Source organism: Oceanimonas pelagia, from assembly GCF_030849025.1.
Classification (GTDB): domain Bacteria; phylum Pseudomonadota; class Gammaproteobacteria; order Enterobacterales; family Aeromonadaceae; genus Oceanimonas; species Oceanimonas pelagia.
In genome coordinates this window covers 686,434-742,526 of sequence record NZ_CP118224.1, presented here as the reverse complement: position 1 = coordinate 742,526, position 56,093 = coordinate 686,434, and the positions used below count along the sequence as shown (strand labels likewise).

The window sequence follows — 56,093 nt, the reverse complement described above, 5'->3', positions numbered from 1 at the left end:
GCGGTGCTGCTGCATCAGCACCGCTTTGACGAGGCCCGCCAGGCCTTTGAGCAGGCGCGGTTGCAGGCCCTGCAGCAGGACGATACCCCGCGCCAGGCCTGGGCCAACTTTTTGCTGGGCGAATATTATCTGCAACTGCAGCAGGACGAGCTGGCCCTGTCCCACTTTCTGGAAACCCTCGACTCCCTCGGCGATCGCCGCCAGTTTTACGTCAAGGCCCTGGCCGCCAAGAAGGCCGCCGCCATCTATGCCGCCCTGGGGCAGAACGACAAGGCGCTGCAGTATGCCAACCAGTCCACCACCGAGTTCGAGCAACTGGGCAACAATCCGCTGCTGATCAGTTCACTGATCAACCTCGGCCGGGTTACCCGCACCGGCAACGATGCCAACCTGGCGCTGGTTTATTTTTTCAACGCCCTGGATCTGGTGCGCATTCAGGGCGATGCCGACATCATGTATCAGCTTTACCTGGAAATCGGCCAGTCCTATGCCCAGCTCGGCAGTTTTGCGGAAGGCCTGCATTACCTCGGCATGGCCCGCTCCGGCTTTGAACGCAATCAGGACGGCTCCCGCCAGATAGATGCCCTGGTGCAACTGGGCAAGGTACATCTGGCCCAGGGCGAATACGGTCTGGCCCTGCTGCGGCTGGAACGGGCACGGGCCCTGGCGGAGCAGCTGGACGACGTGCTGCGGCTGATTGAAAGCCACCGGCTGCTGGCCGAGCTGTTTGAACAAAGCGGCAACATGGGGGATGCGCTGAAACACCAGAAGGCGCTGCACGCCTATTTCAAGCGCGCCACCACAGTCAACCGTCTGCTCACCCAGAGCCTGGTGCAGGACAACGAACTGCAGTTGCAGCAGGAACGGGAGCTGAGCGAGCTGGGCCGACGCAGTGAGCAACTGCTGGCAGAGCGGGAGCAGTTTGCCCTGCTCGCCGCCGCCCTGAGCCTGCTGTCGCCGTTGCTGCTGTACGGCCTGCTGCGCAATCATGTGCGCAGCCGCCGGCTGCTGCGCCACAACCAGGAGCTGCAGCAGGCGCTGCTGATCGAGCCCATTACCGGCCTGCCCAACTGGCGTCAGCTGATGCAGCGTCTGCCGCAGGAAATGGCCAAACAGCAGCAGCGCTCGGAGCAATGGTACCTGAGTGAAGAGCAACCCCGCCCCTTTGACGACAAAATCTATTACCTGCTGCTGCAGGTGCCCTTTATGACCAACCTGCGCGAGCGGGTCGGGCTGGGCCATGCCACCAACATTCAGCGCCAGCTCGGCGACTACCTGCGCGGACGTATTCATCCCAGGGCGCGGCTCTACGATCTGCGCGACGGCCAGTTCATTTACGCCATTCCGCAAAAGGAAGTGGCCGAACTGCAGCAGACCCTGGAGGCGCTGGAGCGCATGTTTGCCGAGTTTCCCTGCCAGTTTGAACTGGACAGGCGCCTGATCACCGGCATTATCGGCCATCCCTTCCTGCCCAAGTCGCCCCATGCGCTGGATGACATGAAACTCGGCGACATTCTTTACCTGGCCATGGCGGCGGCGCACCAGCTGGCGGAAAAAACCTGTGAGTCGGCCTGGGTGGAGTTACTGGCGGTGGACTGCCAGCAGGCGGCGTTTTTCACCGGAGATATTCGCACCTGCTGCGTTCAGGGTATTATGAAGGGGCTGGTCAAAGTGAACAGCTCCCACAAAAAACAACAAATTGACTGGCAAGCCCTGCTGCCGGCGTTACCATAATGTTAACAATAACACTGCCGCCCAGGGCAATGGTGAATAATGAACAAAAACAGTGATCCCATGATGTTGCAGGATCTGGTGGCCGTCATCACCGAATTGCAGACCCTGCTGAACGGCCTGCCCGATCAGGCTGCCAGGGACCCGGCCCTGCCGGAGCAGGCCGACGGCCGGGGCCTGCTGGTGCAATGGCAAAAGCTGTTCGGCAGTCAGCCCTCACCCGATGCGCCCGCCGGCGAGCCGGCCGAGCCGGGACTGGCCGATAGCCTGCACCGGCAACTGAGCCGGCTGCGTCGTTTTCACCATCAGGCCGCCCACCAGCAGCAGCAGGGTGGCGAGCAGCTGCTGCAGGCGGCCCGGGAGCTGCAGGCATCGCCCTATGCCCCGCCCCAGTTGCCCGCCCTGGTGCACGACCTGGAAACCCCGGGCAATTTTTTTTATTACCTGTGGCCGCTGCTGGAATGCTACCAGCAGGCCATCGGCCTGTGCTCCACCCAGCAGGAGCAGGATCAGCGCGAGCTGTGCCAGCGCCTGCTGCAACTGATCGACGAGCTCGACTACGGCGGCGAGGTGGGCCGGGAAATCGGCGAGATCCAGCAGCAACTGCTGCAGCACAATGACCCCGAAACCCTGCCGCCGCTGTGCCTGCGCCTGATTGAGCTGGTCATTCAGGGAAGCCGTACCGAACGTCAGCATTCCACCCGTTTTCTCGCCCGCCTCAACGAGGGGCTGGAAGGCATGCAGGATCAGTTTTCCTGCTCGGTCAACGAAGGCCGGGCCCTGGTCTGCGACCGCCAGGTTCACGATGCCGATCTGGCCGGCGAGCTGAACGCCATCGGCGCCCACCTGGCCGGCCATGAGCAAACCCGGCTGACCCGGGAGATTGAACTGCGCATGAACGGCATTCAAAGGATCCTGAGCCGCCACGAGCAGCTGCAACAACGGGAAGCGGCGCTGCTGACACGCCTGCAAACCCTGGAAACCCGAGTCTGCGAGCTGAAACAACAGGCCAGCGATTACCGCCGGCGGCTGACCAGCCAGAATGAAAAGCTGCTGATCGACAGCCTCACCCAGGTGTACAACCGCACCGCCCTGAACGAGCGCCTGAAGACCGAATTTCAGCGCTGGCAGAAGTCGCCACAGCCCTTGTGCATAACCCTGCTCGACATCGATCATTTCAAGCAGATCAACGACAAGTTCGGCCACCTGGCCGGCGACAAGGCCCTGCGGCTGATCGCCCGCACCCTGCGCCAGAGTGTGAAGGCAAGCGACTTTGTGGCCCGCTTCGGCGGCGAGGAGTTTGTGGTGCTGATGCTGAATGTGGATCCCCAGTTGCTGCACCGGCCACTGGAACAATTGTGCCGAAAAATTGCAGCCATTCCGTTTCGTTTCAAACAGGAGCGCGTTACCATCACCGTCTCCATGGGGGCCACCCTGCTCAGGCACGGGGACACCATTACCTCCGCCCTGGAGCGCGCCGATCAGGCCCTGTACCGGGCAAAAAATGCAGGACGCAATCAGCTCGTGATTCTCTGAGCCCTGCCTTATTACTATCTAGGGATAAAACATGATCACCCATATCAATCCGGTTGGCAGCATGAACCTGCTGTCCCAAATCGAGGTGGATCGCCTCAAGCAGTCGGCTTCCGGCAGCCTGTATCAGCTGTTCCGCAACTGCGCGCTGGCGGTGCTCAATTCCGGCAGCAAGACCGACAGCTCCAAGGAAATACTCGAGCGCTACCGCAATTTCGACATCAACGTCATTCGCCGGGAGCGGGGCATCAAGCTGGAGCTGTTCAACCCGCCCGAGCACGCCTTTGTGGACGGCGAAATCATTCGCAGCATTCAGGACCACCTGTTCTCGGTGCTGCGCGACATCATTTACGTCAACAGCCACCTGCAGGCCAATCCCCAGCTCAACCTGACGGCGTCGTCCCACATCACCGACCTGGTGTTTTCCATTCTGCGCCATGCCCGGGCCATCAATCCGGGCGCCGATCCCAACCTTATCGTGTGCTGGGGCGGCCACTCCATCAGCCCGGCGGAATACCAGTACACCCGGGAAGTGGGCAACGAGCTGGGCCTGCGCGAGCTCAATATCTGCACCGGTTGTGGTCCCGGCGCCATGGAAGGCCCGATGAAGGGTGCGGCCGTGGGCCACGCCAAGCAGCGGGTGACCGGCAGCCGCTATGTGGGCCTGACCGAGCCATCCATCATCGCCGCCGAGCCGCCCAACCCCATCGTCAACGAGCTGGTGATCCTGCCCGACATTGAAAAGCGTCTGGAGGCCTTTGTACGCCTGGGCCACGGCATTATCGTGTTTCCCGGCGGCGTGGGCACGGCGGAAGAGATCCTCTACATTCTGGGCATCATGATGCACCCGGAAAACCGCAATCAGCCGCTGCCCATCATCCTCACCGGTCCCAAGGAAAGCGCCAGCTATTTTCGCAGCGTCGACGAGTTTATCGGCAGCACCCTGGGACCGGACGCCCAGGCCCTTTACGAGATCATCATCGACGATCCGGCGGAAGTGGCCCGGCGCCTGAAAACCACCATGCCGCTGGTGCGCGACTACCGCAAATCCGTGGGCGACGCCTACTCCTTCAACTGGTCGCTCAAGATCGAGCCCGAGTTCCAGCTGCCCTTTGTGCCCGACCACGACAACATGGCCAACCTTAACCTGCACTGGGATCAGGCGCCCCAGCAACTGGCCGCCAACCTGCGCCGGGCCTTTTCCGGCATCGTGGCGGGCAACGTCAAGGAAAGCGGCCTGCGCGCCATCGAGAAAAAGGGCCCCTTCCTGATCAACGGTGATCCCAAACTGATGAAGATGATGGACAAGCTGCTGCGGCAGTTTGTGGAGCAGCAGCGCATGAAGCTGCCCGGCTCCACCTATGTGCCCTGCTACCGCATCGATCGCTGAGCCCCATGCAACTGCTGATCCTCGATGCCATGAACCTGGTGCGCCGGCTGCATGCGGTGCAACAGGGCCGGCATGAGCAGCCCGAGGCCCGGCTGGCGGCCACTCGGGCCGCCCTGGTGCAGGCCGCCGGCAAGTTGCTCAAACGCTTTGCCCCCAGCCACGTGGTGGCGGTGTTCGACGGCGCGCCGGCGGGCTTTCGCCATCGCCTCAGCCCGGAATACAAGGCCAACCGCCAGCCCATGCCGGCGGAGCTGGCCGGCTATCTGGGGGAGCTGCAGCGGGCGCTGTGGCAGCAGGGCATAGACGCCCTGCTGTCGGACAGCGAGGAAGCGGACGATCTGGTGGCGACCCTGGCGCGCCGGCTCGCCCGCCACGGCGGCCACAGCACCATCGTCTCCACCGACAAGGGCTTTTGCCAGCTGCTCGAGCCCCATGTCCGGCTGTGGGATCATTTTGGCCAGCGCTGGCTGGACGAGGCCCATGTGCGCCAGAAGTTCGGCCTTGAGCCCGGTCAGCTGGTGGATTACTGGGCGCTCACCGGCGTCTCCGGCAGCAATATTCGGGGCGTGCCCGGCATTGGTCCCAAACGGGCGCAAGCCCTGCTGCAACAATTCGGCAACCTTGAGGCTCTGCTGACCGCCCCTGCCGACAGCAAAGAACAAAAAACCGTGCAAATGCACCAAAATGACGCACTGCTGGCACGCCAACTGGTCAAACTGGTGGATGATATTGAACTGGGGCTGAATTTGCAGCAGCTTCGATATCACCATTAGACCAAAGAGTCATAGGCAAAATGGGTACAAAATGTTATAAAGTCGCGGCTAAACAGAATTACAGACCAACACTGATAACGGGACGCTGCCCATGAGCAAACGCAGTATTACCGTGATCCCGGGCGATGGCATCGGTCCCAGCATTATCGATGCCGCCCTGCGCATTATGGATCACGCAGGTTGTGACTTTCACTACGACTACGCCGACGCCGGCCTGACGGCCCTGGAAAACCACGGCGAACTTCTTCCCCAAACCACCCTCGACCTTATCGCCAAAAACAAGATTGCCCTCAAGGGCCCTCTTACCACCCCGGTGGGCGGCGGCTTTACCTCCATCAACGTTTCCCTGCGCAAGCTGTTCAACCTCTACGCCAACGTGCGCCCGGTGGTATCGTTTGAAGGCACCCAAAGCCGTTTCGAGAACATCGACATCATCACCATTCGGGAAAACACCGAAGGCATGTATTCCGGCGCCGGCCAGAAGCGCGCCGAGGACAACAGCAGCGCCGAGGCCATGAGCATCATCACCCGGGAAGGCGCCGAGCGCATCGTCACCTTTGCCTATGAGCTGGCCCGCAACGAGGGCCGCAAAAAGGTCACCGTGGTGCACAAGGCCAACATTCTCAAATCCACCTCCGGGCTGTTCCTGGAAGTGGCGCGGGAAGTGTCACAGCGCTATCCGGACATCGAAACCGCCGAGATGATCGTGGACGCCGCCTGCATGAACCTGGTGATGTATCCGGAGCGCTTCGACGTCATCGTGACCACCAACCTGTTCGGCGACATTCTCTCGGATCTGTGCGCCGGCCTGGTGGGCGGCCTGGGCATGGCGCCAGGCGCCAACATCGGCAAGGAGGTGGCCATTTTCGAAGCGGTGCACGGCTCGGCCCCCGACATTGCCGGCCAGAACATCGCCAACCCCTGCTCGGTGATCCTGGCCTCCATTCAGATGCTGGAGCATTTAGGGCTGGCCGACAAGGCCGCGCAAATCCGCACTGCCGTAGCCAAAACCATTGCCGAAGGCAAGACGGTCACCCGGGATCTGGGCGGCAACGCCAGCACCACCGAATTCACCGACGCCATTATTGCCAACCTGTAACCGGCATTCGGCTGAAGCAAAAACGGCGCCGTGAAAACAGCGCCGTTTTTTTATGTTTTCTCGCTCCCACGCTCCTGCGTGGGAGTGACGAGGACAGCGACCCGGTCAGGCCTTGGGCTCGAGTTTGGCCACCTTGCGCGGCTGGCACACGTGCACGGTGATCTCTTCCCGGTCGTGGTACAGGTGCTTGGCCTGGATCTGAAAGCCACCGAGCTGGTCGAGCTTTTCCTGCAACTGCTGCAGGTTGTGCACCGCCTCGGCATAGCGCTTTTTCATCGGCAGCTTGAGGTTGAAGATCGCCTCCTGGCAGTCTTCCGCCAGCAGCCAGTCGGCCATCAGCGCCACCACCCGCGCCGGTTTTTCCACCATGTCGCACACCAGCCAGTACACGTTCTTGCGGCTGGGCCGCCACTTGAAGCCGTCTTCCCGGTAGTGCTTGACCTGACCGGTGTCCATCAGGCTCTGGGCCATGGGGCCGTTGTCGATGGCCGCCACCATCATGCCCCGGGCCACCAGCTGATAGGTCCAGCCACCGGGGGCCGCGCCCAGATCCACGCCTCGCAGGCCGGAAGTCAGCCGGGTGTCCCACTCCTCCCGGGGAATAAACACGTGAAAGGCCTCTTCCAGCTTGAGGCTGGAGCGGCTCGGCGCGTCGGCGGGAAACCGCAACCGGGGAATGCCCATGTGAAACGGCGACTGGTTGTAGGAATAGGAGTAGCCCAGCATCACCCGGTTATTGGCGGTAAAAAACAGGTGCAGGGTGGGCCGGTTGCGGGCCTCGGCCCGGGTCAGCACGCCCTTGCCACGCAGGGCCTGACGCGCCGGCACGGTAAACTTGCGGCAAAAGCGCGACAGCTCCTTGCCCTCGTTGGTGTCGGGGGTTTCCACCCGAATGTCGCCGCACAGGGGCATGCCCTCGGCGGCCCCGACCAGGGGAGCGATGCGATCATCAAGGGGCAGGTCGTTCAGCTCGGCCCACACCACCAGCATCTGGCGGGCGAAAATCAGCTCGCGAAACGGCAGCTTGCGCGCCAGCAGATCGCCGTCTTCCGGCTGAAAGCACTCGTACACCACATAACCGCTGTCGTCCTTGGCGCGGGCAAAGCCCGGACAGCCCATCTGCCCGGCCCTGTCCTGAATTTCGGCGGCCGCTTCCTTTTCAAATCCGGGGCGGCAATATATCAACAACTGTTTCATTCAGACCTCAACCAGGCGCGACCGGACAGCATCAGACACAGCCAGCCCGCCATTAAACACACTCCCCCGAGGGGAGTCACAAAACCCATTCCCCCGGTGCCAAGCAGCACCAGGGCATAAAGACTGCCGCTGAACATCACAATGCCCAGCACAAACAGAACGGCAGCGGCGTGCACCAGCCGGGTGGCCCGCCGCGTCAGCATAATGGCCACCAGCAACAGCGCCAGGGCATGCAGAAACTGGTATTGCACCCCGGTGTTAAAGGCCGCCACCAGCGCCGGGGCCGCCGCCAGGCCATGGGCCCCGTAGGCGCCCAGGGCGGTGGCGCTCAGGCCGAACAGGGCCGCGCCGTAAAAGGCGAGATTAATGATCACCAATAAAGCTCCTCATGCGCTCACACACGTACGCCAGGTTGCGCTCAAGGGTAACCCCCGAGGCCTTGCGCGGCGTGAAACCGTGATCGCCGTCGGTCACCCAGCAGGTTTGCACGGACTCGGCCAGATCATAGTTTTCTACCGCCTCGCGGCTGCCAAAGCTGTCGCGCTCGCCCTGCAGCAGCAGGGTGGGCGTGCGTATCGAGGCCAGATGCTGGCCACGAAAACGCTCCGGCTTGCCCGGCGGATGAAAGGGAAAGCCCAGCAGGATAAGCCCGGCCGGAGCCAGTTCGTCGGCCACCAGCGATGCCATGCGCCCGCCCATGGACTTGCCCGCCAGAAACAACCTGGGGTGGGCGCACTCCCGGGCCAGTTGCCGCCAGCACTCCAGCAGCACCGGCTCGCGGTCCGGGGGCCGGCGGCGGCCGTCGGCCCGGGTCTTTTGCATATAGGGAAACTCAAAGCGCACCACCTGAATGTCGTCGCCGGCCAACCCCTCGGCCAGGGCCTGCATCACGGCATGCTCCATGCCGGCGCCGGCACCGTGGGCCAGCAACACCCGGCGGCTGGCGTAGTCGGGGCCATTCTTGATTATGTTCATCCGTTCACTGCCTTTTGCTTTTCTTCTTTGTTGACCAAGGCCAGCATCCAGTCGCGAAAGGCGGCGATCTTGCCGAGCCCGGCCTGGGACTCGTGGCACACCAGGTAATAGGCGTTTTTCGACATCAGCACCTGCTCAAACGGACACACCAGACGACCGGCATCGATCTCCGGCTGGGTCAGCACGCTGTGGCCCAGCGCCACCCCCTGACCGTGAATGGCGGCCTGGATGACCATGGACGAATGGCTGAAAATGGGCCCCTGATTGACGTTGGCCGCCTGTATGTCGAGCTGCTTGAACCAGGCCTTCCAGTCGCGGCGGGAGGTGTCGTGCAGCAGGGTGTGCCGGGTTAAATCTTCCGGCGTTTTCAGCGGCCGGGTGCCCATCAGCAACATGGGCGAGCACACCGGGATCAGGTATTCCGCGTGCAGCTTGTCGGCGCGCAGTCCGGGCCAGTTGCCGCGACCGTAATAGATGGCCACGTCCACGTCGTCGGTAAGCGAGCCTTCGTCCAGATCCACTGCCTTGATGCGCACGTCGATGTCCGGGTGCACCTCGCTGAAACGCACCAGCCGGGGCACCAGCCACTGAATGGCAAAGCTCGGCTGCAGGCTCACGGTCAGTGCGCCCTTGGCGCTGCGCGCCAGCAACCGCTCGGTGGCATCGGAGATGGCGGTAAAGATGTCCTTGATCTCCAGAAAATAGCTCTGCCCTTCTTCGGTCAGCAGCAGCGAGCGGTTGCGCCGGCGAAACAGCTTGATGCCCAGAAACTCCTCCAGCCCCTTGATCTGGTGACTGATGGCCGCCTGCGTCACAAACAGCTCCTCCGCCGCCCGGGTAAAACTCAGGTTGCGGGCGGCAGCCTCAAAGGCCTTGAGCGCGTTGAGCGGGGGTAATCGCCGGGACATGCACACCTCGGTCAGGGTTTCGATGGCTGTGGATTATAGGGGGGCGCGCCGGCGCATGCCAGCGCCGGCCGTTTCGCGTTGCAGCTACCGGCACGCCAGACACTGTCATGAACAGTTCAATTTCCATGACCGGCTGGGTAAACTGAGTCTCTTTCCTCGCTTTGCGGATATTGCTCAAGATGACTGACTGGCTGCCCGTTTCCCTGCTCGACTGGCTGATGTTCGCCCTGGTGAGCCTGCTGGTATTGCTGACCCTGATGAGCCTGCTGCGCCGCATCTGGCGCGGCAGGCCGGGCCAGGCCTATGTGCAGAAGGTGATGTTCAGCCCGGAGGCGGCCAGGGCGCTGGCGCTGCTGGAGCAGGCCGCCGGCGACAAACTGCGGGTATTTCCCGCGGTGCAGATGAGCGAGGTGCTGGAGCTGGCCCCCACCCTGAAAAAGACCCACCGGGATGCGGCCTGGCACGCCCTGTTCGGTGAGAAGCTGGACTTTGTGCTGTGCTCGCCCGGCGATCTGCGGGTGCGGCTGGTGGTGGCGCTGGTGGACGACAGCCTGAGCCAGGCCGACGGTCGCCATCGTCATCACCTGCTGGAGCAGATTGAACTGGCCGGCCTCCCGGTGATGCACCTCTCCCCCAAGGACTGGCCCACTCCCAGCGCGCTGCGTGACGAGCTGAAGTCCCTGCTCAGGCCCGTTGAAACCACCCCGCCGCTGGCCGGCGGTCGCCACGAGCCGGTGCTGAGCCTGCCCGACGACGAGCCCGACGACGCCGACGAACCTCGCTTTCGGTTATAACGACTTCCCCCCCCCCGAAGGAGGCTATAGCCACAATTCACTCAGGGGCGTGTCCGGCGAGTAGTGGTGGGCCACCTGCGCCTGCAACAGTTCGGCGGTGGCCAGGGCGTCGGTCAGGGCATGATGCGGCGCATAATAAGGCAGGTGATAGCGCTCCCGGCTGTTGGCCAGACGAATGGACACCGGCTTGCGCCCGCGCAGCCGGTCCCACAGGCCAAGCCGCCGGGGATGCAGCCGGGCTTCCAGCTCCATGGTGTCGATCACCGGAAAGCGAATGTCTTCGTTGAGCCGGGCCTTGAGCGCCGCGGCAAAGAACACCTGCTCGATGCGCCGGTAATGCACCACCACCACGCGCCCGGCCAGGGCCGCCAGCACCTCGTCCAGCACCTGCAGCAGATCCGGCGCTTCCTTTACCTCGGAATGGGTAATGTGGTGCAGCGCCACGGTTTCCCCCGCCAGTGGCCTGTGCGGGTTCACAATCCAGTGCGCCGCGTCACGGCAGCGAATGCGCTGCAGGCTGAAAGGCACCAGGCCGATGCTGACGATGGCGTCCTTGCCGGCATTGAGCCCGGTGGTTTCAAAGTCCATGGCCACCAAGGGCACCTCGGCCAGGGGGGTATCGGGCGCCGGCAGGCCGGCCCGGTAAAAACGCTGCAGCCGGTAGTCCCGGGCACTGCGTGCCCGCTGCTCAAACAGGGCCGGCCAGTCCGGAGGCGGGGCCCGGTCCATCAGGGCGGAAGGAGTCAGATATACCATGGCCGCCTCAGGGGGTCCGTCCGGGCTGATAGCGGAACTTCAGGAATTTCTGGGCCTGGCTCAGGATCTGAAACGCGTCCTTGAGGTTGCGCCGCTCAAAGTCGGACAGGTTTTCCGGCTCTATGTTGTTGTCGGGCTCCCTGCCCGCCTCCAGATCCATGGCCTGGTGGCGAATGCGCACCATGGCGATAAATTCCATGGCATCGCGCAGATCCGGCCCCCGGCCCCGCGGCAGGATGTCGGCCTCGATCACATCGTTCAGCCGCTCAAAGGAGTTGCGCGCCTTGGAGCCCACCGCCAGGGCATGCACCCGCACCAGATCCGCCAGCGGCGCCGTGCCCCGGCGCTTGAGATTGATGGAATTGTTGTGCTTGCCGTCCTGCTCCATCACGAACTCCTTGAAAAAGCCCAGCGGCGGCGTGCGCAGCAGGGCATTGCGGGCCATGCTGGCAAGAAAACGCGGGCTGCGCCGGGCACGGCGCAGAATAAGCCGGTTGAGCTGCTCGGCCCATTCCAGATGGCCGTACACTCCGTCGAGATCAAAAAAAATGGCGCTGTTGAGCAGGGAACGGGCGTTGGGGTTGTCGATCCAGTCCAGAAAACACAGCTCCCATTCCCGCCGGGTTTTGCGCCACTCGGGATTGCTGGCCATGATGTTGCCGGTGCAGTAACTGTAACCGCAGGCCGCCAGACCATCGCACACATATGTGGCCAGGGCGGCGAAATAATCATTGTGGGCCTCGGCATCGTAGCCGTTATCGAGAATGATGGCATTGTCCTGATCGGTCACCACCAGCTGTTCATCCCGGGCCATGGAGCCCAGTGCCAGAAAGCAGTAAGGCACCGGCGGCGGGCCCAGTTTTTCTTCCGCCAGCTCCAGCAGCCGTTGCTTGAAGCTGCGCCCGATCACCGCCATGGCCGAGCCAATCATGTGGGAGTTGGCATCTTCATTGACCATGCGCACAAAGCAGGCCCGGGCGTCGTCGGCAATGGTGGCCAGCTCGTCGGCGTCCTGGGCGCGAAAGATATGGCGCACCACAAACAGGCTGTTGCGGGACTCGTGGCGCATCACGTCCGACAGCGCCACCACCCCAATGGGCTTACCCCGGTGCAGCACCGGCAAATGATGCAGGTTGTAACGCAGCATGGTGAGCATGGCTTCAAACACGTACTGATCGCTCTCGGCCGCCACCAGATCGGTAGACATGACCTGCGCCACCGGCGTGGCCGAAGGCAGCTCGGCTGCCAGCACACGCGTGCGCAGATCCCGGTCGGTAATGATGCCGGCCACTTCCTGTTCGGCATCGCTGTCTTCGTTCAGCACCAGGATCGAGGAAACGCCTTCATCGGTCATTTTCTGCGCCGCCTCAAACACGCTGGCCGAGCAACCGATGGACACCGGATCCCGGGAGATCAGCTCGCGTATGCTGGAGGTCATCAGCTCGTTGGCCCCTTGATGGCGGGACACCGCATGGCGCAGCCGGGTGCTCTCGCCCACTTCCACAAAGTCGGAGAAGGCTTCAAAGCCTTCGTACAACTCGTTGAACAGGGCCTCGGGCAGGCAGTAGATCAGGGTATCTTCCAGCGCCGTGGCCGGCAGGCGGTTTTTGTTGTGCATCAGCAGTCCCATCTGGCCGAACAGGCTGCCCTCGCTCAGCCGGTTATGCAGCTCGCCGTTGCGCCGGTACAGCTCCACCGCCCCGCTGCGCACCAGATAGAGATCGTGCACCGGATCGCCATATTTGAGAATGATGGTGCCGGCCCGGTAGTAGGCCACCTCCACCTGGGTGGCAATGCGCTCCAGCACCTCCTCCGGCAAGGCCGTGAAAGGCGCCCACTGGCGAATAAAGTTCAGTACTTCCAGCTGCTCCGCTTCCATTGCTCTCTCCTGCAAAGCGAAAAAAGGCAGCACTGGGCTGCCTTGGTCACGGTTGATTTACCTCAGTCGCCCCTGGGCTCCGACATCAGCCCCTTGATCAGGGCCACGCAGGATATCAGCAGCACTATGGTGAAGGGAAAGCCGGTCGACACCGCCATGGCCTGCAGGCCGGCCAGGCCGCCCCCCAGCATCAGGGCAATGGCCACCAGCCCCTCAAAGGTACACCAGAACACCCGCTGGGGCTTGGGTGCATTGACCTTGCCGCCGGCGGCGATGGTGTCGATCACCAGCGAGCCGGAGTCGGACGAGGTAACGAAGAACACCACCACCAGCACGATGCCGATAAAGGAAGTGATGGCGGTCAGCGGCAGATCCTGCAGCATCACAAACAGTTGCAGGGGCAACTCCGCCTCGGCCACCGCCTGATAGCCCTCGCCGACCAGCTGGTGAATGGCGGTGCCACCAAAGGCACTGAACCACAGCATGCAGGCGGTGGTGGGCACCAGCAGCACGGCGATCAGAAACTCGCGCACGGTCCGGCCCCGGGAGACCCGGGCGATAAACATGCCCACAAAGGGTGACCAAGAGATCCACCAGGCCCAGTAAAAGGCGGTCCAGCCCTGGGAGTAGTTGGCGTCTTCCCGGCCAAAGGGCATGGACAGTGCCGGAAAATACTCAAGGTAGGACACCAGGTTGGAGAAAAAGCCGGTGAAGATCAGCAGGGTCGGCCCCACAATAATCACAAACACCAGCAGCAGCGCCGCCAGCGCCATGTTGATTTCCGACAGCCGCTTGACCCCCGCATCCAATCCCGCCAGCACCGACACCAGTGCCACCGCGGTGATCAGAATGACCAGTATCACCTGGGTAGTAATGCCACCGGGAATGTCGAACAGAAAGTTCAGGCCGGCGGCGGCCTGAGAGGCACCGTAACCGAGCGAGGTGGCCAGACCGAACAGGGTGGCCACCACCGCCAGAATGTCGATGATGTGGCCCGGCCAGCCCCACACCCGCTCGCCCAGCAGCGGATAAAGCACCGAGCGCATGGTCAGCGGCAGACCCTTGTTAAAGGAGAAAATCGCCAGCCCCAGCGCCAGCACCGCATAAATGGCCCAGGGGTGCAGTGCCCAGTGATACAGAGTGGCAGCCATGCCCAGCCGGGTGGCCTCGGCGGCATTGCCCGCCGCCGCCCCCAGCGGCGCCCAGTCGGTACGCACACCGTTCTCCACCGTGGTGCCGGCCATGGCGGTGCCGAAGTGAGTAAGCGGCTCGGACACGCCAAAAAACATCAGGCCAATGCCCATGCCGGCGGCAAACAGCATGGAGAACCAGCCCAGGTAGCTGAAGTCGGGGCTGGCCTGAGTGCCGCCAATGCGCACCCGGCCCAGGGGCGAGATGATCAGCCCCAGACACACCAGTACAATGAGGTTGGCGGCACTCAGGAAGAACCAGTCGAGGGTGGAGGTCAGCCAGCCACGCAGGCTGCTGAACATGGGGCCCACCTGGTTCTGAAAGGCCAGGGTCAGAAACACAAAGGCCACAATGGCCAGGCCGGAGATCATGAACACCCGGTTGTGAATATCCAGTCCGAAAGGCCCTATCTGCAGGGCGATATTGTCCTGCCCGATCTGATAATCGGTGTCGATGGGATTGGCCTTGCCCTCGGGCGCAATCGCATCATGATTGTCTTGTTCTGTCATTGGCTTCCTCGCCTTTATAGTCAGAGTCATGATCAAAAAACGATGTAAAACTACCACAAAAAGCCATATAAATCATAATCGTAGTAAAAAACGGCTATTTCGAGGCAAAAACCGGGGGCGACACCAGCCGCAAAGTTAACGTTCTGCGCCCCGTCCATTTCTCCCCACCAGACCCCACCAAGCATAGTTCACCCGGATTGACACCACCTCGGCTCAGGCGGCCTCAATTCGGACCGTGTCACGCTGGCCCGGCCCGGGAACACCATCAACAAGCATCAGGCCCTGAACACGCACAAGCCCGCACTGGGCGGGCTTGTGGTCAAACGGGCAACGGCGGGCCGCTTGGCCCGTCTGCCGGGATTATTCCGATGTCGCGATCAGGCTGGCGTTGCCGCCGGCGGCGGTGGTATCCACGCACAGGTGACGCTCGATCACGAAGCGTTCGGGCAGGGCCTGCTCGGTGATCAGCGGCAGCAAGGCGCCGTCACGCCGGGCCAGGGCCATCCGGTATGCACGCAGGGTGGCGGTGTCGGCCACGCTGGTGATCGCCTCGAAACCGGTGAGGGTTTCCAGCGCCTCGGGCCGCAGCAGACCGTCCAGGCCGATGACCGGAATGCCCGCCGCTGCCGCGCCTTCCAGCGCGGCCTGCGCCCCCGGCGCCACCACCACCACGGCGTTGCCCTGAGACAGGGCGGTACCGGCCTGGGTCATGGCCGAGGCCAGGTCAGGCCCCAGGCAGAGGATGGTGCCACGGGCAAAACAGCGCAGCCGGTTAAGCTCACCGGTCGGGCCCGGCATCTCTTCCGCGTGGGCGTCCAGCGCCGCGGGCACGCTGCCGAAGATAGCGGCCAGCCGCTCGGCCCGGCTCTGGGGCTGAGCCCAGTCCTTGCCGTCCAGCTGTGCAATGGCCGCCTGCACCTGGGCCGCGGTGACCGCCGCCGCTTGCGCCGGTGGCATCCCGGTGCCGTTGGCGCTGGCCATAAAGCGGCGCACATACTGGGGGCCGCCCGCCTTGGGGCCGGTGCCCGAGAGGCCTTCACCGCCAAAGGGCTGGGAGCCGACGATGGCGCCAATCTGGTTACGGTTGACGTAGATATTGCCCACCCTGATGCGGCTGGTGATGCGCTCCACCCGCTTGTCGACCCGGGTATGCAGGCCAAAGGTCAGGCCAAAGCCCTTGGCATTGATCTGATCCACCACGCGGTCGAGCTCATGGGCCTCAAAGGTGGCCACGTGCAGTACCGGGCCGAAGATTTCTTCTTCCAGCTCGTGAATGCCTTCCAGCCTGATCACGGTCGGCGCCACGAACAGGCCTTCGGCGGGCACCGGCAGCTGCTTGAGCACCCGCCCCATGCGCGCGAATTTCTCGCAGTGCGCCTCAATGCCACGTTTGGCATTGTCGTCGATCACCGGGCCCACATCGGTGGAGAGATCCCAGGGGTTGCCCAGACGCAGCTCGTCCATGGCGCCGAACAGCATGGCCAGCAGGTGATCGGCGATGTCCTTCTGCACATAGAGCATGCGCAGGGCGGAGCAGCGCTGACCGGCACTCTGGAAAGAAGACGCCAGCACGTCGCGCACCACCTGCTCCGGCAACGCGGTGGAGTCCACTATCATGGCGTTCAGGCCACCGGTTTCCGCCACCAGGGGCGCGTCCGGCCTCATCGACCCGGCCATCACCTTGTTGATGCGCTGGGCGGTGGCGGTAGAGCCGGTAAAGCAGACGCCGTCGATACGCGGATCCGAGGTCAGAGCCGCGCCCACCGTGCTGCCGCTGCCGGGCAGCAGCTGAATGGCTTCGCGAGGAATGCCGGCCTGATGCATCAGCTCAACCGCCCGGGTGGCGATCAGCGCAGTCTGGCCCGCGGGCTTGGCGATCACCGCGTTGCCGGCCGCCAGCCCAGCCAGCACCTGGCCGGCAAAAATGGCCAGGGGGAAGTTCCAGGGCGAGATACAGGCGATCACGCCGCGACCGCTGCCGAAGTCCTGGTTGCGTTCGGCTTCGTTCGCATAGTAGCGGGCGAAGTCCACGGCCTCGCGAATTTCCGCCACCGCATCCGCCATGGTCTTGCCCGCCTCCCGGGTGGCCAGGGCGAACAGCTCGGGGGCGTGCTCTTCAAACAGATCCGCAACCTTACGAATGCGCGCGCTGCGCTCGGCCACCGGCAGGGCAGACCAGATTTCAAAGCCGGTACGGGCCGCCGAAATGGCGGTTTCAATGTCGTCTGCATTGGCCTGTACCACCTGGCCCACCCTGTCTGCCGGCACCGCCGGGTTGCGTACCTCTTCGGCTTCGGTGCTGGTCACCGCCCCGGCAATCACCGGGCCACCCTGCCACTGATGCGCCTTGAAGGCGCCACGGGCCGCCTCGACTTCCGCCATTTCCACCGGGTTGGTGATATCCCAGCCCCTGGCGTTACGCCGGCCGGCACCGTAAAGATCGGCGGGGCGCGCAATGAGCCTGCTCGATACCTCGTTCCCCATGGCCGCCACCGTGTCGAAGGGATCCCGGGCAATGTCTTCGGGCTGAATGCGGGTGTCGACAATCTGGTTGACGAAGGAGCTGTTGGCGCCGTTTTCCAGCAGACGACGCACCAGGTAGGCCAGCAGATCCTGATGGGCGCCTACTGGCGCGTAAATGCGGCAGCGGGTGCCCTGGCCGGTGAGCACGGCGTCGTGCAGGGATTCGCCCATGCCGTGCAGACGCTGGAATTCAAAGCAGTCCTTGTCCTGGGCCAGCTCAAGAATGGCCGACACCGAGTGGGCATTGTGGGTGGCGAACTGCGGGTAGATGCGATCGGTCATGCCCAGCAGTTTTTTGGCACAGGCCATGTAGGACAGATCGCTGTTGACCTTGCGGGTGAACACCGGAAAGCCTGCCAGGCCCATCACCTGGGCGCGCTTGATCTCCGCATCCCAGTAAGCCCCCTTCACCAGCCGCACCATGATGCGGCGATCCAGTTTTTCGGACAGGGCGTAGAGCCAGTCGAGCACGGGGGCGGCGCGCTTGCTGAAGGCCTGCACCACAATGCCGAAACCATCCCAGCCCGCCAGTGACGGATCGGACAGCACGGCTTCGATCACATCCAGGGACAGATCCAGGCGATCCGCCTCTTCCGCATCGATGTTAAAGCCCATGTTGGCCGCCTTGGCCTGCTGCGCCAGCTCCAGGGTACGGGGCACCAGCTCCTGCATTACCCGTGCTTTCTGGCCGAACTCGTAACGGGCGTGCAGGGCCGACAGCTTGACCGAAATGCCGGGGTTCTTGCGAATGTCCTGGTGCGCACAATGCGGCGCCAGGGAAGCAATGGCGGATGAGTAGGCCTTGTGGTAACGCAGGGCGTCGGCATCGGTGCGGGCCGCTTCCCCCAGCATGTCGTAAGAATAGGTATAGCCACGGGCCTCGTACTTCTGAGCGCGCTTGAGCGCTTCTTCGATGTTGCGACCCAGCACAAACTGGCGGCCCATCTCTTTCATGGCCTGGCCCACGGCGGTGCGTACCACCGGCTCGCCCAGGCGCTTGACCATGCCCCGCAGGGTGGCGGACAGGCCCTGGCGGTCGACCGGCGACAGCAGCTTGCCGGTGATCAGCAGTGCCCAGGTGGAACTGTTGATCAGCGAGGAGCTGGAGCGGCCACGGTGCTCGCCCCAGTTGCCGGAGGAGATCTTGTCTTCGATCAGCTCGTCGATGGTGCTTCTGTCGGGTACCCGCAGCAGTGCCTCGGCCAGGCACATCAGGGCCACGCCTTCCTTGGTGGTGAGGCCATACTGGGCCAGAAACTTTTCCATCATGGTCGGGGTGGAGTTGGCGCGCACCTGGCGCACCAGCTCGGCGGCCCGGGCGGAGATGCGCTGGCGCACCTCCGCGGAAATGGCGGCCCCGCTGGCCAGCTCTCCAATCACGCCGGCCTCATCCGCCAGGTAATGACCACGAACCTGCTCCCGGCAAGCCGCCAGCGACAGTGCTTGTTCTTTCATCCGACCTTCTCCCTCGGTATGTGCAATGTTATGGTCGCCATTCTACTCAAAGACCAGGAGGCACATTTCCCATAACCAAGGCAAAGGGCCATCATTTTCACTTTTTAATCACACAAAAACCGGAAAAAAACCATATAAAAGACACATAAACAGGAAAACTTCCTAGACAGCCTCAGAAGCCTGCTCATCCCTTGCCGGTAACACCTCAGGAAAGCACGCCACCGCGGCTTCTGACCCCTGACCACGCCGGCCCAGGAAAATACGCTCCCGGGCAAGCCGGCAGCGCCGCGTGTCATTCGGGATCGTGGAAGCACACGCCCCTACCATCAGAAGATGCAGTGGTCGATTTTACCGATAAAAGAACGGGTGTAGACTTAAAAGGCACATTCAACCCATAAAACAGACCGAGAGACAGAAAATGGCGGAAAAGGCAGGAAATCTGGACAGGGCGGATTTACTGATCATCCAGGAGCTCAGGGAAAACTCCCGCATCACCCTCACCGAGCTGGCATCCCGGGTCGGCCTGTCGAAAACCCCTTGCCAGTTGCGCATGCGCCGGCTCGAAGAGCAGGGTTACATCACCGGCTACACGGCGCTGGTGGATCATAACAAGCTTGGCCTCAGTCATATCGCCTTCGTCCAGGTCACCCTCAACGACACCAGCAGCAAGGCACTTACCGCTTTCAACAAGGCCGCGCTCAAAATCGCGGAAGTCGAACAGTGCCACATGATCGCCGGTGGCTTTGACTACCTGCTGAAGGTCCGCACCAAAGACATGGCCTCCTACCGCATGGTGCTGGGTGAAAAGATCTCCGCCTTGCCCCATGTGCTGCAAACCAGCACCTTTGTGGTAATGGAGAACGTGCGGGATATCGGGCTGTAGGGAGGGCCGAATGGTCTTTTCTCCCAAGACATCACTTTCTCTGCCCCCTGCCATCAACAGGCCACCTTAACCGGTTGCAGCTTCTCACTACTCTTTATGACACCAAAGAGCCGGATAGCGAGCAGAAAGGTGACTCGACTGAAGCTCCATTTTAACCTCTGGTCAAAACAGGCTCTGGGTCACGCTTTGGTCACGTGGGGAGTTTGACAGAATGCAGGTGAGTGATTTGACTGAAGGCATAAAAGCAAAAAGCCCTTGGCTATCAACTAGCTAAGGGCTTCTTAAATGTGGCGGAGCGGACGGGACTCGAACCCGCGACCCCCGGCGTGACAGGCCGGTATTCTAACCAACTGAACTACCGCTCCGGCGCTTGGCTTTCGCTGCAAGCGGGGCGAATAATAGGGCCGGCACGGGTGGCCGTCAAGCCAAAAGTAAGCATTTTATTTCTTTCGGTTATTTTTTATGCTCAAAGTGCCAAAAAGATGATTTTTCAATCAGCCACGGCGACGTCGCCACCACCATAAACCGCCACCGGCGGGCAGCAGCATCAGTCCGGCCAGCCCCGCCCACAGCGGCCAGCCCTGCCATTCACTCGCCGCCTCGGCGGGTGCCCTGGTCACTTCCGGCAAGGGCGGCACCACCCGCACTACCTGCTCGTTCAGTTGCAGCTGTACCTCCCGGCCATCCACCGTGGTGGCATAGGCCCGTCCCTGCCAGCGATAGTTGCCCGGCTGGCGCGCCGGCGGCAACTCGATATGACGCCCGTGCCCGGAAATGGCCAGGGGCTGCTCCAGCGGATTGATCAGCTGCCCCGTCACAGCCAGGCTGTCGGCAACAATATCGCTGTCAACCTCCAGTTCAATGCGCCAGTGGCGCTGGCTGTCGGGCGCGGTAAAACGAGCGCGCACCGGTGTGGGATAAAGGGTCAGCGGATGTTCCGCATAGCGTGCCAGCACGCCGTTTGATACCTCGGCCTGAAACAGGTAACTGCCGGGCAGCGCATCGAACACCACTTCCGCGGTCATGTTGCCATCGCCGGGCAACGCATCCAGCCCGGTGCCGTCATCCACAAATTCCCCCAGCAGCAGCGGCGCCCGCTCAAAGGGATCGGCCGGCTGCGCCTCGCCCGTGGAAAACAGCTGTGCCGTCAGCCGCAGGCCATCGAGGTAATAATTGGCATCCAGAATGGTGTCGTCATGCAGCAACTGGCCGTGCAGCCGGACCACCTCGTTCTGATAAAGCCTGTCCGGCAGCCGGTCGAGCGCCAGCCGGAATACGCTGAGCAGGGTAATGCCGTGCTCGCCGGCAATTTTGCCGGTGGCCTGCCAGGGGCCCGGCTCCGGCTGCCACAGGGTAATCACATCCCGGGTGGGAGTGGAAGCCCAGCTCACGGTGTCGGGGTGGCGCTGGTAATAATACTTGCTGCCGTCGGGCCTTATCAGCACCACCGGCATGGACTGCGACTCCCGCTCGATAAACAGGGTCAGCTCCCGTACCGAAGGATCGATGCGAAAGGTATTGCCCAGCCAGCGGGCGTGCTGTTCTTCGGACGAGACGAAAAAGGCCGGCAACAGCGCCAGCACCGGCAGAAGCCGCCGCATCAGGGCCGCCACAGGCAACTGCCGCCTTTTTTCTCGATGAGATCGAGCCGGCTTTCATGGGCTTGCAGCTCGGCGCCCTGAGCCCGAATCACCCGCAGCGGTGGTCGATCGGCCGGCAGCCGGCGCAGTTCGCCGCCGTTGCCGTTTTGCTGGCCGGCGTCGGTCTGCAGGTTGAGTTTGGTCTGGCCGCCGGTCATCAGCAGATACACGTCGGCCAGAATTTCGGCATCCAGCAAGGCCCCGTGCAGGGTACGGTGGCTGTTGTCGATGCCGTAGCGGTCGCAGAGCACGTCCAGGTTGTTGCGCTTGCCCGGATAAAGCTGGCGGGCCAGGGCCAGGGTATCGGTTACCTTGCACAACTCGGCCATGCGTTCGGGCCGGCCCATCAGCTCCATTTCGTAATCGAGAAAGCCCACGTCGAAGGGCGCGTTGTGGGCGACCATTTCGGCGCCACGAATAAAGTCGAGAAATTCGTCGACCTTGCTGGAAAATTCCGGCTTGTCGGCAAGAAACTCATCGGTAATGCCGTGCACGCGAATGGCTTCCTCGTCCACCTGGCGGTCCGGCTTGAGATAAAGGTGCAGGTGCCGGCCGGTCAGGCGTCGGTTGACCACTTCCACGCAGCCTATCTCGATCACCCTGTGTCCGAGATAGTGCGGACCTGAGTCCATGTTCATGCCCGTGGTCTCGGTATCGAGCACCACCTGCCGCTGATAGCCAGATTCGGTGATCACTGTGTTCTTCCTCCGCAAAGTCGGCGGCCAGTATATCGCCTGTGCCTGCGCATGATAAGGCCCGCCGGACTGGCTCCGTCACCGCCGCCTGTGGCAGACTGCGCCCTTCACTGCATTTACCGAACGGGCAACACCATGAAACAGGTTCAGCTATTTACCGACGGCTCCTGCCTCGGCAACCCGGGCCCCGGCGGCTACGGCGCCGTGCTGATTTACAAGCAGCACCGCAAGGAGCTGAGCGGCGGCTACCGGCTGACCACCAACAACCGCATGGAACTGATGGCCGCCATCAAGGGGCTGGAAACCCTGAGCCACGATTGCGCGGTGGAGCTGACCACCGACAGCCAGTATGTGCGCCAGGGCATCACCCAGTGGATTCACGGCTGGAAACGCAACAACTGGCGCACCGCCGCCAAAACCCCGGTGAAAAACGCCGATTTGTGGCAGCAGCTGGACGAACTCTGCCAGCGCCACCGGGTGCAGTGGCACTGGGTGCGCGGCCATACCGGCCATCCGGAAAACGAACGCTGCGACGATCTGGCCCGGGAAGCGGCCCTGAACCCGGCCTGCCATCAGGAAGACGAAGGCTATTCCCGCTGACGGGCCATTTCCGGCCGGGTGACCGGAACCGCCACCCGCTGGCGCTCCCGCACCGGCGTCAGCGGAAAACGGCGCTTGCGCGCCAGCACGATATACACCGCCGCCGGCGACGGACAGAAATGCGGGCAACGGCGGCGCTGCCAGCGGTCCAGCCAGGGCATGATATTGGTAAAGCCGATATAGTCCCGCTCGATCACTTCAAACCCCAGCAATTTCAGCCAGTCTTCCACCCGGGCCGGGGCCAGCATATGGCGCCAGCCCGGCAACCGCCGGCGCCAGCCCGGCAGCCAGCGGGCCCAGCCGGCACTGCCGTAGGGATTGAAGCCGGTCAGCACCAGCCAGCCGTCATCCCGCAATACCACCTCGGTTTCCCGCAAGATGGCATGGGGATGCTCGCTGTAATCGAGCACATGGGCCAGCAGACAGGCGTCCAGGCTGCCCGGGGCAAAGGGCATGGCGGTGGCATCGCCAATCAGATCCACTCCTTCCTGCTCGGCCCGGGCCATGACCACTCCCTGGCGCAGCCGGCTGCCTTCCAGCGACAGCGCCGCGCTCAGGGCGTCCACCTTGAGCAGGGTAAAACCAAACAGCCCCGGGGCCCAGCGATCCAGGCGCTGTTGCAGCTGTTCGGCAATGTAAGCGCCCCGGGGCAGCGCGCGCCAGCTGTCCGGGGCCGGCGGCGGTGTCTTGCTGGCTGTGTTCATGATCCCTCTGTTAAGCTTTGGCATTCTGTTTATGCCAAGGGTGTACTCAACGATGAACGTCATTTCGCTACGTGCCTTTAACGATAACTATATCTGGCTGATTGGCAATGGCCGCCAGGCCGCCGTGATCGATCCGGGCGATGCCGCCCCGGTCAGCGCCGCGCTGGCCGAGCGCAACCTGGAGCTGGTTGCCATTCTGATCACCCACCACCATCAGGATCACACCGGCGGCGTGCGCGAGCTGCTGGCCGCCTGGCCCGAGGCCAGCCTGTATGCTCCCGCCGGTGAACGCCTGCCCGCGCCCGGCGCCACCGCCCTGGCGGACGGCGACAGCGTGGCGCTGCCGGGGCTGGCGCTTGAGCTGCAAGTATTGTCCGTCCCGGGCCACACCCTCGGGCACATCGCCTACTACGGTAACGGCATGCTGTTTTGCGGCGACACCCTGTTTTCCGGCGGCTGCGGCCGGCTGTTTGAAGGCACGCCCGAGCAGATGCATCACTCCCTCGGCCGGCTGGCCGCCCTGCCCGACGACACGCGGGTGTATTGCGCCCACGAATACACTCAGGCCAACCTGGCCTTCTGCCATGCGGTGGAGCCCGACAACCCGGCGCTGCTGAATTACATGAAGGAAGTGGCCAAATTGCGCCAGCAGGATGTGCCCACCCTGCCCTCGAGCATTGGCCGTGAAAAAGCCGTCAATGTGTTCCTGCGCACCGCCGAGCCGGCGGTTCGGGCCACCGCACAACTGCAGGCAATGGAGGAGTTAAACGAAGACTGTCAAGTGTTCGCCGCACTTCGGCGCTGGAAGGACCATTTTTAACGAACTTGATTAAGCTGCTCACAAAGCATACACTGGCCGCCGTTTTTCAGAGAAGCAGACACAATGATAAGACTTTGCCTTTTATCCGGTGCCTTGCTCCTGGCTGGCTGCCAGGCGGTATCGACCGATTCGGCGCGCCAGCCCCATGGCCACCAGAACAGCGCCGAAGAGCAAACAAGCCAGCCGCTGTACCCCAAATCAGGTAACTACCGCGCCCTCAGGGCCGCCAGCCGCGACAGCCGCCATTCCTCCGATGAAGGCCCGCAGCAGCAACGGGGGGAAGCCCGCCAGCAGGATCTGTGGCAGGCCATCGCCGACGACATGATGCTGGACATTCCCGCCGACCACCCCCGGGTGGTGGCCCAGCGCAAGTGGTACCTGAAGCAGCCGGACTACATGCGCGCCGTCTCCGAACGGGCCAGACCGTTTCTCTATCTCATCAAGGAAGAGATAGAAAAGCGGGACATGCCGATGGAGCTGGCGCTGTTGCCGGTGGTGGAAAGCACCTTTGATCCCCGGGCCTATTCCCACGGTCATGCCGCCGGCCTGTGGCAGATGCTGAAGGGCACCGGCAAAAACTTTGGCCTGCACTACGACAGCTGGTATGACGGTCGTTACGACATCATGGCCTCGACCCGTGCGGCCCTCGACTATCTGGAATATCTGCACAAGTTCTTTGACGGCAACTGGACCCACGCCCTGGCCGCCTACAACTCGGGCGAAGGCCGGGTGCAGCGGGCCATTCGCGCCAACCGTCGCCACGGCAAGCCGACCGACTACTGGTCATTGTCGCTGCCCAAGGAAACCCAGAACTATGTGCCCAAGCTCATGGCCCTGGCCGATATTCTCAAGCAGCCCGATCACTACGGCATGGACGTGCCCGCCCTGCCCAACCGCCCTCAGGTGGCGGCGGTCACGGTGGAAGGACAGGTGGATCTGAACATGGCGGCGGATCTGGCCGGGGTCAGCCGCAGCCAGCTGAAAGAGCTGAACCCGGCGTTCAGGCATACCGCCACCTCGCCGCTGATCGAGACCGAAATTCTGGTGCCGGTGCGCCATGCCGAAAACTTTGAGCTGGCCATGGCCGACCTGCCCGCCGAAGAGCGCCGGAACTATCAGCGCTACCGGGTCAAGGGGGGCGACAGCCTGGGCATAATCGCTCGCCGTTACGGCACCCAGGTGCTGGCGCTGAAGCAGGCCAACAACCTGAGTGGCAACACCATTCGCATTGGCCAGACCCTGCTGGTGCCCAGCTCCGCCGCTCCGGCCCCGTCCCGCGCCGGCAGCGAGCAGGGCACCTACCGCGTGCAGGCCGGCGACTCGCTGTCGGTGATCGCCAGCCGCTTCAGCGTCAGCATCGCCGATCTGCTGCGCTGGAACCGGCTCAGCAACCGGCACATGCTGCGTGCCGGCCAGCAACTGATTGTGGCCGCCAACTCCGGCTGAGTTGTTACCCGCTCAATGCAAAAGGGAGCCTTTTCGGCTCCTTTTTTGTTGTATCCCCATATTACCGCGACGGAACGCTGAATACCGCTTTCAGCGGAGCATGATCCGAAGCGTGAGACAGCATGCTCTCGGCCTGCTCCAGGGTCAGCCCCCGGTAATAGATGGCATCGAGCGGATATCCCCAGAAACGGGTGCGCACGTCCGGCGTGGGCAGCGCCTCGCTCAGCCCCTCCTGCTCCGCCCACCGCTGCAGCAGGCGCTGGCGACGGGCGTTCCAGCGATTAAAGTCGCCGGCCACGATCACCGGGCCGTGATGACCGCTCAGCGCCCGGCTGATCATATCGAGCTGAGCCTGATAGGTGCGCCCGCGCAGGGAAAAATTCACCGCATGCAGGTTCACCACCAGCAGTTGCTCCGCCGCTCCCCGCACCGGATAGCGACTGATCAGCAGCGACTTGGGGATGCGGGTGGCCGGCTCGGTAATGCGCTCGGCGCAGATCTGAGCGGCCTTGCCCCGGCTGGCGGTCAGTACCCCGGTGGGCAGCCGCTGCCACTCAAAGGCGGCGGCCTGAAACCAGGTCAGGTCGCGCTCATTCAGCCAGCCATACAGCCGCTCGCGGCCACTGGCCTCCTGCAGCAACAGCAGGTCGGTGCCATCGGCCCAGCGGGCCAGCTCCGGCTGCCACTCTCCCTGCTGCTTGTATATGTTCCAGGTCAGCACTGAAAAGCGCGCGGGCAAGGGCCGGAATGGCGTCAGGGAAGGATAAAGACAGTCGGCGGTGGGCGCGAAGGCATTGCTCAACAAGGCCCGCTCGGGCACTTCCAGACAACCGCCGAGGGCCAGCGCGGCCCCCAGCAGCAGCGTTTTAGTCGCGCCCTGCAACCGCACGGGGGCGTCCGTTCTCGTCAATGGCCACGTAAACAAACTCGGCCCCGGCCACCGGGTAGCGCGGGCCATTTTCCGGTGTCAGCACCGGCTTGACCCAGACCTCCACCTTGATGGTAATGGAGCTTCGGCCCACCCTGACCAGCTCGCCGTAACAGCAAATCACGTCGCCCACCTGCACCGGGCGGGCGAACACCATTTTGTCTACCGCCACGGTGCATACTCGGCCCAGGGCGATTTCATTGGCCAGCAGACTGCCTCCCAGATCCATCTGCGACATGATCCAGCCGCCAAAAATGTCACCGTTGGCATTGGTGTCGGCGGGCATGGCCATGGTGCGCAACAGCAGGTCTCCGCGGGGACTTTGTGGTTCGCTCATGATTGCACTTCTCTATGTTGTGTCGTACGGAAAGCCGGCATCATAGACCGCCTTGTTGCCGCCGGCAATTGCCGCTCCGCTCAGGCTTGGGGCCGGCGCGCCGCCAGCCACCGAAACCAGTCGGTCACCGTATATTCCAGCCCCAGCCAGCGACACAGGGCACTGCCGTCTATGATTTTGCCCTCGCCGCCGCCGCTGAACTCGGGCGGCGGCAGCCCCTGCAACCGGGCCGCCTCACCGTAGAAGTCGCAGCGGTGCGGATGATGGGGGGCGCTGACGTTGAGCACCGCCGGCCAGTCGTTGCGCTCCAGCAGGGCGGGCAGAAGGCGCAGCAAATCCTCCAGTGCCACCAGGTTGACCGGCTCATCACCGCCGTCAAAGCGCTTTCCCGACAAAAAACGACCGGGCTCCCGGCTGCCGCCCACCAGGCCGGACAGGCGCAGGATCAGCACACTGCGGGCGCCACAGGCCTGCACCGCCCGCTCGGCGGCCAGCATACGCTCGCCCCGAGGGCCGTCGGGGGCGGCATCGACCTCGGTTTTCACCCCCGTGCCGGCATACACGGAAGTGGCGCTGGTAAAAATCACCCGCTGCACTCCCCCGTTCACCGCCAGCCGGGCCAGCTGGCCCAGGGTATTCGGGTAGTCTGCCACCTTGCCCGGCGGCACACACAGCAGCAGGGTGCCGGCCGTCAGTTCATCGGGCCAGCGGGCCGGCAACGGCGTGTTGAAGTCCCACAGCCGGGTGGCAATGCCGGCCTGCTCCAGCCGCCCGGCCTTGCCGGCGTCGCGGCTGGTGCCGCACACGCGCCAGCCCGACTCCAGCAGGGTGCGGGCCAGCGGCTCGCCCAGCCAGCCCAGCCCGAGTATGGCCAGGCTTCGCTCAGTAGACATATCCCAGCTCCAGCGGCGTGACAAAGGTCTTTTTCTTGCCCAGCATATCCTGGTAAATCACCGAATATGCCAGCACGTTCTGCACATAACCCCGCGTTTCCTTGTAGGGAATGTTTTCCACCCACACATCCAGCGGGCGGCTGGCGCTGTCTTCAAGCCAGCGGTTGATGCGACCGGGACCGGCGTTATAGGCGGCAATGGCGGGAATACGGTTGCCCTGGTAGCGCTCCAGCAGCTCCTTGAAGTAACTGGCGCCAAGCTGCACATTAACTTCGGGCACATACACATCGTCCGCCCGGCGATAACCGCTGATGCCATGCTTGCGCGCGGTTTCCCGGGCAGTGGCCGGCATCAGCTGCATCAGGCCGCCGGCGCCCACCGGCGAACGGGCCTGCTCATAAAAGGCACTTTCCTGACGGGCGATGGCAAACAGCGTGGCCTCCTCGAGATTGAGGCGGGCGGCCTGGCCGCGAAACACCTCCCGGTACACCACCGGAAAACGCAGCTCCAGTTGATCCCAGGCCTGAGCGCGAATGCTGGCCAGAATCGACTTGTCGTGCCAGCCCCGCTCCAGCGCCAGCGCCCCCAGCGCCAGTTGCTCGGCCTCGCTGACCCGCCCCAGCAGGTGATACCACTCGCTGCGCGCCGCCGCCTTGTTGCCCAGCGCCAGCCATTCCGCCACTCGCGCCACCGCGGGCCAGCGCGTCACCGCCTGCTGCCAGTCGGGTGCCGCAGGCGGCGCCTGACGATTGAGGGAGAACGGCCGCTGGCTGCGCTGGGCCGCAAGAAAGCCGTAATAATCCCGTTCGCCGGCAGCCCTGGCCCAGGCCGCGTCTGCCGCCGCCTGCTTGCCGGTGCTTGCCAGCGCCCGTCCGCGCCAGTATTGCCAGCGGCTGCTGTTCTGCTCACTCGCCGGCAACCTGTCTATCCAGTCCACCAGATGACGCCAGTCCTGCTCCCAGATGGCCAGCCGGGCACGCAGCTCAAACAGGGCGTCAGTGCCGATTTCGGGCAGGCGCCGGTCGAGCCAGCCGCGGTATTCCCGAGTGCGGTTGAACATCAGCCGCCGGGCCAGGCTGCGCTCCACCTCGGCCACCTGCAGCGAAGTCAGCCCGGGGGCTCGCTGGTAACGGGGATACAGGGTCATGGCCAGGCCCGGGTCCCGATCCGCCAGACGCGCCAGCGCCACCGCCATGGCGGCCTGATGACGAGGGTTGGTGGCGCTGAAGCGCTCGCTTTCGGCCACCAGGGCGGGATTACGATCCAGCGCCACCAGCAACTCGCCGCTTTGCCGGGCCGCACCGCCCAGCAGGCCGGACAGGTATTTGAGCAGGCCACTCTGACCGGACTCATAGGCCAGCAGCATGCGCTGCCATACCTGTTCATCATTCAGCCCGCCCTGGGCCTTCCAGGCATTGAACAGGGGCTCGCAGGCATCGGGACGGGAGCGGCCGTACAACCACAGCCGCTCGGCCCCCTTGACGGCTTCGGCCTGGTGGCCGGTGGCCCACTTGGCCCGGTAATGGGCGCACTGCAGCTCGGTGCTGTTGGGCAATTCGGGGTAAAGGGCAAGAAATTCCTGCCAGCGCTGATCCCGGGCCAGCCGGAACAGGTACTGCCGCTCCAGCCGGTCGGCCAGCAGGGAGTCGGGATAGCGGACCATAAAGCCGCGCACGTCCTTGATGCCGATGTCTTTCAGCCGGTCGGCCAGATAACGGTAATCCAGGTAGGAAACCAGCGGGTAGCCGTCGAGCCCCTGCCGCAGCTGGCGGTATTCGCCGGTTTTGCCCTGCACCAGGGCCTGCTCCGCCTGGCGGTATTGCTCCCGCTGGGGCGATGCCTGGGCGGCCAGCCCCAGGCTCAGTAACAACATTCCCAATCCTACCCGTTTGAACACGCTTGTCTCTCCTGCGCCCCTGTCATGACGCTATCGTAAGAAATGGCGACAGGGCTGCCAATGGGGGACGGAAAATTCTTTTATCGCCTCGGACACAGGGAGTCACCGGGCGCCCGACCGAATAGCCGGACTCTGTAAACCGGTTTCATTCAGGGCCAACTCTGTTTACTTGATCCAGCTCACAACACGAATCTGCGAAGGGGGTAATCTGAAACCGTCATCCAAACGCAACACGCCATTGCAGGCCATTGCGGCAAGTAAACAAAAACATCAGGGGGTCTTTTATGTCCATTGCCATTTCCAGCCATGTTATCGACATCACTCCCGCCATTCGTGAACGGATTGAAAGTCGCTTCGAGAAGCTCAACCGGCGCCAGATTGCGCTGATTAACCCCCATGTCATGATTCAGAAGGAAGGTCTGAACTATCAGGTGGAAGCCAGTGCCGGCCTGCCCGGTGAAACCCTGTTCGCCCAGGCGGAAGACGAAAACCTCTACGCCGCCATCAATGAACTGGGCCACAAGCTGGAGCGCCAGTTGACCCGCTACGCGGAAAAGCCCCTGGCCCAACGCGCCCAGGCTGCCCAGCCGGTGGTTGAAGAAGAATAACCTTCGCTCCCTCTCGAATTTTTTGCAAAGCGGCGATTTCGCCGCTTTTTTGCATCAATGGGGCAAAAAGCCGGGAAAAGGCTTGCCAGCACCGCTGCTTTTCAGTATTTCTATGGATTGCGTTAATCGAGAGCCATCCAGCATGCCGGTACACCTGTTTTTCTTTCGCTTGTTTTTTGCATCCTGAGTCCGGGAGGCACGGGTCTGGCGAGAAACAAGCGAAAGACGAACAGCCAAGCCTCCCCACCGGGAGGCTTTTTTTATTCACGCGCAGTCTGGCGAGGAAGGAAGCCCTATTCATGAATCTGGACGAGATACGAAGCAAAATCACCCGCCTGGACCGGGAGCTGCTCAGCCTGCTGGCCCAGCGCAAGGCACTGAGCCTGGACGTGGCCCGCTCCAAACTGGAAAACCCGCGCCCCATTCGCGATCAGCAGCGGGAGCAGGCCCTGCTGGTGGAGCTGGTCAACCAGGGGCGCCGGCTCGGCCTGGACGCCTACTTTGTTACCCGCGTCTTTCACACCATTATCGAGGATTCGGTGCTGTCCCAGCAGGCACTGCTGCAAGATCTGCTCAATCCCCAGGACCAGGTGCCCGCCATCAGCGTGGCCTTTCTCGGCCTCAAGGGCTCCTACTCCAACATGGCGGCGCGCAAATACCTGTCCCGCTTTCAGGCGCCGCTGGTGGAGCACAACTGCGACACCTTTCAGCAAATCGTTGAAACCGTGGAATCGGGCCAGGCCCAGTACGGCATTCTGCCCATTGAAAACACCAGCTCCGGCTCCATCAACGACGTGTTCGATCTGATGCAGCATACCAGCCTGTCCATTGTGGGCGAGCTGACCCAGCCCATTGAACACTGCCTGCTGGTGGCCACCGACACCCGCGTTGAGCACATCAAGACCCTTTACACCCACTCCCAGCCCTACCAGCAGTGCTCCCAGTACCTGAGCCGGCTGGGCGAGCTGGAGGTGAAATTCTGCGCCGCCTCGTCCAACGCCATGGAGCAGGTGGCACGCCTGAACCGCCCCGACGTGGCCGCCCTGGGCAGCGCCGACGGCGGCGAGCTGCACGGTCTCAAGCCCCTGGTGGAAGGCCTGGCCAACCAGAAGCAGAACATGACCCGCTTTATCGTGGTGGCGCGCAAGCCCATTGAGGTGGCGGAGCAGATCCCCGCCAAGACCAGCTTTATCATGTCTACCGGCCAGCAGAGCGGCGCCCTGGTGGAAGCCCTGCTGGTGCTGCGCAACCACGGCATTACCATGACCCGGCTGGAGTCGCGCCCCATTATCGGCAACCCCTGGGAAGAAATGTTCTATGTGGATGTGGCCGCCAACGTCAACAGCGATGGCATGCAGGCCGCCATGAAGGAGCTGGGCCGCATTACCCGCTTTATCAAGGTGCTGGGCTGCTATCCCAGTGCCGAAGTGGCGCCCACCCGCATTCCGGCGCGGCTGCTGAACCAGCCCCGGCGCGGCGACAACGCCGAACCGGTGCGCTACAGCCGCCATTACAAGGCCGACAACACCCAGGTGCAGGTTGGCCCCTTCACCCTGGGCGGTGACGAGCCCCTGCTGATCGCCGAACTGGCCGGCTGGCCCGGCGAGACCCGGCTGCATGAAGCGGCCCGCCATATCAAAGAGCAGGGTGGCCAGGTGCTGGCCCTGGACTGCTTCGCCAACGTGAACGTGGAGCAGGGGCTCGAGCGCTTGCAGCAGCTGCACACCACCGCCGCCCGCTTTGATCTGGCCGCCATGACCCGGGTCGGCAGTGCCGAGCAGGTGCACAGGGCCGCCGAGTCGGTGGATCTGCTGCTGCTGGGCGCCGAGGCCGCCGGCAACGAGGAGCTGATCAGCGCCGCCGGTCGCTGCACCCGGCCTCTGCTGCTGGAGCTTGCCGGCACTCCGGAGCACAGCCTGAGCCTGGCCCAGCGTATTCTGCAACAGGGCAACCAGCAACTGGCCTTGCTGGACAGCCAGGCCCTGCCCCTGGCACGCCTGCTGGAGCTGAACAACCAGACCCACCTGCCCCTGGTCAGCCGCCTCGGCGGCGATGCCGCCACCCTGCCCCGCCTGGGCGAGGCGCTCAATGCCGCCGGCGTCGGCGGTTTCTGCCTGGATGTGAGCGTTGACGACTCCGCCCTGGCACGGCTGGCCCGCAGCCTGTATCGCGGTTAAATAACGCGGAGCAGACGTAAAAAGCCCGGCCAGCTGGCCGGGCTTTTTGTTGTCCGTCATGCCGGGCATGGCCCGGCTTCTCACTCCTGCGAGCTACCTCAGTCCGCGTAATGGCGGCTGTCGTTGGCCTGGGCCAGCAGCAGGCGGCTTTCCTTGAGGAAGGTGTCGGCATACTCGCCGAAGAACGCGCTTACAGCCTCGAACTGACGCACAAAGGCGGTGCGCTGACCGCTTTCCAGTTGTTCCAGCAATTCGCCGAAGCGGCTATGATAACGCCGGATCATCGCCAGGTTACGGGGCGACGACAGAATAATGTCGGCGTACAGTGCCGGATCCTGGGCAAACAAGCGTCCCACCATGGCCAGCTCCAGCCGGTAGATGGGCGAGCTCAGGCGCAGCAGCTGGGCCAGATCGGCCCCTTCGGCACACAGATGAGCACCATAGGCAAAGCTGGTGAAATGACGCAGGGCCTGCACCAGGCTCATGGCCTCGTCATGCTCCTCGGCGGGCACCGCCTGCAGCCGGGCCCCCCAGATGCGGATCTGTGCCAGCAGCCATTCATACCGCTCGGCGCCGCGGCCGTCGCAATGAATAATCACCTGCTTGGCCAGGCTGGAGACATCGGGCCCGAACATGGGGTGCAGCCCCAGTACCGGGCCGGCGTGCGCCTTGAGCATGGCCGCCAGCGGCTCACTCTTGACGCTGGTCAGATCCACCAGCAAACAGTCTTCGCGCAGGGCCGGCAGGCGTTCAATCACCGCCACCGTCTGATCGATGGGCACGGCAATCATCACTAGGCCGGCGTCGGCCAGCAGGGTCTCGGCACTGGCCCAGTCGTCCTTCTCCAGCACCTCGACGCGATAGCCGGACAGCGTCAGCAGGTGGGCAAACAGACCGCCCAGCTGGCCGCCGCCGCCAATCACCACCGCCTTGCGCAAGGCCGGATTCACACACTTGAAGCCGGTATCTTTTTCACTGGCGTAGGATTCGCGCATGAACCGGCGCAGCACGTCTTCAATCAAATCCGGCGGTACCCCCCGGGCCTCGGCCTCGGCCCGGCGCCGGGCCAGCATGTCCGCTTCCCGGTCGGGGGCGTAAATGGGCACGCCGTTGCGGCTTTTGACTTCGCCCACACTGGCCACCAGCTTCAGTCGCTTGGCAAACAGCTCCACCAGCTGCTGATCGACTTCATCGATTTGATCCCGCAGGATCTTGAGTTCATCTACCATTGATTCCATCCCAGAATTAAGGCGCCGGGCCAAGCCCGGCGCCTTTTCATTATGCCTGTTTAAGCTCGAAACCGACAGTCGCGGCCTCAGGCCACCCGGGCCTTGAGCGCCGCCGACAATTGCTTGTGGCAACGTGCCAGCAGCTCGGCGGTGGTATCCCAGCCGATGCAGGCATCGGTAATGGACACACCGTACTGCATGTCGCATACCGGCTGCTCGCTGGACTGATTGCCCTCAAACAGGTGGGATTCCAGCATGATGCCCAGAATGGAGCGGTTGCCTTCCTGAATTTGGTGTACCACGTTTTCGGTGACCAGGGGCTGCAGGCTGTAGTCCTTGTTGGAATTGCCGTGGCTGCAGTCCACCACCAGCCGCGGCGTCAGGCCGGCGGCGGTCATGGCCTTTTCCGCCAGGGCGATGTTCACCGAGTCGTAGTTGGGGTGCTTGCCGCCGCGCAGGATCACATGGCCGTCGGGGTTGCCCTGGGTCACCAGCAGCGCCACCTGGCCTTCCTGGTTGATGCCCATAAAGGCATGGGGCTCGGCGGCCGCCTTCATGGCATTGATGGCGGTGCCCAGGTTGCCGTCGGTGCCGTTCTTGAAGCCCACCGGCATCGACAGGCCCGAGGCCATTTCCCGGTGGGTCTGGGATTCGGTGGTGCGGGCGCCGATGGCGGACCAGGAAAACAGCTCGGCCAGGTATTGCGGACTGATGGGATCCAGTGCCTCGGTGGCCAGGGGCAATTCCAGCTCGGCCAGCCAGCACAGCAACTCACGGGCCTTGTGCAGACCGAGTTCGATGTCAAAGCTGCCGTCCAGGTGAGGATCATTGATAAAGCCTTTCCATCCCACCGTAGTGCGCGGCTTTTCAAAATAGACGCGCATCACGATATAAAGGCTGTCACTGTATTCATCATGCAGTTTTTTGAGGCGGGTTGCGTACTCTTTGGCTGCATCGATGTCATGAATGGAACAGGGGCCGCAGATCACCAGCAGGCGGTGATCCTTGCGATGAACAATATTCGAGATGGTCTGCCGGGCCTGGCCGATGAAGTCGAGAGCCCCCCGGGAGATGGGCAGTTTTTCCTTGAGCTCGGCCGGGGTGATCATCACCTTCTCGGACTGAATATGAATATTGTTCAATGTGTCTTTCTGCATGATGACATCCTCACTGTAAACTTTTTCTTACAACCAAATAAAAAGAAAAGGTCACTCGTGTTTGACTTATGACTATTTCTCTTTTACGCAACCACCTTCACCATACCAAGGCTGGCCGGGCTTGCAAAGCCCGGGATGGTGCAAATGGCCGTTATTTTGGTGCCGGAGTGCCAAGTGCGCAGAAAAGAGCCGCGGGCGGGTCACATCTATAATGAGCATACATAAGGAGCCGACATGGCCATGAACGAACACGAATACCGGGAGCTGGTCGCCGCCCTGCGACGCATTCTGGATCACTACGGTGTGGATTACCGGCGAAGCCCGCCGTCTTACGATTACAATACCCTGTATGATCACCAGTGCCGGCTGATCCTGGACGAAGTGGCCACCAGCTGGCAGCAGCATTACGGTTACCGGCCCAGCCCCGGCGCCCTGCAAAAGGCGCTGTTCGCCGCCGAGCACAGCCGCCGCTTTTCACCGCCCTGGTACAAACGGCTGCTGGCGGCACTGAGATGGAAAAAATAAAGTGTCATTCCGGCGAAGGCCGGAATCCATTCTGCGGGCGACCATTCGACCAGCCATAGACTCCGGGGCAAGCCCGGAGTGACGGAGGTTTCAGGCCATACCAGTCCCTATTCCCCAATCCCCTGGTTTTCGGCTAGCCGTCGATTTCGTCCATAAAGGCGTCCAGCTCTTCATCCGAGGCGGGTTCGAAGTCCTTACCCACCTTGGCGTCCTGGTACTGCAGATACAGATCCCGGGTCAGGCCGTAGGGATCGAGGGAATTGTCGATAATGGCTTCCCGCTCGATGAGCTCGCTGCGCTGATACAGGCCGTCCATCACCCATTTGCCGGTGCGCATGGCAAAGGTCATGACATCGTAGGGAAAGTACAGGCTGTCCACCATGTCGCCGGACAACTGGCGCAGGGTGGTCGGCCCCATCAGGGGGATCATCAGGTAGGGGCCGTCGCCCACGCCCATCTGCCCCAGCACCTGGCCGAAGTCCTTGGATCTGGGCTCAAACGAAAATCTGCTCGCCACATCGAAGTAGCCCAGCACCCCGACCGTGCTGTTCATGCCAAAGCGCACCAGGTTGGTGCCCGCCCCCGGAAAGTCCCCGGTGACCAGGTGGTTCACAAAGCTGGCCGGCTCTTCCAGGTTGAGCACCACGTTCTGAATGCCCACCCGCACCGAACGGGGCACATAGTCGGCATAGGCATGGGCCGCCGGGCGCACCACGTAAGGATCCGCGATGTCGTAGTTGATCACCCAGCTGGCCCGGTTTACCGGCTCAAAGGGATCCCGGGGATCGGCCGCGGTGGATTTGGCGTAGTCCGCCGGAACGGCCGGCGAAAAGGGATCGTTCACCCGCTCCTGCTTCACGCCCTGGTGTGCCGCGCAGCCGGTCAGCAATATACCGGCGGCGGGCATCAGCACTCGATGCCACATCATCAGTCGCTCATTGTTGTTGTTATCGAAAAATTAGGGTCTGTTGACCTTTATGGTCAACAGACCCTAATACTACCGAGGGCCGGCCATCACGGCCAGCCGCAATTTACAGGGGCGTGTCGATCAGCACACTCAGCTGGCTGTCAGCATCGGTGGCAAGCACACCACTGCGTCCTTCCCAGGCATCGGTGGCGTCGGTCACGTTGCCGCTGGGGGCAATGCGCGCCTTGATGATCACCGCCTCACGGCTGCTCAGGTTGTTCTCGGGCACCATGGCGTCGGCGTTGGTCAGGGTAATGCTCATGGGAAAGGATGGCTGCTCAATACGCCGGGCGGCCAGGGGCATGTCGCCGCCGTTGGCATCCACCGCAAACACGAACAGCACAGCCCCCGGGTGATAAGGCACACTGCTGGCCGTGTTGATCTCCACCTGGTAGCGTGGCCCGGTGACCGGCGCCTGCTCGCTGCCCGTCAGCTGCTGCTCGGCAAAGGCGATGGAGCGCTGCACCATGGCGTAGCGCGGGTTGTCGGCAGGCATGATCTCCAGCATTTGCTGCCAGCGGGCAATGGCCAGACCGTAATCACTCTGCTGCAACGCCATAAAGGCAAATACCGACCAGGCTTCCAGATTACCGGGCTGGCGGGTCAGCACGTCCCGCACCAGCCGCTCGGCGCGCAGGCTTTCGCCGGTCATGGCCAGGGCCTCGGCATAGGGCACGCGTACCGCATCGGGCTCGTCGGTCAGGTTCAGCGCCTTTTCCAGGGCATCGCGGGCGGTTTCCCCGTCGCGCAGCTCCAGTGCCAGCCGGCCCAGCAGCAGCCAGCCGCGGTAGTCATCGCCGTCCTGGTGCAGCCGGGTGCGCAGCGCCAGCATCAGCTCGCGTACGTCCTGATCGGTCACGGTTTCGTCGGGCTGAATGAGCACATGGCGGGACAACTCCGGCAGCTCGGCGGCCACCCGCTGCCATTCCGCCACCTGGCGGTGCGCGCCCAGTTGCCAGTACACGCCGTAGCTCACCAGCACCACCAGCGCCAGGGCGGAAATCAGCACCAGCGGGCTGCGGCCGCGGCGGGCCACGGGCTCGTCGCTCACCACATCGTCCAGCAGGCTTTTCTGCAGCTCCTGCTGCAGCGCCTCATCGTCTTCCAGCAGGCCCAGTTCGCTGTCCTGCTCCAGCTCTTTCAGACGCTGGCGATAGAGCCGGGTATTGAGTTCATTGCGGCTTTGGCTCGACTCGGCCCGGCCTCGGGTCAGCGGCAGCACAATCACTACCGCCAGCAGCGCCACCAAGGCGGCGCTGAGGATCCAGAATACTGTCATGTCAGCTCTCTTTGTTCTTGTTCAGCAGGCGGTCGAGGCGTTGCTTTTCCTCGTCGCTGAGGGCCTCGCCGTGGGCAGTGGCAGACTTCTTGCGGGTGCGCATCAGCACCACCAGGGCGCCGATCACCAGCACCAGTACCGGACCGGCCCAGAGGATCAGGGTGGAGGGCATCACCGGCGGCTTGTAAAGAATGAAGTTGCCGTAGCGGGCCACCATGTAGTCGATGACCTCCTGCTTGCTGCTGCCCTGCTGCAACATCTGGTGGGTCTTGTCGCGCAGATCCTTGGCCAGTTCAGCGTTGGAGTCGGCAATATCCTGGTTCTGGCACTTGGGGCAACGCAGCTCCCGCAGCAGTTCGCGGAACACTTCTTCCTGTTTCGGATCGTCAAACTCATACACGTCGATGGCCGCCTGGGCCATCGGCAGCCACAGCAGGGCCGTGAGCATCAGTGTTCGCATCCACATTTTCATCCACATGGGGGCTTACTCCATTTGCTCGAAAATGGGTTTGAGAGTCTGCTCCCACACCTGCGCATTCACATCCCCCACATGGCGGTAGCGAATGACCCCTTTGCTGTCGATCAGAAAGGTCTCGGGGGCGCCATACACGCCCAGATCCAGCCCCAGCATGCCGCGGGGGTCATACAGATCGATGGCATAGGGATTGCCCAGGTTGCTGAGCCAGCGCAGGGCCTTGTCCCGCTCGTCCTTGTAGTTCATGCCGATGATGTAGACGCCCTCTTTGGCCTTCAGCTCGTTGAGGTATTCGTGCTCGGCATAACAGGTGGGACACCAGGTGGCCCACACATTGAGCAGCATGGGCCGGCCGGTGAAGATGCTCTTGTCGTGCTGCTTGTCGAGCTCGTGCAGATCCTGCAGGGTAAACTCGGGAACGGGCTGATCGATCAGCACCGACTCCAGCTTGGTAGGGTCGGAAAACAACCCCTTGTACAGGAACACACTGGCCGCCAGAAACAGCACCAGCGGAATGGACAAAATCAGAATGCGACGGTTCATTGCGCCTCCACGGTCTGCTTGCGGCCAAAACGATAACGCTTGTCGACGATGGCAATGGCGCCGCCAATGGCCATCAGCAGGGCACCAAACCAGATCCAGCGCACAAAGGGCTTGTAGTACAGCCGCACCGCCCAGGCGCCGTCGTCCAGCTCTTCACCCAGGGCGGCGTAAAGGTCCCGGGTTACGCCGGCATCAATGGCGGCCTCGGTCATGGACATGCGCTGCACCAGGTACATGCGCTTTTCGGCCTTGAGCTCGGTCAGCGGCCGGCCGTTTTTGGCCACGCTGATCACCCCTTTGAAACCGTCGTAGTTGGGGCCGTCGGCCTCGCGAATGCCCTCAAAGGTAAAGGTGTAATCGGCAAAGGTGACGGTGTCGCCCTCACTCATGCGCACGTCCCGCTCAATGCTGTAGAGCTGGGTGCAACTGATGCCCACTATGGTCACCGCCAGGCCAATGTGCCCCAGGATCATGGCCCAGTGGCTGTTGCCCAGCTTGCGCACCCCGGTAAAAAAGGAGTGGCGGTGGGTGGCCCGAATCCAGGTCTCCTGCAGGCTGGTAATGGTGATAAACACGCCCAGGCCAATGCCCACCGCCGCCCAGGGCTCGAAGTGATCCGCGAACAGCGCCGGCAGACCCATGCCCAGCACCATGCTCAGCACCAGCGCCAGCAGCAGCTTGCCGTTCACTTCCTTCATCGGCTGGCGGCGCCAGCGGAACAGCGGCCCCGCCCCCAGCAGCAGGGCAAAGGGAATGATCAGCCAGGCGTACAGGCTGTTGAAGAAGGGCGCGCCAATGGAAATGCTGCCCAGCCCCAGTTCCTTGTGCACCAGCGGCAGCAGGGTACCAATCAGTACCACCACCAGACCGGCCATCAGCACGATATTGTTGCCCAGCAACAGGCTCTCCCGGCTGGCCAGCTCGTGCTTGCCGTGACTGCGTACCTCGGCGCCCTTGATGGCGTACAGCAGCAGCGACGAGCCCACCACCAGCAGCAGGAAGATGAGCACAAACAATCCCCGGGTCGGGTCGGAGGCAAAGGCATGCACCGACACCAGCACCCCGGAGCGTACCAGGAAGGTACCCAGCAGGCTGAGCGAAAACGCCAGGATCGCCAGCAGCACGGTCCAGGCCTTGAAGCTGGCCCGTTTTTCGGTCACCGCCAGGGAGTGAATAAGGGCAGTACCCGCCAGCCATGGCATAAAGGAGGCGTTTTCCACCGGATCCCAGAACCACCAGCCGCCCCAGCCCAGCTCGTAATAGGCCCACCAGGAGCCCAGCGAAATGCCTAAGGTCAGGAAAATCCAGGCGGCCATGGTCCAGGGCCGGGACCAGCGGGCCCAGGCAGCATCCAGCTTGCCGGTCATCAGCGAGGCAATGGCAAAGGCAAAGGCCACCGAGAAGCCCACATAGCCCATGTAGAGCATGGGCGGATGGAAAATCAGCCCCGGATCCTGCAGCAGCGGGTTCAGATCCCGGCCATCCACCGGAAAATACGGCAGGGTGCGCTCAAAGGGGTTGGAGGTAAACAGCACAAACAGCAGAAAGCCGATGGCGATCATGCCCATCACGCTCAGCACCCGGGCCACGGCATCCAGCGGCAGCGCCCGGCTGAAGCGGGCCACGGCGGCGGTCCAGCCCGCCAGGATCAGCACCCACAGCAGCAGCGAGCCTTCATGGGCACCCCATACCGCCGAAATGCGGTAGGCCAGGGGCAGCAGGCTGTTGGAGTTGGACGCCACATAGAGCACGGTAAAGTCGTGCTCCACAAAGGCCCAGGTCAGGCACAGAAACGACACGAATAAAAAGCCGAACTGGGCATAGGCCAGGGGCCGGGCCAGCAGCATCATGGCGGTGTTGCCGCGAAGGGCCCCGGTGAGGGGGTAAATGCTCAGCACCAGGGCACTGGCCAGCGCCAGCACCAGGGTGAATTGACCAAGCTCGGGGATCATAGGTTGCTACCCTTCAGCTGCGCCTCCGTGTATTCGGGTTTGAAGTGCTCCATTCCCTTGAGCGCTTCCGCCACCTCCGGTGGCATGTATTCTTCGTCGTGTTTGGCCAGTACCTCAAAGGCGTCGATGGTGCGGGCATCGGCCAGGGTTCCCTGCGCCACTATGCCCTGCCCTTCCCGGAACAGATCCGGCAGAATACCGTCAAACCGTACCGTTACCTGCTCGCCGCCGGCATCCACCAGATCAAAGCTGACCTTGAGGCTTTGCTGATCCCGCTCCACCGAGCCCGGCACCACCAGTCCGCCAATGCGCAGACGCTGCCCCACCTGGGGTTTGAGATGATCCTTGCCCTTGCCCTGCACCAGCTCGGTGGGCGTGTAGAAGAGGTCAATGTTCTGCTGCAGGGCATAAAGCACCAGGCCAATCATTACCGACAGCCCGGCCACCACGGCCAGCAGCAGGGTCATTCGCTTTTTACGTCTGGGGTTCATAGGGTGTTCTCCAACTTGCGGGCGGCCTCACGTCGGGCAGCCCGGGCCTGTTTCTGGCTGACCTCGCGCAGCAAGCGTTTTTTTGTTGTTATGGTGGCCACCACCAGCCCCAGCAGGGCGAGCAGGGTGACGGCAAAGGACAGCCACACATAAAAGCCGTAGCCACCCATGGCCAGAAAGGCCGACCAGCTATCAAATTTCATGATGTTCCTCCGCCAGCTTCAGCACCCATGGGCGATGAGCCTCACGCCGTATCAGTTCGTTGCGCAGCCGCATCAGGGTGACGGCGCCCAGGAAACAGATAAAGGCAAAAATCATGATCAGCAGCGGCCAGAGCATGTCGTTGGAAATGGATGGCCGGTCAAACTTGGTGATGGTGGCGCCCTGATGCAGGGTGTTCCACCACTCCACCGAGTAGTGAATGATCGGCAGGTTGATCACCCCCACCAGCGCCAGAATGCCGGCGGCACGGCCCGCCAGCACCTTGTCGGAAATGGCGTTGTAGAGGGCGATAACGCCGAGGTAAAGGAACAGCAGGATCAGCTCCGAGGTGAGGCGGGCATCCCACACCCACCAGGTGCCCCACATGGGCTTGCCCCAGGCGGCCCCGGTAAACAGGGCAATAAAGGTGAACACCGCCCCCACCGGGGCGATGGCCGCCACCGCCATGTCGGCGGTTTTTATCTGCCATACCAGGCCGATAAAAGCGGCCACCGCCATGGAGGAATAGGCCCCCATCGACATGATGGCGGCGGGCACGTGAATATAGATGATGCGAAAGGCGTCACCCTGCTGATAATCGGCGGGCGCGAACGCCAGCCCCCAGGCCAGTCCTGTTACAAAGGAGACCGCGCTGAACACGGCAAACCAGGGCAGCCACAGGCCGGCAATTCGGTAGGCTTCTTCCGATTTGGCGTAAGGGTGTAACCATTTCCACATCTTGCTCAAAGACCTTTTGTATACAACGCATTGTTCGGGCGGGCTTAAGATACCCCAAATCCGCCCCCTTTAAAAACCTTTGCCGGCCTGATCGGCTTCAAGCGAGCCTAGTTCACGCTCACCCGCAGCGCCGCCGCAATGGCAAAGGGCGCCAGGGTCACGCTGCCCGCCAGCATGGCTCCCAGTATCGCCAGCTGGCCGCTGTAAGGCAGCCCCAGCCCGGCGGTTTCGATGGCCGAGGTGGCGAAGATCAGCACCGGAATATACAGCGGCAGGGTCAGCAGGCTGAGCAGCACACCGCCCTTGCCGATGCCCACGGTCAGCGCCACGCCGATGGCGCCCAGCAGGCTGAGAATGGGGGTGCCCAACAGCAGGGTCCAGAACATGCCGGCAAAGCCGCTCATGTCCATGCTCAGCAGCACCGCCACCAGGGGTGACAGCAGCAGCAGCGGCAGCCCGGTCAGCAACCAGTGGGCCAGCACCTTGGCCAGCACCACCACTCCCAGAGGACAGGGCATCAGCATCATTTGTTCCAGGGTGCCGTCAATAAAGTCGTCACGAAACAGTCGCTCCAGCGCCAGCAGGGAAGCCAGCAGCGCCGCCACCCACACAATGCCGGGGGCGATGCGCGCCAGCAGCGCCGGCTCCGGCCCCACCCCCAGCGGGAACAGGGTAATGACGATCACGAAAAACCACAGCGGGTTGAGAATGTCGGCGCGCCGGCGCAGGGCGCTGACCAGTTCCCGGCGCACCACGCCGGTAAAGGTGTGCATCATGGGGTGTCCTCCCGGGGGGGCGCCAGGTGAAGAATGCGCGCCCGGTCGGCGCAGAGGTTGAGATCCTGATGGGTGGTGATCAGCACCATGCCGCCGGCGTCGGTGTGCTCGAGGAACAGCCGTTCCAGCACCTTGACGCCGTGCTTGTCGATGGCGGTAAAGGGCTCGTCGAGGATCCACAGTTGGGGACCGCCCAGCCACAGCCGGGCCAGGGCCACCCGCCGCTTCTGCCCGGCAGAAAGCTGGCCGGCATACTGCTCTTCCAGCCCCGCCAGCCCCACCCGCGCCAGCACCTCCCACAGGTTGGCGTTACTGCCCTGATGGTGCATGCGGCGAAAAAAGGCCAGGTTTTCATAGGCGGTCAGCTCGTGCTTGATGCCGGCCTGGTGGCCCAGGTAGAACAGTTCCTGATGGTAGTTGTCGCGGCAGTGCTCGATGTTTTCACCCTGCCAGAGCACCTCGCCGCCGTAGGGCCGGGACAGGCCCGCCAGCAGGCGCAGCAGGCTGGTCTTGCCGGCGCCGTTGGGGCCGGCGATCTGCACCAGCTCGCCGGGCGAGACGGTAAGCGACAGCTCGCTGAACAGGGTGCGTTCCTCGCGAACGCAGGTCAGGGCGTTGGCTTCAAGCATAGGTAAGAATTCAGGCCATTCAAAAATGGCCGCCAGTCTAGCACAAGGTGCCGGCGCAGACTCGCCCCTTGGGGCCATGAAGCTGAATTAACGGGAGTTTATTGCGCTGGAACAAACTTGAGGCTGGTGCACAACATGATGGCACCGTTATTCCGGCCCGCGGGCCGGGATCCCTGCTGCAGGCGATTCGGTGCGGCGTGACAGTGCCGGGATTAGCCCCGTTGCCGGTGCAGCGACAGCAACAACTCGGCCTCGGCCCGGGGCATTTCACACTCGGCCATGATCTCCTCGATGTCGGCCCCCAGCTGCACCATGCGGGCGGCGCGACTGTAGAGCCGGCTCTGGGGATCCTTGAGCGCCAGCTCCTGCTGCTGTTCGCGCAGGCTCACCAGCTGCCGGCCCAGCTCGGTGAGCTTTTTGCCCAGGCCGATATTGGCCGCCTGCAGCTCTTCCAGCTGCTTGCGGTAACTGTCGCGGCTGCGGGACAGCTCCCGCATCAGGGTGCTCATGGCCTCCAGCTTGCGCTGGCTGCGGCGCCACATCATCCAGGCGATGCCCATGGCGGCCATGGCCAGCAACAGCGCCAGCACCGCCAGGATCAGTGCGGTTTCGCCGATCATCAGAGCTGGCTCAGCTCTTCCCACTCGTCGTCGGACAGCAGCTTGTCGAGATCCACCAGGATCAGCAGCTCGTTCTCCCGGTTGCACACGCCCTGAATAAAGCGCGCGCTCTCGCTGGTGCCCACATTGGGGGCGCTTTCGATTTCCGACGACTTGAGGTAAACCACCTCGGCCACGCTGTCCACCAGAATGCCGATGACCTGCTTTTCCGCCTCGATGATCACGATGCGGGTGTTGTCACTGACCTCGGCGGGCTGCAGGCCAAAGCGCAGCCGGGTGTCGAGCACGGTGACCACGTTGCCGCGCAGGTTGATGATACCCAGCACATAGTCGGGGGCGCCGGGCACCGGCGCGATGTCGCTGTAGCGCAGCACCTCCTGCACCTGCATCACATTGATGCCGTAGGTTTCGTTGTCGAGGCGAAAGGTCACCCACTGCAACACTTCGTCTTCAGCCAGATTTTCCGCCAGATTGCGATGATTGCTCATACACTCACCCTTATGTCTCTCAGACCCGTTGTCCGTCGATATTTTTGCCCTGCTCCAGCAATGCGATCAATGCATCCACGTGCAGCAGGGCACACATTTTTTCCTTGACCATGCCCGCCAGCCAGGGCCGGGAGCCCGGCGTGGTGCGCCACTTCACCTGCTCCCGGGAAAGCTGGGCGGTGCCCTTGAGCTGATGACAGGCCAGCCCCCAGCTGCTCTCGCCCAGGGTCACCACATACTGGTATTCCTCGTCTTGGGTATGGCCAGGCATGGCCCAGCGGGCGGTGTCCACCACGCTGAGCTGGCGTTCCCGCTCGGTCATGATGCCGGAAAACCAGGCCGGCTTGCCAAACAGGCTGGTCAGCTTCGACAGCTGATAAATGCCCCCCAGGTGGGTCAGCGGCACGGCAAAGGTCATGCCCGCCACCTCGAAAAACAGCGCCTGAAAGCGGGCCTCGGTGTCCATGTTGCGCCAGGCCGGCGCGGCAGGCTCCGGCTGCACCACCGGCTCCGGAGTTGCCACCGGAGCCGGCGCCTCGGTTTTGACTTGCGGCGTCACCTTCGGCGCCTGATCGGGCAGCTGTTCGGCCGGCTCGGCGGCGGCCGCCTCTTCTTCCTTCAGCTCGGCCACCGTGGCCAGCAGGGTCTCCAGCGACCGGCGCCGCTCGTCCTCCTGCGGATCCGCATAGGCCGGCACCACGGGCTCGGGCCTGGCGGACACGACCGCCGCCTGCGGCCGGGGCTCGCTCTCTTCCAGCAGGGCGCCGAAGTAATCATCGAGAGCCGCAAACTGACGTTGGTTCATAATGGCTGGTCTCCTCCGTCGAGACGCCACAAATAGCGCAGCAGGGTCTGGTAGGCATACACCCCCCGGCTGCCCCTGGCGAAATAGGATGGTGGCTCGTGGCGCAGGCTGGCGTCACGAAACTTGGTGTCCACCGGAATCACCGCCGGCCACACCCGGTCGCCGTATTGTTCTTTCAGGCTCTCGAGGCTCTGCACCGAGGCCCGGGTGCGCTGATCATACATGGTCGGCACCACGGTGTAATTAAATCCGTCCTTGCGCGCCTTGTGCATCAGTTTAAAGGTGCTGACCATGCGCTCCAGCCCCTTCAGCGCCAGAAACTCGGTCTGTACCGGCACCAGAATGCGGTCACAGGCGGCCAGGGCGTTAACCATCATCACCCCCAGCACCGGCGGGCAGTCGATAATGGCCACATCGAACTCGTCTTTCACCTGCGCCAGCAGCCGCTTGAGCACCAGCCCCATGCCTTCCCGGCTGCTGGAGGTACGCTCCAGGGTGGCCAGGGAGATGGATGCGGGCAACAGGGTGATGCCCTCAAAGCGGGTGGCCAGTGCCACCCGCTCCAGCTCGGCGCGCCCCGCCCCGGGCACCTGAAACAGATCAAACAGGGTGCCGGCCAGGGTATCGGAGTTGTAATCCAGGTAGGCGCTGAGCGAACCGTGGGGATCGGTGTCGATCAGCAGCACCCGCTTGTTGCGCTGCGCCAGCAGGCCGGCCAGAGCCACCACCGAGGTGGTTTTGCCGACGCCGCCTTTCTGATTTGCTACGGTCCAGACTATCACGGGGTCATCCTGTCGTTGGTAATGCGAATGCCGCCCCCCGGCAGCTCATACACCTGCAGGCCGCCGTTGTCGTCCGGCGGCAGGGTGCGGACCGGTGCCGGCCTCTCGGGGGGCTGCCAGCACCGGCTGGAAACCGCGATTTCCACCCGCCGGTTGAGGGAGCGCCCGGCCTCTCCTCTGTCCCGCTCCGCGGGGCGGTACTGGCCATAGGCCTCAAGCCGCAGCCGCTGGGGAGCGACACCACCGCCGGCCAGGCGCTCCAGCACCACCCGGGCGCGCTCGGCGGACAGCTGCCAGTCAGACACATACAGCTCGTTGCTCACCGCCACGTTGTCGGCAAAGCCGCGCACCCGCAAAAAATGATTATCCCGGGCCAGCAGCGGCAGCAGGGCCGCAAACACCGGCTCGCTGTTGGCCCCGAGCAGGGCGCTGCCCTCGGCAAACAGCAGGCGGCCGTCCAGGGTCAGCACCAGCTCGTTTTCGCCCTGCTCAATGCTGGCGAGACGGCGCTCGACCAGGGGTGCCAGCCGCTCTCCCAGGCCCAGGCTGAATTCGTGCAGGCTGTTGGCGGAAGACGTCGCCGCCGGCTGTGCGCTCACCGGCAGTGCCGGCTGGCCCTGGCGCTCCAGCGCCCCCTGTTTGTCGGGGCGCATGCCCAGCTGCCCCAGCGCCTGCTGTACCCCGTCCACCACCGGCTGGCGCAGTTCACTGCGCGAGGCATGCACCGCATACAGCATCACAAACAGCGCAAAGGCCAGGGTCATGTAGTCGGCGTAGGACACCAGCCAGCGCTCGGTATGCTGGTCGTGGCGGGCGGGCAGCAACGAACGCCGCTTCATTGCCGGCCTCCCTGATACTGGCTGAGCTGGCGGCTGACCGACAGGCTGCCCTCCCCCCGGGCAATGGCCAGCAGGCCGATGGCGGTCAGCTCGCGGTAACGCAGCTCCAGCCGGTAAATGGCCCGCAGCCGGTTGGCCAGGGGCAGCAGCAGCAGGTTGGCCAGGCCCACGCCGTAGAGGGTGGCGACAAAGGCCACGGCAATGCCGCTGCCCAGCCGGGCCGGATCTTCCAGGTGCGACATGGCCTGGATCAGCCCCAGCACGGCGCCGATAATGCCAATGGTCGGGCTGTAGCCGCCCATGGCTTCAAATACCCGGGCCTCCAGCTCCTTTTGCTCCTCGATGCGCGCCAGCTCATTGTCGAGCAACTGCTCCATCATGGCCGGCTCGGTACCGTCCACCAGCCATTGCAGCCCCTGCCGGGTAAAGTCGTCGAGCCGGTCACTGTGCAGTCGCCCTTCCAGCGCCAGAAACCCGCCCTGGCGCGCCTCGTGGGACCAGCGCAGCAGACGCGCGCTCTGCTCCTGAAAGGGCCAGGCCGGACGCGAAAACACCCCGGCCAGGGCCCCGATGGCGGCGCGCACCTGAAACCAGGGCGTTTGCAGCCAGACCGCCCCCAGACTACCTCCCAGCACAATGAGCAGCGCCGGGCCGTCCAGCAGCACCGACAGCTCGCCTCCGTGCCACCACTGGGCCAGGGCGATACAGCCAAGGGCGAGCAGCAGACCGGCCAATGCCATCTCAGCCCGCCATTTCGTGAACGATGGCCTCACCGATCAGCGGCAGCGGCAGCGACTCGGTGGCGATGCCGGCCTTGGCCACCGCCTGGGGCATGCCATAGACCACGCAGGTTTCCTCGTCCTGGGCCCAGACGCTGGCGCCCTGCTCTTTCAGCAGGCGGGCGCCGTCGCGGCCGTCGGCACCCATGCCGGTGAGCACCACCGCCAGCACCTTGCCGCCATATACCTTGGCGGCCGAGGCGAAGGTAATGTCGACACAGGGCTTGTAATTGACCTTGTCGTTACCGTCGAGAATGCGCAGCCGGGCCGCGCCGGGGCGGCCTTCAAACATCATCTGCCGGCCGCCGGGGGCCAGGTAGGCATGGCCCGGACGCAACACGTCGCCGTCTTCCGCCTCTTTCACGCGGATCTGGCACAGGCCGTCGAGCCGGGCGGCAAAGGCGGTGGTAAAGGTGCCCGGCATGTGCTGTACCAGCACGATGGGATGGGGAAAGTTGGCCGGCAGCCTGGTCAGCACCGCCTGCAACGCCACCGGGCCGCCGGTGGAAGTGCCAATAGCCAGCAGCTGGTAACTCTTGCCGCTGCGCCGGGGCAGACTGCGCCGCTCCGCTGCCACCACCGGCTGAGCCGGCTCACCGGCATTCGGGCGGCTGAAGGCGGCCGCGGGAGCGCGCACCGGCGCGGTCCGGGACGGCAGCGACGACAGCGTGGAGGCCGGCCGCGGGCTTGCCACCCGCGGCCGGCGCCGGGCAATGGCGCGCACCCGCTGCTGCAGCTGCAAAATGGCCTCTTCCTTGCTGCGGGCGATGTCTTCAAAGCGCTTGGGCAAAAAATCCATGGCACCGGCGTCCAGTGCCTCCAGGGTGGCCCGGGCGCCCTCGTGAGTGAGGGAAGAAAACATCAGCACCGGCGTGGGCGAAACCTTCATGATCTCGCGCACCGCGCTGATGCCGTCCATCACCGGCATTTCTATGTCCATGGTGATCACGTCCGGTCGCAGCGTCTTCACCTTTTCCACCGCCTCGCGGCCGTTGGCGGCGGTGTCGATCACCTCCAGCAAGGGATCCTGCGCCAGGATCTCGCTGACCCGCCGGCGGAAAAAACTGGAATCGTCGACCACCAAAACCCGAATAGTCATTATTATTGTCGTGCTCCCTGTTATGGCGTCAGGCGTAACGACGCGCGTAGGCCTTGATCAGGCCGGCAATGTCGAGGATCAGAGCGATGCCGCCGTCGCTGGTAATGGTGGCGCCGGCCATGCCGGGGGTTCCGTGCAGCAGCTGATCCAGCGGTTTAATCACCACTTCCTCCTGGCCGATCAGGCCATCCACCACAAACCCCACCTGCTGATTGCCGATCATCACGATCACCACATGGCCGTGGGCCTTGCGCTCGCGCTTGCCGCCGCGCAGCAGCCAGTCCTGCAGATAGAACAGCGGAATGGCCTTGTTGCGCACCACCACGGTGAGCTGGCCGTCCACCATGCTGGTCTTGGTCAGGTCCAGGTGGAAGATTTCGTTGACGTTGGTCAGCGGCAGGGCAAAGGTCTGCTCTCCCACCACCACCATCAGGGTGGGCAGGATGGCCAGGGTCAGCGGCACCTTGATCTGCAGTTTGGTGCCCTTGCCTTTTTCCGAATCGATAAAGATGGAGCCGTTCACCGAGCTGATGCCGGTCTTGACCACGTCCATGCCCACGCCCCGGCCAGACACGTCGGTGATCTCCACCTTGGTGGAAAAGCCGGGCGCAAAGATCAGGTTGTAGGCCTCGTGGTCGCTCATGCGGGCGGCGCCGTCGGCATCGAGAATGCCGCGCTTGATGGCAATGCCCTTGAGCTTTTCCGGATCCATGCCGGCGCCGTCGTCTTCAATGCCGAGCAGAATATGATCCCCTTCCTGGGACGCGGTCAGCCGGATCACCCCCTTGCGCGGCTTGCCGGCGGCTTCCCGCTCTTCCGGGGTTTCAATGCCGTGATCACAGGAGTTGCGCACCAGGTGGACCAGGGGATCGGCCAGGGCCTCGACCAGGTTCTTGTCGAGATCGGTCTCTTCCCCCACCATTTCCAGCTCGATTTCCTTTTTCATGCTGCGGGCCAGATCCCGCACCACCCGGGGAAAGCGACCGAACACCTTCTTGATGGGCTGCATGCGGGTTTTCATCACCGCGCCCTGCAGATCGCCGGTCACGGCGTCGAGGTTGGTCACCGCCTTGGTGATTTCCTCGTTCTCGTGGCCGGACTGCAGGCTGAGCAGGCGGTTACGCACCAGTACCAGCTCACCCACCATGTTCATGATGCTGTCGAGGGTCCTGGTGTCCACCCGCACCGTGGTATCGGCGGGGGGCGGCTGGTGGGCCGCCGGCCTGGCAGCTTCTGCCTTGGCAGCGGGTTTGGCCGCCGCAACGGACGCCTCGGGTTTCGCGGCCGCGGGCTGCACGGCGCCGGTGGGCACGGCGCCTCCCGGCGCCGGCGTGGCGGTGGGGCCCTTGCCGGCACCGTGCAGCTGGTCCAGCAGGGCTTCGAATTCGCTGTCGTCAATCAAATCGTCGTCGCCGCTGCCGGCGGCGCCGGCCACCGGCTCGGGGCGGGCCACGGCGCCGCTCTGCGGCACGCCGCCGTGTTTGCCGGCGCCGTGCAGCTGGTCAAGCAGGGCTTCGAATTCGTCGTCGGTAATGTCGTCGCTGTCGCTGGCCGCCTGCTCGCCATCGAGCTCGTTCAGCATTTGCCGGTATTCCTGCTCGCTGAGGGACTCGATGCTATTGTCTTCGGCCGGGGTGCCGGCCGCCGGGGTCTCAACCGCCGGCGGCGGTGTTTCGTCCGGCTGCTCGGGCTGGCAATAGAAACCCAGCTCTTCCAGCAGGGCCGGATCTGCCGGGGTGGGCTCCTGGCGGTTCTGAATCTGGGCAAACATGGCGTTCACCGTATCCAGCGCCCGCAGGATCACGTCCATCAGCTCGGAGGTCACCCGACGCTGACCGGTGCGCAGAATATCAAACACGTTCTCGGCCTTGTGGCAGGTGTCCACCAAAGCGGTCAGTGACAAAAAGCCGGCACCGCCCTTGACGGTGTGAAAGCCGCGGAAGATGGCGTTCAGCAGATCCTTGTCGTCGGGCTGACGCTCCAGGGTCACCAGTTGCTCCGACAGCTGCTCCAGAATTTCCGATGCTTCCACCAGAAAGTCCTGCAGAATATCCTCGTCTACCTCAAAGCCCATGCTTGCTCCTTAAAATCCCAGACTGGACAGCAGATCGTCCACTTCATCCTGATCCGAGACCACGTCATCACGCTGTTCCCTGTTGATGATGGGCCCCTCGGCCTCAATGGCCTCGCTCCGGCCGGCCGCCGGCGGGGTCCGGTTGCCTGCCTGCTCACCGGTCAGGCGACCAAATACCGACAGAATGTCTACCAGCTTGGCTTCCACCTCCTGCACCAGCTTGATCACCCGGCGAATCACCTGACCGGTGAGATCCTGGTAGTCCTGGGCCATCAGGATCTCGGTCAGCAACTGGCGCAGCCGGTCGGCATCCTGTTCGGAATCCTGGAGAAAATCGTCGAGCTGGTAGCAAAGTTCCTTGAACTTGTTAAGCTCAAGCTGCCGTTGCATCAACCCGCGCCAGCCCGGCATCACCTGCTGAATGCGATCGTTGAGCCGGTCGGCAATGGGCAGGCTGGCTTCCACCGCATCCATGGTCCGGTTGGCGGCCTTGTCGGTCATGTCGATGACGTAATTCAGGCGCTCACGGGCATCGGGAATATCGGTCTGGGCCAGCTCCGGCAGACGGGGGTCGTTACGAAACTCCTGCAGCGCATCGTGCAGCTGACGGGTCAGCTGCCCCACCTGCTCCAGCAGGGCGTCCGCATGAGGCATGCAGACCTCGGTCATAAAACGATCGGCCCCGGCCTGATCTCCCTGCTCCAGCAGTGCCACCAGGTTTCGGGCCTGTTCCAGACTGATCAGTCCTTGTGGTTGTGTCATGTGAGACCCTTATCCGATGCGCTCGAAAACCTTCTCGAGTTTTTCCTTAAGGGTGCCGGCGGTAAACGGCTTGACCACATAGCCGTTCACCCCCGCCTGGGCGGCGGTGATGATCTGCTCGCGCTTGGCCTCGGCGGTCACCATCAGCACCGGCAGGTGCTTGAGTTTTTCGTCGGCACGAATGGCCTTGAGCAGGTCAATGCCCTGCATGCCCGGCATGTTCCAGTCGGTCACCACAAAATCGAAGTCGCCGTTCTTAAGCATGGGCAGGGCCGTCAGGCCGTCATCCGCCTCGTGCGTGTTGTTAAAGCCCAGATCCCTGAGCAGATTTTTTATAATCCTGCGCATGGTGGAAAAATCATCCACGATGAGGATTTTCATGTTCTTGTCCAACCCATTCCTCCTGTTCTGCTGAACCAACAGCCGCTGAACATGATAAGAGACGCCCACTGTTAACTAGTCGGCAGAAACTCCGGCTTCTTAAGCGAGAAGTTGCGGATTATCTCACTTAACTTGTTGTCAAAATCAAATTTTCCAGTCTTTCAGGCGCGATTTCAGCCGCAGCATGGCCTGACTGTGTATCTGGCTCACACGGGACTCGGATACCTCCAGGATCTGACCGATTTCCCGCAGATTAAGCTCTTCGTCGTAATAGAGCGACAGCACCAGGGCTTCCCGCTCCGGCAACTTGCGAATGCCCTCGGCCAGGGCGTGCTGAAAACGGTCTCTGGCCATGCCTTCAAAGGGGCTGCCGGCATGGACCGAGGAGCAGGCCTGATACTCTACGCCCTGCTCAAACTCGTCCATCTCCAGCAATTTGCCGTGATTCACGTCCGCCAGCATGGCGTGATACTGACCGATAGAGACCCCCAGCTCCTCGGCAATTTCCCGGTCCTGGGCCGGGCGCCCTTCCCGCCGCTGAATGCTGTGCATGGCCTCGGCAATCTGACGGCCGTTGCGGTGCACCGAACGCGGCACCCAGTCGCCCCGGCGAATTTCGTCGAGCATGGCGCCGCGAATGCGAATACCGGCAAAGGTCTCGAAACTGGCCCCCTTGGAGGCGTCAAAGTTTTTCGCCGCCTCCAGCAGGCCCACCATGCCCGACTGGATCAGATCGTCGAGCAACACGCTGTCGGGCAGACGTGCCAGCAAATGCTGGGCAATGCGGCGCACCAGATCGGCATGGCGCTCCACCAGCCCCTGGGTATTGTGCCGGGCGTAGGCCTGCGCCTTGCTACCCCCGAACATCCTGCTCTGCGACCGGGTTGGCCAGCAGCCTCTCAACAAAGAATTGCAGGTGTCCTTCCGCCCGGTGGGGCGTGGGCCAGTTCAGCGCCTTGGCCGCCAGGGCGCGAATGGCCATGGCCGAGGGCGACTTGGGATACTGGTTGACCACCAGGCTCTGGCGGCGTACCGCCATGCGCAGGTTGCCGTCAAAGGGAATGCAGGACACCAGCTCGAGGGACGCATCAAGGAACTTGTCGGTAACCCGGGTGAGCTTGGCAAACAGCTCCATGCCCTCGCGCTGGCTGCGCACCATGTTGGCCACTATCTTGAAGCGAAATACGCCATGCTCCCGGGAAAGCAGCTTGATCAGGGCATAGGCGTCGGTGATCGAGGTGGGCTCGTCGCACACCACCACCAGCACCTCCTGGGACGCCCGGGCAAAGCTCAGCACCATGTCGGAGATGCCGGCGGCGGTGTCCACCAGCAGCACATCCACCGGGGTGCGCATTTCGCTGAAGGCCCGGATCAGACTGACGTGCTCCAGCGGCGACAGCTCGGTCATCGACTGGTTGCCGGAAGTGGCGGGGATGATGCGGATGCCCTGCGGGCCTTCCACCATGACCTCATCCAGGGTGCATTCGCCCCGCAGCACGTGGGACAGGTTGTGGCGCACCCGAATGCCCAGCAACACGTCCACGTTGGCCAGCCCCAGATCGGCGTCCAGCACCATCACCCGCTTGCCCTGGGCCGCCATGGCCGAGGCCATGTTGAGGGTAATGTTGGTCTTGCCGACCCCACCCTTGCCGCCGGTCACGGCAATCACCTGCACTCTGTTCATTTTTTGCATAAGCCGCAGTCCGCTTGCCTGGTCCTGAAACCAATTATTCATAAAAACGCGCATCCTCTTGGTCGGCATCGGAAGCTTCCCAGTAGTAAGGGTCTTCCCGTTGCTGCTCTACCGTCCCCAGGGCCTGGCGCACCAGCTCGTCGGCCCTGGCCAGGCGCAGATCTTCCGGCACCCGCTGGCCGTCGGTGACATAACTGATGGGCAGGCTGTTCTGAATGCTGATGTCGAGTACATCGCCCAGCGACAGGCTCTCGTCCAGTTTGGTGAGAATGCAGCCCGCCAGGGGAATGCGGCGAAAATGCTCCACCGCCTCCTGCAGCACACGGCGCTGGGCGGTGGACGGCAGCACCAGGTAATTGCGAATGCGGATCTGGCGATCCCCCACCAGGTTGTCGAGCTGCTCATTGAGGCGCATGTCCCGCTGGCCCATGCCGGCGGTGTCGATCAGCACCAGACGGCGGTGGCGCAGCTGATACAGCGCCTGGGCCAGTTCCTGATAGGTCCGCGCCTGCTTGACCGCCACGCCCATGATGCGGCCGTAGGTCTGCAGCTGTTCGTGCGCGCCGATACGGTAATGATCCGTGGTGATCAGCGCCAGCTGATCGGCACCGTGGCGGGCGGCAAAGCGGGCCGCCAGCTTGGCGATGGTGGTGGTCTTGCCCACCCCGGTGGGGCCGAGCAGGGCCACAGCCCCGCCCTGACGCATGATTTCGTCTTCCCCGGTCACCAGCAGTTCGTTCAGCGCCGCTTCAATCTGGGCCCAGGCCTCGTGGGGCGCGGCCCGCTCGTGCACCCGCATGGCCAGCATATCGGCAAAGCCATCGCTGAACCCCAGCTGCTTGAGCTGCTTGATCACCATGGCCCGCACCGGCTCGCGCCGCTCCACCTCCTGCCACATCAGGCCGGACACCTGGTGTTCCAGCAGCCGGCGAATGCTGGCGATTTCCTGACGCATGGCGTTCAGCTCTTTGTCCTTGGCGCTTTCCTTCTGCCGGCTGCTTTTGCCTCCGCCGGCAAACAGCGGCGCAGGCTGGCTCAGCACCGGCTCCCGGCGCCGTTCGGGCTGGCCCCAGTCCACCTGCTCGGCCAGGGTTTTGGGCGAGGGCTCGGTTTTGCCGCGGTTGAGCAGCGCCTGCAGCGAGTCGGCCTGCTGCTGCTGGCTGAGCGGCGGGACAAATTGACGGGCCTGCGACGAGATTCTGACATTGTCGTCACTCAGGGCCCGTGAAGGCGGTTCAACCGGCGCGCCGTCGTCGTCATCCACGGCGGCCACGATTTCGATGCCGCCTGACACCTTCTTGTTGGACATGATCACCGCATCGGCCCCGAGCACTTCCTTGACCTCGGCCAGCGCGGCTCTCATGTCCTTGGCAAAAAACCGTTTAATCTTCATTCAATCTCTCCCGCTACTGCTGCCCGACCGACGCCACTATGCGGATTTGGCGATCATCCGGCACTTCCTGGTAAGACAGCACCCGCAGACTGGGAATGGTGTGTTTGACAAAGCGCGCCAGGGTGGTACGCAACATGCCCGAGGTCAGCAGTATCGCCGGCTGACCTTCCAGCTCCTGGTTGGCGGCGGCCTGGCTCAGGGACTGCTGCATGCGCTCCGCCAGCCCCGGCTCTATGCCGCTGCCCTGAGCGCCACCGGCCTGCAAAGAGTTCTGCAAAATCTGTTCCAACTCTGGTGCCAGGGTAATAACCGGCAGCTCGCGCTCGGTGCCGGCGATTTCCTGCACCAGAAAACGCCGCAGGGCAATGCGGCAGGCGGCGGTGAGCACTTCCGGATCCTGGCTCTTGGGTGCGTATTCGGTGAGGGTCTGCAAAATGGTGCGCATGTCCCGAATGGACACGCCTTCGTTCAGCAGACTCTGCAGTACCTTGGTGACCAGGGCCAGACTCAGGGTATTGGGCACCAGCCCCTCCACCAGCTTGGGCTGGCTGCGCCCCACCTGATCGATCAGGTTCTGCACCTCTTCATGACCCAGCAGCACGGCGGCATTGTTGGTCAGCAACTGACTGAGATGAGTGGCCACCACGGTGGCGGCATCCACCACCGTGTAACCCAGGCTCTGGGCGTGTTCGATCTGGTCCCGGGCAATCCAGGTGGCTTCCAGACCAAAGGCCGGATCCCGGGTATCGATGCCCTGCACCGGCCCGAACACCTGCCCCGGGTTGATGGCCAGCTCCCGCTCGGGATAGATGTCGGCGAGCCCCGAGCTGACCCCCATCAGGGTGATCTGATACTGGTTGGGGCCCAGCTCCAGGTTGTCGCGAATGTGCACGGCGGGGATCAGAAAACCCAGCTCCTGGGACAGCTTTTTGCGCACGCCCTTGATGCGGCTGAGCAGCTCCCCGCCCTGAGAGATGTCCACCAGGCTGATCAGCCGGTAACCCACTTCCAGGCCGATGGTGTCGACCTGCATCACATCATCCCAGCTCAGCTCGCGGTTTTCACTGCCAGCCAC

53 protein-coding genes, 1 tRNA gene, 1 pseudogene and 1 other annotated feature (2 of these 56 only partly in view) are annotated in these 56,093 nt (G+C 63.2%); of the genes and pseudogenes, 13 read left to right on the top strand and 42 right to left on the bottom strand.

The window, feature by feature from the left end; genetic code table 11:
* The 5 genes from PU634_RS03450 to PU634_RS03430 form a co-directional block, all read left to right on the top strand.
* Positions 1-1,734, top strand: partial view of a tetratricopeptide repeat protein gene (locus PU634_RS03450; protein WP_306762673.1) — the 3' portion only. The gene continues 507 nt to the left of window position 1, outside the view; 1,734 of the gene's 2,241 nt are visible here — the last part of the coding sequence; its start codon lies off the left edge, out of view; it ends in the stop codon at positions 1,732-1,734.
* A gap of 39 nt (positions 1,735-1,773) precedes the next feature.
* Positions 1,774-3,267, top strand: coding sequence for a GGDEF domain-containing protein (locus PU634_RS03445; protein ID WP_306762672.1), 1,494 nt, complete (start codon positions 1,774-1,776; stop codon positions 3,265-3,267).
* Between the two features lie 31 nt (positions 3,268-3,298).
* Positions 3,299-4,654 (top strand): nucleotide 5'-monophosphate nucleosidase PpnN, encoded by a 1,356-nt coding sequence (gene ppnN, locus PU634_RS03440; protein WP_306762671.1) that lies wholly within the window; start codon positions 3,299-3,301, stop codon positions 4,652-4,654.
* A gap of 5 nt (positions 4,655-4,659) precedes the next feature.
* On the top strand, positions 4,660-5,427 hold the full coding sequence (xni, locus tag PU634_RS03435) for a flap endonuclease Xni (protein ID WP_306762670.1): 768 nt from the start codon (positions 4,660-4,662) through the stop codon (positions 5,425-5,427).
* A 91-nt stretch (positions 5,428-5,518) separates the two neighbouring features.
* Positions 5,519-6,526: an isocitrate dehydrogenase gene (locus tag PU634_RS03430; RefSeq protein ID WP_306762669.1), complete on the top strand. Its 1,008-nt coding sequence runs from the start codon at positions 5,519-5,521 to the stop codon at positions 6,524-6,526.
* Positions 6,527-6,631: 105 nt separating this feature from the next.
* Here PU634_RS03430 and rlmM read toward each other — a convergent pair whose 3' ends face one another.
* From rlmM to PU634_RS03410, 4 genes are read right to left on the bottom strand one after another with little or no spacing between them, the layout of a single operon-like run.
* Positions 6,632-7,723: a 23S rRNA (cytidine(2498)-2'-O)-methyltransferase RlmM gene (rlmM, locus tag PU634_RS03425; protein ID WP_306762668.1), complete on the bottom strand. Its 1,092-nt coding sequence runs from the start codon at positions 7,721-7,723 to the stop codon at positions 6,632-6,634.
* On the bottom strand, positions 7,720-8,097 hold the full coding sequence (locus PU634_RS03420) for a DUF423 domain-containing protein (RefSeq protein WP_306762667.1): 378 nt from the start codon (positions 8,095-8,097) through the stop codon (positions 7,720-7,722). Before PU634_RS03420 ends, rlmM begins: the two co-directional genes overlap by 4 nt.
* Positions 8,087-8,698 (bottom strand): alpha/beta fold hydrolase, encoded by a 612-nt coding sequence (locus tag PU634_RS03415; RefSeq protein WP_306762666.1) that lies wholly within the window; start codon positions 8,696-8,698, stop codon positions 8,087-8,089. The genes PU634_RS03420 and PU634_RS03415 overlap by 11 nt, the downstream gene beginning before the upstream one ends.
* On the bottom strand, positions 8,695-9,606 hold the full coding sequence (locus PU634_RS03410) for a transcriptional regulator GcvA (protein ID WP_306762665.1): 912 nt from the start codon (positions 9,604-9,606) through the stop codon (positions 8,695-8,697). The genes PU634_RS03415 and PU634_RS03410 overlap by 4 nt, the downstream gene beginning before the upstream one ends.
* Positions 9,607-9,785: 179 nt before the next feature.
* Between PU634_RS03410 and PU634_RS03405 the strand changes: the two genes are divergently transcribed.
* Positions 9,786-10,400, top strand: coding sequence for a DUF2726 domain-containing protein (locus tag PU634_RS03405; protein ID WP_306762664.1), 615 nt, complete (start codon positions 9,786-9,788; stop codon positions 10,398-10,400).
* A 24-nt stretch (positions 10,401-10,424) separates the two neighbouring features.
* Here the strand turns inward: PU634_RS03405 and PU634_RS03400 are convergent, their stop codons facing one another.
* From PU634_RS03400 to putA, 4 genes are all read right to left on the bottom strand, one after another.
* Positions 10,425-11,156 (bottom strand): 3'-5' exonuclease, encoded by a 732-nt coding sequence (locus tag PU634_RS03400; protein WP_306762663.1) that lies wholly within the window; start codon positions 11,154-11,156, stop codon positions 10,425-10,427.
* A 7-nt stretch (positions 11,157-11,163) separates the two neighbouring features.
* Positions 11,164-13,035, bottom strand: a complete 1,872-nt coding sequence (locus PU634_RS03395; protein WP_306762662.1) for a putative nucleotidyltransferase substrate binding domain-containing protein — start codon at positions 13,033-13,035, stop codon at positions 11,164-11,166.
* Between the two features lie 62 nt (positions 13,036-13,097).
* Positions 13,098-14,735: a BCCT family transporter gene (locus PU634_RS03390; RefSeq protein ID WP_306762661.1), complete on the bottom strand. Its 1,638-nt coding sequence runs from the start codon at positions 14,733-14,735 to the stop codon at positions 13,098-13,100.
* 360 nt (positions 14,736-15,095) lie between these two features.
* Positions 15,096-18,713: a bifunctional proline dehydrogenase/L-glutamate gamma-semialdehyde dehydrogenase PutA gene (gene putA / locus PU634_RS03385; protein ID WP_306762660.1), complete on the bottom strand. Its 3,618-nt coding sequence runs from the start codon at positions 18,711-18,713 to the stop codon at positions 15,096-15,098.
* Between the two features lie 418 nt (positions 18,714-19,131).
* On the opposite strand from putA, the gene PU634_RS03380 reads away from it, so the two are divergent.
* The gene (locus PU634_RS03380) at positions 19,132-19,596 is read left to right on the top strand and encodes an Lrp/AsnC family transcriptional regulator (protein ID WP_306762659.1); all 465 of its coding nucleotides are present in this window, start codon (positions 19,132-19,134) and stop codon (positions 19,594-19,596) included.
* Between the two features lie 288 nt (positions 19,597-19,884).
* On the opposite strand, the gene PU634_RS03375 is transcribed toward PU634_RS03380, so the two are convergent.
* The 3 genes from PU634_RS03375 to dnaQ all read right to left on the bottom strand — a co-directional run bounded on the left by PU634_RS03375 (position 19,885) and on the right by dnaQ (position 21,874).
* Positions 19,885-19,961 (bottom strand) — tRNA-Asp (locus PU634_RS03375).
* A gap of 129 nt (positions 19,962-20,090) precedes the next feature.
* Positions 20,091-21,197, bottom strand: a complete 1,107-nt coding sequence (locus PU634_RS03370; RefSeq protein WP_306762658.1) for a choice-of-anchor X domain-containing protein — start codon at positions 21,195-21,197, stop codon at positions 20,091-20,093.
* Positions 21,197-21,874, bottom strand: a complete 678-nt coding sequence (dnaQ, locus tag PU634_RS03365; RefSeq protein WP_371319635.1) for a DNA polymerase III subunit epsilon — start codon at positions 21,872-21,874, stop codon at positions 21,197-21,199. Before dnaQ ends, PU634_RS03370 begins: the two co-directional genes overlap by 1 nt.
* Positions 21,875-22,066: 192 nt before the next feature.
* Between dnaQ and rnhA the strand changes: the two genes are divergently transcribed.
* The gene (rnhA, locus tag PU634_RS03360; protein WP_306762656.1) at positions 22,067-22,531 is read left to right on the top strand and encodes a ribonuclease HI; all 465 of its coding nucleotides are present in this window, start codon (positions 22,067-22,069) and stop codon (positions 22,529-22,531) included.
* On the opposite strand, the gene PU634_RS03355 is transcribed toward rnhA, so the two are convergent.
* Positions 22,519-23,235: a class I SAM-dependent methyltransferase gene (locus PU634_RS03355; RefSeq protein WP_306762655.1), complete on the bottom strand. Its 717-nt coding sequence runs from the start codon at positions 23,233-23,235 to the stop codon at positions 22,519-22,521. The two genes, rnhA and PU634_RS03355, sit on opposite strands and share 13 nt — an antisense overlap.
* A 52-nt stretch (positions 23,236-23,287) precedes the next feature.
* Here PU634_RS03355 and gloB point away from each other — a divergent pair, with 52 nt between their 5' ends.
* Positions 23,288-24,055, top strand: a complete 768-nt coding sequence (gloB, locus tag PU634_RS03350) for a hydroxyacylglutathione hydrolase (protein WP_306762654.1) — start codon at positions 23,288-23,290, stop codon at positions 24,053-24,055.
* A 63-nt stretch (positions 24,056-24,118) separates the two neighbouring features.
* Complete coding sequence (locus PU634_RS03345; protein WP_306762653.1) at positions 24,119-25,501, top strand: LysM peptidoglycan-binding domain-containing protein; 1,383 nt, start codon at positions 24,119-24,121, stop codon at positions 25,499-25,501.
* A 61-nt stretch (positions 25,502-25,562) separates the two neighbouring features.
* Here PU634_RS03345 and PU634_RS03340 read toward each other — a convergent pair whose 3' ends face one another.
* The 4 genes from PU634_RS03340 to PU634_RS03325 form a co-directional block, all read right to left on the bottom strand.
* On the bottom strand, positions 25,563-26,390 hold the full coding sequence (locus tag PU634_RS03340) for an endonuclease/exonuclease/phosphatase family protein (protein ID WP_306762652.1): 828 nt from the start codon (positions 26,388-26,390) through the stop codon (positions 25,563-25,565).
* Complete coding sequence (gene yciA, locus PU634_RS03335) at positions 26,368-26,766, bottom strand: acyl-CoA thioester hydrolase YciA (protein WP_306762651.1); 399 nt, start codon at positions 26,764-26,766, stop codon at positions 26,368-26,370. Before yciA ends, PU634_RS03340 begins: the two co-directional genes overlap by 23 nt.
* Positions 26,767-26,846: 80 nt before the next feature.
* Positions 26,847-27,659 carry a Rossmann-fold NAD(P)-binding domain-containing protein gene (locus PU634_RS03330; RefSeq protein ID WP_306762650.1) on the bottom strand — a complete coding sequence of 271 codons (813 nt, stop codon included), beginning with the start codon at positions 27,657-27,659 and terminating at the stop codon, positions 26,847-26,849.
* Positions 27,649-29,532 carry a transglycosylase SLT domain-containing protein gene (locus PU634_RS03325; protein ID WP_306762649.1) on the bottom strand — a complete coding sequence of 628 codons (1,884 nt, stop codon included), beginning with the start codon at positions 29,530-29,532 and terminating at the stop codon, positions 27,649-27,651. The genes PU634_RS03330 and PU634_RS03325 overlap by 11 nt, the downstream gene beginning before the upstream one ends.
* A 308-nt stretch (positions 29,533-29,840) precedes the next feature.
* Here PU634_RS03325 and hpf point away from each other — a divergent pair, with 308 nt between their 5' ends.
* Together hpf and PU634_RS03315 are read left to right on the top strand one after the other, a co-directional pair.
* Positions 29,841-30,164 (top strand): ribosome hibernation-promoting factor, HPF/YfiA family, encoded by a 324-nt coding sequence (gene hpf / locus PU634_RS03320; protein ID WP_306762648.1) that lies wholly within the window; start codon positions 29,841-29,843, stop codon positions 30,162-30,164.
* A 141-nt stretch (positions 30,165-30,305) separates the two neighbouring features.
* Positions 30,306-30,428, top strand: a sequence feature (Phe leader region).
* A 35-nt stretch (positions 30,429-30,463) separates the two neighbouring features.
* A pseudogene (locus tag PU634_RS03315) lies at positions 30,464-31,624 on the top strand (chorismate mutase); the annotation flags it as partial.
* 815 nt (positions 31,625-32,439) lie between these two features.
* Here the strand turns inward: PU634_RS03315 and tyrA are convergent.
* Both tyrA and PU634_RS03305 read right to left on the bottom strand, forming a co-directional pair.
* Positions 32,440-33,570, bottom strand: a complete 1,131-nt coding sequence (tyrA, locus tag PU634_RS03310) for a bifunctional chorismate mutase/prephenate dehydrogenase (RefSeq protein WP_306762647.1) — start codon at positions 33,568-33,570, stop codon at positions 32,440-32,442.
* 86 nt (positions 33,571-33,656) lie between these two features.
* Positions 33,657-34,727, bottom strand: a complete 1,071-nt coding sequence (locus PU634_RS03305; protein ID WP_306762646.1) for a 3-deoxy-7-phosphoheptulonate synthase — start codon at positions 34,725-34,727, stop codon at positions 33,657-33,659.
* 234 nt (positions 34,728-34,961) lie between these two features.
* Here PU634_RS03305 and PU634_RS03300 point away from each other — a divergent pair, with 234 nt between their 5' ends.
* The gene (locus PU634_RS03300) at positions 34,962-35,252 is read left to right on the top strand and encodes a hypothetical protein (RefSeq protein WP_306762645.1); all 291 of its coding nucleotides are present in this window, start codon (positions 34,962-34,964) and stop codon (positions 35,250-35,252) included.
* 133 nt (positions 35,253-35,385) lie between these two features.
* Here PU634_RS03300 and PU634_RS03295 read toward each other — a convergent pair whose 3' ends face one another.
* The 24 genes from PU634_RS03295 to flhA form a co-directional block, all read right to left on the bottom strand.
* The gene (locus PU634_RS03295; RefSeq protein WP_306763654.1) at positions 35,386-36,177 is read right to left on the bottom strand and encodes an MlaA family lipoprotein; all 792 of its coding nucleotides are present in this window, start codon (positions 36,175-36,177) and stop codon (positions 35,386-35,388) included.
* Between the two features lie 106 nt (positions 36,178-36,283).
* Positions 36,284-37,498, bottom strand: a complete 1,215-nt coding sequence (ccmI, locus tag PU634_RS03290; protein WP_306762644.1) for a c-type cytochrome biogenesis protein CcmI — start codon at positions 37,496-37,498, stop codon at positions 36,284-36,286.
* 1 nt (position 37,499) lies between these two features.
* Positions 37,500-37,970, bottom strand: a complete 471-nt coding sequence (locus PU634_RS03285) for a cytochrome c-type biogenesis protein (protein ID WP_306763653.1) — start codon at positions 37,968-37,970, stop codon at positions 37,500-37,502.
* 12 nt (positions 37,971-37,982) lie between these two features.
* Positions 37,983-38,516: a DsbE family thiol:disulfide interchange protein gene (locus PU634_RS03280; protein WP_306762643.1), complete on the bottom strand. Its 534-nt coding sequence runs from the start codon at positions 38,514-38,516 to the stop codon at positions 37,983-37,985.
* A complete protein-coding gene (locus PU634_RS03275; RefSeq protein WP_306762642.1) occupies positions 38,513-40,468 on the bottom strand; it encodes a heme lyase CcmF/NrfE family subunit in 1,956 nt (651 codons plus the stop codon). The genes PU634_RS03280 and PU634_RS03275 overlap by 4 nt, the downstream gene beginning before the upstream one ends.
* On the bottom strand, positions 40,465-40,959 hold the full coding sequence (ccmE, locus tag PU634_RS03270) for a cytochrome c maturation protein CcmE (protein ID WP_306762641.1): 495 nt from the start codon (positions 40,957-40,959) through the stop codon (positions 40,465-40,467). The genes PU634_RS03275 and ccmE overlap by 4 nt, the downstream gene beginning before the upstream one ends.
* The gene (ccmD, locus tag PU634_RS03265; protein WP_306077642.1) at positions 40,956-41,162 is read right to left on the bottom strand and encodes a heme exporter protein CcmD; all 207 of its coding nucleotides are present in this window, start codon (positions 41,160-41,162) and stop codon (positions 40,956-40,958) included. Before ccmD ends, ccmE begins: the two co-directional genes overlap by 4 nt.
* A complete protein-coding gene (locus PU634_RS03260; RefSeq protein ID WP_306762640.1) occupies positions 41,152-41,898 on the bottom strand; it encodes a heme ABC transporter permease in 747 nt (248 codons plus the stop codon). The genes ccmD and PU634_RS03260 overlap by 11 nt, the downstream gene beginning before the upstream one ends.
* Positions 41,899-42,005: 107 nt before the next feature.
* The gene (gene ccmB, locus PU634_RS03255; RefSeq protein WP_306077640.1) at positions 42,006-42,674 is read right to left on the bottom strand and encodes a heme exporter protein CcmB; all 669 of its coding nucleotides are present in this window, start codon (positions 42,672-42,674) and stop codon (positions 42,006-42,008) included.
* Positions 42,671-43,303 carry a cytochrome c biogenesis heme-transporting ATPase CcmA gene (gene ccmA, locus PU634_RS03250; protein ID WP_306762639.1) on the bottom strand — a complete coding sequence of 211 codons (633 nt, stop codon included), beginning with the start codon at positions 43,301-43,303 and terminating at the stop codon, positions 42,671-42,673. Before ccmA ends, ccmB begins: the two co-directional genes overlap by 4 nt.
* A gap of 212 nt (positions 43,304-43,515) precedes the next feature.
* A complete protein-coding gene (locus PU634_RS03245; RefSeq protein WP_306762638.1) occupies positions 43,516-43,923 on the bottom strand; it encodes a DUF2802 domain-containing protein in 408 nt (135 codons plus the stop codon).
* The gene (locus PU634_RS03240; protein WP_306762637.1) at positions 43,923-44,411 is read right to left on the bottom strand and encodes a chemotaxis protein CheW; all 489 of its coding nucleotides are present in this window, start codon (positions 44,409-44,411) and stop codon (positions 43,923-43,925) included. Before PU634_RS03240 ends, PU634_RS03245 begins: the two co-directional genes overlap by 1 nt.
* A gap of 19 nt (positions 44,412-44,430) precedes the next feature.
* Positions 44,431-45,219 (bottom strand): chemotaxis protein CheW, encoded by a 789-nt coding sequence (locus tag PU634_RS03235; RefSeq protein ID WP_442604710.1) that lies wholly within the window; start codon positions 45,217-45,219, stop codon positions 44,431-44,433.
* Positions 45,213-45,998, bottom strand: a complete 786-nt coding sequence (locus PU634_RS03230) for a ParA family protein (protein ID WP_306762635.1) — start codon at positions 45,996-45,998, stop codon at positions 45,213-45,215. The genes PU634_RS03235 and PU634_RS03230 overlap by 7 nt, the downstream gene beginning before the upstream one ends.
* Positions 45,995-46,837 carry a flagellar motor protein MotB gene (locus PU634_RS03225; protein WP_306762634.1) on the bottom strand — a complete coding sequence of 281 codons (843 nt, stop codon included), beginning with the start codon at positions 46,835-46,837 and terminating at the stop codon, positions 45,995-45,997. The genes PU634_RS03230 and PU634_RS03225 overlap by 4 nt, the downstream gene beginning before the upstream one ends.
* Positions 46,834-47,577 carry a flagellar motor protein gene (locus tag PU634_RS03220; RefSeq protein WP_306762633.1) on the bottom strand — a complete coding sequence of 248 codons (744 nt, stop codon included), beginning with the start codon at positions 47,575-47,577 and terminating at the stop codon, positions 46,834-46,836. The genes PU634_RS03225 and PU634_RS03220 overlap by 4 nt, the downstream gene beginning before the upstream one ends.
* A 1-nt stretch (position 47,578) precedes the next feature.
* Positions 47,579-48,715 (bottom strand): protein-glutamate methylesterase/protein-glutamine glutaminase, encoded by a 1,137-nt coding sequence (locus PU634_RS03215; protein ID WP_306762632.1) that lies wholly within the window; start codon positions 48,713-48,715, stop codon positions 47,579-47,581.
* Positions 48,716-48,743: 28 nt separating this feature from the next.
* On the bottom strand, positions 48,744-50,789 hold the full coding sequence (locus PU634_RS03210) for a chemotaxis protein CheA (protein ID WP_306762631.1): 2,046 nt from the start codon (positions 50,787-50,789) through the stop codon (positions 48,744-48,746).
* Positions 50,790-50,798: 9 nt separating this feature from the next.
* Positions 50,799-51,551 (bottom strand): protein phosphatase CheZ, encoded by a 753-nt coding sequence (locus tag PU634_RS03205; RefSeq protein ID WP_306762630.1) that lies wholly within the window; start codon positions 51,549-51,551, stop codon positions 50,799-50,801.
* A gap of 9 nt (positions 51,552-51,560) precedes the next feature.
* Positions 51,561-51,932: a chemotaxis response regulator CheY gene (gene cheY, locus PU634_RS03200; protein ID WP_439331555.1), complete on the bottom strand. Its 372-nt coding sequence runs from the start codon at positions 51,930-51,932 to the stop codon at positions 51,561-51,563.
* Between the two features lie 144 nt (positions 51,933-52,076).
* Positions 52,077-52,799 carry an RNA polymerase sigma factor FliA gene (locus PU634_RS03195; RefSeq protein WP_306762629.1) on the bottom strand — a complete coding sequence of 241 codons (723 nt, stop codon included), beginning with the start codon at positions 52,797-52,799 and terminating at the stop codon, positions 52,077-52,079.
* On the bottom strand, positions 52,786-53,667 hold the full coding sequence (locus tag PU634_RS03190; RefSeq protein ID WP_442604706.1) for a MinD/ParA family ATP-binding protein: 882 nt from the start codon (positions 53,665-53,667) through the stop codon (positions 52,786-52,788). The genes PU634_RS03195 and PU634_RS03190 overlap by 14 nt, the downstream gene beginning before the upstream one ends.
* The gene (gene flhF, locus PU634_RS03185; protein WP_306762627.1) at positions 53,660-55,018 is read right to left on the bottom strand and encodes a flagellar biosynthesis GTPase FlhF; all 1,359 of its coding nucleotides are present in this window, start codon (positions 55,016-55,018) and stop codon (positions 53,660-53,662) included. The genes PU634_RS03190 and flhF overlap by 8 nt, the downstream gene beginning before the upstream one ends.
* A gap of 13 nt (positions 55,019-55,031) precedes the next feature.
* Positions 55,032-56,093: the 3' portion of a flagellar biosynthesis protein FlhA gene (gene flhA / locus PU634_RS03180; protein WP_306762626.1), read on the bottom strand. Its footprint extends 1,038 nt past the window's final position; only the last 1,062 of its 2,100 coding nucleotides appear in the window; its start codon lies off the right edge, out of view; it ends in the stop codon at positions 55,032-55,034.

Coding starts and splice junctions, on each gene's coding strand:
- PU634_RS03445 (WP_306762672.1), top strand. CDS start 1,774: ATGAACAAAAACAGTGATCCCATGATGTTGCAGGATCTGGTGGCCGTC.
- flhF (WP_306762627.1), bottom strand. CDS start 55,018: ATGAAGATTAAACGGTTTTTTGCCAAGGACATGAGAGCCGCGCTGGCC.
- PU634_RS03370 (WP_306762658.1), bottom strand. CDS start 21,197: ATGCGGCGGCTTCTGCCGGTGCTGGCGCTGTTGCCGGCCTTTTTCGTC.
- ccmA (WP_306762639.1), bottom strand. CDS start 43,303: ATGCTTGAAGCCAACGCCCTGACCTGCGTTCGCGAGGAACGCACCCTG.
- PU634_RS03190 (WP_442604706.1), bottom strand. CDS start 53,667: ATGAATAATTGGTTTCAGGACCAGGCAAGCGGACTGCGGCTTATGCAA.
- putA (WP_306762660.1), bottom strand. CDS start 18,713: ATGAAAGAACAAGCACTGTCGCTGGCGGCTTGCCGGGAGCAGGTTCGT.
- PU634_RS03325 (WP_306762649.1), bottom strand. CDS start 29,532: ATGTTGTTACTGAGCCTGGGGCTGGCCGCCCAGGCATCGCCCCAGCGG.
- dnaQ (WP_371319635.1), bottom strand. CDS start 21,874: ATGAACATGGACTCAGGTCCGCACTATCTCGGACACAGGGTGATCGAG.
- PU634_RS03380 (WP_306762659.1), top strand. CDS start 19,132: ATGGCGGAAAAGGCAGGAAATCTGGACAGGGCGGATTTACTGATCATC.
- rlmM (WP_306762668.1), bottom strand. CDS start 7,723: ATGAAACAGTTGTTGATATATTGCCGCCCCGGATTTGAAAAGGAAGCG.
- PU634_RS03295 (WP_306763654.1), bottom strand. CDS start 36,177: ATGTGGCATCGAGTGCTGATGCCCGCCGCCGGTATATTGCTGACCGGC.
- PU634_RS03245 (WP_306762638.1), bottom strand. CDS start 43,923: ATGATCGGCGAAACCGCACTGATCCTGGCGGTGCTGGCGCTGTTGCTG.
- PU634_RS03210 (WP_306762631.1), bottom strand. CDS start 50,789: ATGGGCTTTGAGGTAGACGAGGATATTCTGCAGGACTTTCTGGTGGAA.
- PU634_RS03285 (WP_306763653.1), bottom strand. CDS start 37,970: ATGAAAATGTGGATGCGAACACTGATGCTCACGGCCCTGCTGTGGCTG.
- ccmB (WP_306077640.1), bottom strand. CDS start 42,674: ATGATGCACACCTTTACCGGCGTGGTGCGCCGGGAACTGGTCAGCGCC.
- gloB (WP_306762654.1), top strand. CDS start 23,288: ATGAACGTCATTTCGCTACGTGCCTTTAACGATAACTATATCTGGCTG.
- PU634_RS03220 (WP_306762633.1), bottom strand. CDS start 47,577: ATGGCATTGGCCGGTCTGCTGCTCGCCCTTGGCTGTATCGCCCTGGCC.
- ccmI (WP_306762644.1), bottom strand. CDS start 37,498: ATGACAGTATTCTGGATCCTCAGCGCCGCCTTGGTGGCGCTGCTGGCG.
- PU634_RS03215 (WP_306762632.1), bottom strand. CDS start 48,715: ATGACTATTCGGGTTTTGGTGGTCGACGATTCCAGTTTTTTCCGCCGG.
- PU634_RS03205 (WP_306762630.1), bottom strand. CDS start 51,551: ATGACACAACCACAAGGACTGATCAGTCTGGAACAGGCCCGAAACCTG.
- PU634_RS03275 (WP_306762642.1), bottom strand. CDS start 40,468: ATGATCCCCGAGCTTGGTCAATTCACCCTGGTGCTGGCGCTGGCCAGT.
- PU634_RS03330 (WP_306762650.1), bottom strand. CDS start 27,659: ATGTCTACTGAGCGAAGCCTGGCCATACTCGGGCTGGGCTGGCTGGGC.
- xni (WP_306762670.1), top strand. CDS start 4,660: ATGCAACTGCTGATCCTCGATGCCATGAACCTGGTGCGCCGGCTGCAT.
- PU634_RS03390 (WP_306762661.1), bottom strand. CDS start 14,735: ATGACAGAACAAGACAATCATGATGCGATTGCGCCCGAGGGCAAGGCC.
- PU634_RS03225 (WP_306762634.1), bottom strand. CDS start 46,837: ATGAAGCGGCGTTCGTTGCTGCCCGCCCGCCACGACCAGCATACCGAG.
- yciA (WP_306762651.1), bottom strand. CDS start 26,766: ATGAGCGAACCACAAAGTCCCCGCGGAGACCTGCTGTTGCGCACCATG.
- rnhA (WP_306762656.1), top strand. CDS start 22,067: ATGAAACAGGTTCAGCTATTTACCGACGGCTCCTGCCTCGGCAACCCG.
- PU634_RS03400 (WP_306762663.1), bottom strand. CDS start 11,156: ATGGTATATCTGACTCCTTCCGCCCTGATGGACCGGGCCCCGCCTCCG.
- PU634_RS03395 (WP_306762662.1), bottom strand. CDS start 13,035: ATGGAAGCGGAGCAGCTGGAAGTACTGAACTTTATTCGCCAGTGGGCG.
- PU634_RS03240 (WP_306762637.1), bottom strand. CDS start 44,411: ATGAGCAATCATCGCAATCTGGCGGAAAATCTGGCTGAAGACGAAGTG.
- PU634_RS03260 (WP_306762640.1), bottom strand. CDS start 41,898: ATGTGGAAATGGTTACACCCTTACGCCAAATCGGAAGAAGCCTACCGA.
- PU634_RS03410 (WP_306762665.1), bottom strand. CDS start 9,606: ATGTCCCGGCGATTACCCCCGCTCAACGCGCTCAAGGCCTTTGAGGCT.
- PU634_RS03405 (WP_306762664.1), top strand. CDS start 9,786: ATGACTGACTGGCTGCCCGTTTCCCTGCTCGACTGGCTGATGTTCGCC.
- PU634_RS03355 (WP_306762655.1), bottom strand. CDS start 23,235: ATGAACACAGCCAGCAAGACACCGCCGCCGGCCCCGGACAGCTGGCGC.
- PU634_RS03415 (WP_306762666.1), bottom strand. CDS start 8,698: ATGAACATAATCAAGAATGGCCCCGACTACGCCAGCCGCCGGGTGTTG.
- ppnN (WP_306762671.1), top strand. CDS start 3,299: ATGATCACCCATATCAATCCGGTTGGCAGCATGAACCTGCTGTCCCAA.
- PU634_RS03430 (WP_306762669.1), top strand. CDS start 5,519: ATGAGCAAACGCAGTATTACCGTGATCCCGGGCGATGGCATCGGTCCC.
- ccmD (WP_306077642.1), bottom strand. CDS start 41,162: ATGAAATTTGATAGCTGGTCGGCCTTTCTGGCCATGGGTGGCTACGGC.
- hpf (WP_306762648.1), top strand. CDS start 29,841: ATGTCCATTGCCATTTCCAGCCATGTTATCGACATCACTCCCGCCATT.
- PU634_RS03280 (WP_306762643.1), bottom strand. CDS start 38,516: ATGAACCGTCGCATTCTGATTTTGTCCATTCCGCTGGTGCTGTTTCTG.
- PU634_RS03195 (WP_306762629.1), bottom strand. CDS start 52,799: ATGTTCGGGGGTAGCAAGGCGCAGGCCTACGCCCGGCACAATACCCAG.
- PU634_RS03305 (WP_306762646.1), bottom strand. CDS start 34,727: ATGCAGAAAGACACATTGAACAATATTCATATTCAGTCCGAGAAGGTG.
- PU634_RS03345 (WP_306762653.1), top strand. CDS start 24,119: ATGATAAGACTTTGCCTTTTATCCGGTGCCTTGCTCCTGGCTGGCTGC.
- cheY (WP_439331555.1), bottom strand. CDS start 51,932: ATGAAAATCCTCATCGTGGATGATTTTTCCACCATGCGCAGGATTATA.
- ccmE (WP_306762641.1), bottom strand. CDS start 40,959: ATGAACCCCAGACGTAAAAAGCGAATGACCCTGCTGCTGGCCGTGGTG.
- tyrA (WP_306762647.1), bottom strand. CDS start 33,570: ATGGTAGATGAACTCAAGATCCTGCGGGATCAAATCGATGAAGTCGAT.
- PU634_RS03300 (WP_306762645.1), top strand. CDS start 34,962: ATGGCCATGAACGAACACGAATACCGGGAGCTGGTCGCCGCCCTGCGA.